At 67.7% G+C, this 57,671-nt stretch carries 28 protein-coding genes and 2 pseudogenes (2 of these 30 cut by a window edge); 14 read left to right on the top strand and 16 right to left on the bottom strand.

The window, feature by feature from the left end:
* Positions 1 to 687: the 5' portion of an SDR family oxidoreductase gene (locus AB0F41_RS01525; protein ID WP_357420715.1), read on the bottom strand. Its footprint begins 21 nt before the window's first position; the window shows 687 of its 708 coding nt (coding positions 1-687); its start codon is at positions 685 to 687; the stop codon falls past the left edge of the window.
* A 628-nt stretch (positions 688 to 1,315) separates the two neighbouring features.
* Here AB0F41_RS01525 and AB0F41_RS01520 point away from each other — a divergent pair.
* Positions 1,316 to 2,599 carry a cytochrome P450 gene (locus AB0F41_RS01520; protein ID WP_357420979.1) on the top strand — a complete coding sequence of 428 codons (1,284 nt, stop codon included), beginning with the start codon at positions 1,316 to 1,318 and terminating at the stop codon, positions 2,597 to 2,599.
* A 35-nt stretch (positions 2,600 to 2,634) separates the two neighbouring features.
* Here AB0F41_RS01520 and AB0F41_RS01515 read toward each other — a convergent pair whose 3' ends face one another.
* Positions 2,635 to 3,591, bottom strand: coding sequence for a DUF808 domain-containing protein (locus tag AB0F41_RS01515; RefSeq protein WP_357420714.1), 957 nt, complete (start codon positions 3,589 to 3,591; stop codon positions 2,635 to 2,637).
* Positions 3,592 to 3,797: 206 nt separating this feature from the next.
* Here AB0F41_RS01515 and AB0F41_RS01510 point away from each other — a divergent pair, with 206 nt between their 5' ends.
* Positions 3,798 to 4,514 carry a histidine phosphatase family protein gene (locus tag AB0F41_RS01510; RefSeq protein ID WP_357420713.1) on the top strand — a complete coding sequence of 239 codons (717 nt, stop codon included), beginning with the start codon at positions 3,798 to 3,800 and terminating at the stop codon, positions 4,512 to 4,514.
* A 114-nt stretch (positions 4,515 to 4,628) separates the two neighbouring features.
* On the opposite strand, the gene AB0F41_RS01505 is transcribed toward AB0F41_RS01510, so the two are convergent.
* Both AB0F41_RS01505 and AB0F41_RS01500 read right to left on the bottom strand, forming a co-directional pair.
* Positions 4,629 to 5,876: a cytochrome P450 gene (locus tag AB0F41_RS01505; RefSeq protein WP_357420712.1), complete on the bottom strand. Its 1,248-nt coding sequence runs from the start codon at positions 5,874 to 5,876 to the stop codon at positions 4,629 to 4,631.
* Between the two features lie 810 nt (positions 5,877 to 6,686).
* Positions 6,687 to 7,313 (bottom strand): TetR family transcriptional regulator, encoded by a 627-nt coding sequence (locus AB0F41_RS01500; RefSeq protein WP_357420711.1) that lies wholly within the window; start codon positions 7,311 to 7,313, stop codon positions 6,687 to 6,689.
* Positions 7,314 to 7,535: 222 nt separating this feature from the next.
* On the opposite strand from AB0F41_RS01500, the gene AB0F41_RS01495 reads away from it, so the two are divergent.
* Together AB0F41_RS01495 and AB0F41_RS01490 are read left to right on the top strand one after the other, a co-directional pair.
* The gene (locus AB0F41_RS01495) at positions 7,536 to 8,828 is read left to right on the top strand and encodes a family 1 glycosylhydrolase (protein WP_357420978.1); all 1,293 of its coding nucleotides are present in this window, start codon (positions 7,536 to 7,538) and stop codon (positions 8,826 to 8,828) included.
* Positions 8,829 to 9,016: 188 nt separating this feature from the next.
* Positions 9,017 to 9,246 (top strand): annotated as a pseudogene (locus AB0F41_RS01490) (hypothetical protein); the annotation flags it as partial.
* Between the two features lie 52 nt (positions 9,247 to 9,298).
* On the opposite strand, the gene AB0F41_RS01485 reads toward AB0F41_RS01490, so the two are convergent.
* Together AB0F41_RS01485 and AB0F41_RS01480 are read right to left on the bottom strand one after the other, a co-directional pair.
* Entirely contained in the window at positions 9,299 to 10,402 is a 1,104-nt protein-coding gene (locus AB0F41_RS01485; RefSeq protein WP_357420710.1) for a tartrate dehydrogenase, read from the bottom strand.
* A gap of 103 nt (positions 10,403 to 10,505) precedes the next feature.
* The gene (locus tag AB0F41_RS01480) at positions 10,506 to 11,207 is read right to left on the bottom strand and encodes a GntR family transcriptional regulator (RefSeq protein ID WP_357420709.1); all 702 of its coding nucleotides are present in this window, start codon (positions 11,205 to 11,207) and stop codon (positions 10,506 to 10,508) included.
* A 197-nt stretch (positions 11,208 to 11,404) separates the two neighbouring features.
* On the opposite strand from AB0F41_RS01480, the gene AB0F41_RS01475 reads away from it, so the two are divergent.
* The 4 genes and pseudogenes from AB0F41_RS01475 to AB0F41_RS01460 form a co-directional block, all read left to right on the top strand.
* Complete coding sequence (locus AB0F41_RS01475) at positions 11,405 to 12,571, top strand: mandelate racemase/muconate lactonizing enzyme family protein (RefSeq protein ID WP_357420708.1); 1,167 nt, start codon at positions 11,405 to 11,407, stop codon at positions 12,569 to 12,571.
* A gap of 65 nt (positions 12,572 to 12,636) precedes the next feature.
* Positions 12,637 to 14,010 carry a cation:dicarboxylase symporter family transporter gene (locus AB0F41_RS01470; RefSeq protein WP_357420707.1) on the top strand — a complete coding sequence of 458 codons (1,374 nt, stop codon included), beginning with the start codon at positions 12,637 to 12,639 and terminating at the stop codon, positions 14,008 to 14,010.
* Between the two features lie 74 nt (positions 14,011 to 14,084).
* Positions 14,085 to 15,038: a phosphoglycerate dehydrogenase gene (locus AB0F41_RS01465; RefSeq protein WP_357420706.1), complete on the top strand. Its 954-nt coding sequence runs from the start codon at positions 14,085 to 14,087 to the stop codon at positions 15,036 to 15,038.
* A 4-nt stretch (positions 15,039 to 15,042) separates the two neighbouring features.
* Positions 15,043 to 15,339, top strand: a pseudogene (locus tag AB0F41_RS01460) (aldolase/citrate lyase family protein); the annotation flags it as partial.
* A 446-nt stretch (positions 15,340 to 15,785) separates the two neighbouring features.
* Here AB0F41_RS01460 and AB0F41_RS01455 read toward each other — a convergent pair.
* The 7 genes from AB0F41_RS01455 to AB0F41_RS01425 all read right to left on the bottom strand — a co-directional run bounded on the left by AB0F41_RS01455 (position 15,786) and on the right by AB0F41_RS01425 (position 23,761).
* On the bottom strand, positions 15,786 to 17,327 hold the full coding sequence (locus AB0F41_RS01455; protein ID WP_357420705.1) for an MFS transporter: 1,542 nt from the start codon (positions 17,325 to 17,327) through the stop codon (positions 15,786 to 15,788).
* Between the two features lie 274 nt (positions 17,328 to 17,601).
* Complete coding sequence (locus AB0F41_RS01450) at positions 17,602 to 18,942, bottom strand: NtaA/DmoA family FMN-dependent monooxygenase (protein WP_357420704.1); 1,341 nt, start codon at positions 18,940 to 18,942, stop codon at positions 17,602 to 17,604.
* Between the two features lie 216 nt (positions 18,943 to 19,158).
* On the bottom strand, positions 19,159 to 19,857 hold the full coding sequence (locus AB0F41_RS01445; protein WP_357420703.1) for a nitroreductase: 699 nt from the start codon (positions 19,855 to 19,857) through the stop codon (positions 19,159 to 19,161).
* A 355-nt stretch (positions 19,858 to 20,212) separates the two neighbouring features.
* Complete coding sequence (locus AB0F41_RS01440; protein ID WP_357420702.1) at positions 20,213 to 21,121, bottom strand: SMP-30/gluconolactonase/LRE family protein; 909 nt, start codon at positions 21,119 to 21,121, stop codon at positions 20,213 to 20,215.
* A gap of 71 nt (positions 21,122 to 21,192) precedes the next feature.
* Positions 21,193 to 21,786: a helix-turn-helix domain-containing protein gene (locus AB0F41_RS01435; protein ID WP_357420701.1), complete on the bottom strand. Its 594-nt coding sequence runs from the start codon at positions 21,784 to 21,786 to the stop codon at positions 21,193 to 21,195.
* A 302-nt stretch (positions 21,787 to 22,088) separates the two neighbouring features.
* Positions 22,089 to 22,526, bottom strand: a complete 438-nt coding sequence (locus AB0F41_RS01430; protein ID WP_357420700.1) for an IS5 family transposase — start codon at positions 22,524 to 22,526, stop codon at positions 22,089 to 22,091.
* 227 nt (positions 22,527 to 22,753) lie between these two features.
* A complete protein-coding gene (locus AB0F41_RS01425) occupies positions 22,754 to 23,761 on the bottom strand; it encodes an LLM class flavin-dependent oxidoreductase (RefSeq protein ID WP_357420699.1) in 1,008 nt (335 codons plus the stop codon).
* A gap of 461 nt (positions 23,762 to 24,222) precedes the next feature.
* Here AB0F41_RS01425 and AB0F41_RS01420 point away from each other — a divergent pair, with 461 nt between their 5' ends.
* Complete coding sequence (locus AB0F41_RS01420; protein ID WP_357420698.1) at positions 24,223 to 24,681, top strand: hypothetical protein; 459 nt, start codon at positions 24,223 to 24,225, stop codon at positions 24,679 to 24,681.
* A 251-nt stretch (positions 24,682 to 24,932) separates the two neighbouring features.
* Here the strand turns inward: AB0F41_RS01420 and AB0F41_RS01415 are convergent, their stop codons facing one another.
* Complete coding sequence (locus AB0F41_RS01415; protein WP_357420697.1) at positions 24,933 to 25,484, bottom strand: DUF4352 domain-containing protein; 552 nt, start codon at positions 25,482 to 25,484, stop codon at positions 24,933 to 24,935.
* Between the two features lie 240 nt (positions 25,485 to 25,724).
* On the opposite strand from AB0F41_RS01415, the gene AB0F41_RS01410 reads away from it, so the two are divergent.
* Together AB0F41_RS01410 and AB0F41_RS01405 are read left to right on the top strand one after the other, a co-directional pair.
* Entirely contained in the window at positions 25,725 to 26,549 is an 825-nt protein-coding gene (locus AB0F41_RS01410; protein ID WP_357420696.1) for an alpha/beta hydrolase, read from the top strand.
* On the top strand, positions 26,546 to 26,986 hold the full coding sequence (locus tag AB0F41_RS01405) for a transcriptional regulator (protein WP_357420695.1): 441 nt from the start codon (positions 26,546 to 26,548) through the stop codon (positions 26,984 to 26,986). Before AB0F41_RS01410 ends, AB0F41_RS01405 begins: the two co-directional genes overlap by 4 nt.
* A gap of 347 nt (positions 26,987 to 27,333) precedes the next feature.
* Here the strand turns inward: AB0F41_RS01405 and AB0F41_RS01400 are convergent, their stop codons facing one another.
* Together AB0F41_RS01400 and AB0F41_RS01395 are read right to left on the bottom strand one after the other, a co-directional pair.
* Positions 27,334 to 27,960, bottom strand: coding sequence for an antibiotic biosynthesis monooxygenase (locus AB0F41_RS01400; protein ID WP_357420694.1), 627 nt, complete (start codon positions 27,958 to 27,960; stop codon positions 27,334 to 27,336).
* A gap of 18 nt (positions 27,961 to 27,978) precedes the next feature.
* Positions 27,979 to 28,443 (bottom strand): hypothetical protein, encoded by a 465-nt coding sequence (locus tag AB0F41_RS01395; RefSeq protein WP_357420991.1) that lies wholly within the window; start codon positions 28,441 to 28,443, stop codon positions 27,979 to 27,981.
* Between AB0F41_RS01395 and AB0F41_RS01390 the strand changes: the two genes are divergently transcribed.
* The 3 genes from AB0F41_RS01390 to AB0F41_RS01380 form a co-directional block, all read left to right on the top strand.
* On the top strand, positions 28,392 to 29,237 hold the full coding sequence (locus AB0F41_RS01390) for an AMP-binding protein (RefSeq protein WP_357420693.1): 846 nt from the start codon (positions 28,392 to 28,394) through the stop codon (positions 29,235 to 29,237). The genes AB0F41_RS01395 and AB0F41_RS01390 overlap by 52 nt on opposite strands.
* Before the next feature lie 866 nt (positions 29,238 to 30,103).
* Positions 30,104 to 54,604, top strand: coding sequence for an SDR family NAD(P)-dependent oxidoreductase (locus tag AB0F41_RS01385; RefSeq protein WP_357420692.1), 24,501 nt, complete (start codon positions 30,104 to 30,106; stop codon positions 54,602 to 54,604).
* Positions 54,601 to 57,671 carry the 5' end (the start) of an SDR family NAD(P)-dependent oxidoreductase gene (locus tag AB0F41_RS01380; protein WP_357420691.1) on the top strand. The gene runs 12,841 nt beyond the window's last position, so the window shows 3,071 of its 15,912 coding nt (coding positions 1-3,071); it begins with the start codon at positions 54,601 to 54,603; its stop codon lies off the right edge, out of view. The genes AB0F41_RS01385 and AB0F41_RS01380 overlap by 4 nt, the downstream gene beginning before the upstream one ends.

Genomic DNA, 57,671 nt, shown 5'->3' with positions numbered 1-57,671 from the left:
ATATCGAATCGTCGGCACGCCGGGCCGCACGACCAGTTCGGTACCGGGGTCGGCCGAACGCAGGGTCTCTTCGATTGCCTCGGCGACGGTGTCGGCGGACAGCATCGGTATGCCGGCTGCCCGGAACTGCTCCCGGCCGCCCGCGGTCAGCGGGGTTTCGACCAGTCCGGGGCAGACCGCGGACAATCGGATGTTCTCCTTCGCCAGTGTCCCCGAGAATGCACGTACTAGGCCGATGACCGCATGCTTGGTCATGGTGTAGATCGGATCCTGTGGTACTCCGCGGACCGCGGCGAGTGATGCCGTCACCACGATCGAACCACGGCCATTACGGCGCATGACGGGGAGTGCCGCGCGGAGTCCCCAGACGACGGCGTGCTGGTTGACTCCGACGACCGCCTGATAGCGGTCCAGATCGAGGGTTGCCGGATCCTTGTCGGTCGAGTTCATTCCGGCGTTGAGAACCACTTGGCTCAGTTGCTCGCCCGCGACCGCCACTGCCTGCTCGCTGAGCGCGGGGTCGGTCAGGTCGCCGATCACTGCTTCGCCACCGATCTCGGTCGCCACGTCGGCCACTCGGGGATCGCGATCGACGACGATGCACCGAGTGCCCGTGGCTGCGAGCCGCCGTGCTACCGCGGCACCGATGCCGCTGGCTGCGCCGGTTACCACTGCTGATTCGGTCATTCGGCCCTCCTTGCATCTACCTACATGTCGGTAGGTAGATGCAAACTATCAGAGTCCAGAGAGCTCCGCGGTAGAAAGGGCCTGAGAAGGGTGCGGCGAATACTGTCACCCACGACGTGCGCGGTTTTCGCGACGTGCCGGGTAAACGTGCAGATCCGGCTCGAAACCCCATTCCTTCAGAACAGCGGCGTCCCCCAGCAGCATCGGCGAGACGGACAGCTGAATGCGAATTTCGTTTCACGGTTGATGCGTGTCTTTTGCCTCTGCTATTCGACCTGCAGAACGTGTCGCCTGGTGAGTGCGTGGGCGTAGTGGTTGATTCCCCCTCCGGACACATTTATCAGCACTCTAATCTGCTGTTATTTGCTGGTCGAATAACTTGAATTCTGGATATCTGCAGGTCAGGCGCGTGGGGGTTCAAGTCCCAGGGGAACCGGCCAGCAGCATCGACCTGTCGGTCCTTCGGCGCAGAAACCACAGTCAGCGCGTCACCAGCTCCTCGATCATCAGAAATCGCCGATCCCGACCACGCCCCGCCGGCCCGGGTTCGGTGTTCAGGTCGATTCCGTGCCTCCGACGCGCAGGGAGTGCCACCATGGGGGAGAGCACACTGGGTTCGGAGGCGGTCATGACACTGACAGGCAGCGAGGCGTCCACGCGGCCCCATCATGAGGTCGATATCTCCAGTTACGAGTTCTGGGAAAAGGATTTCGACGGCCGGGAGGCGGCGTTCGCCCGGTTGCGCGCGGCCGAGGGCCTCACCTGGCATGCCCCGCCGGATTCCCTGATCTTCGCCGACCCCGATCCGGGTTTCTGGGCTGTAACCCGGTACCGGGATGTCGTGCAGGTCAGCCGGAACCCGGAGATCTTCTCCTCGGAAGACGGCACGACCCTGGGGTATATGCCGCCCGATGTCGAATACAGCACCAAATTCTTCATCGCCCTGGACGCGCCCCGGCACACCCGTTACCGGAAATTGATCAGCTCGGCGTTCACTCCGCGCCAGATCCAGCGGGTGGCAGAGCAGGTCCGCGCCAATGCCACCCGGATCGTCGACGATTTCGTCGCCGATCTGCGGACCGGCGAAACCCTCGATTTCGTCGACGCGGTATCCCGGAAACTGCCCATGCAAACGATTTCGCAGATGATCGGCATCCCCGAGGCCGACCGCGAGGCGGTCGCGTTCGCCACCGAAGCCCTGTTCGGCACCACCGACCTCGAGTACACCAGCCTCGAGGAGCGCGCCGAGTTCTTCTACAAGCAGATCGGGATCCTCCATTCCGCCGGCACCGACCTGGCCCGGCGGCGCCGTGCGGAACCGCACAACGACCTCATGACCGCGATGATCGCCGCCGAAGTCGACGGGCATCGCCTCAGCAATGAGGATATCGGCGCGTTCATGGTGCTGATCTCCGCCGCCGGCAACGACACCACCAAACAAACCACCTCCCATGCCTTCAAAGCGCTCGTGGAGCATCCGAGCCAAATGGACTGGCTGCGCGAGGATCTCGACGGGCGTATGAACACCGCGATCGAGGAATTCATCCGCTGGGGCAGCGTCGTGGTGCACTTCGCCCGCCGGGCGACCCGCGACACCGAGATCGCCGGAACCCCGATCGCGGCAGGTGAGAAGGTCGTGATGTTCTACAGTTCCGCCAACCGCGACGAGTCGGCGTTCGACAATCCGCACGCGTTCGACATCACCCGCGACCCGAACCACCACGCTGGATTCGGTGGCGGCGGCCCCCACCACTGCCTCGGCGCCTGGCTGGCCCGCATAGAATTGAAACATCTGTTCCGGGAGTTGATCACCAAGGTTCCGCCCGTCGAACTCGGCGAACCCGAGTACGGACACAGCGCGCTCATCCACGGCATCAAACGCATGACGGTCCGGCAGGCGGCCACCCCTTGACCCGGTGATCCAGACCGCGGGTGGGGTGGCGCGGGTCAGTGCGCGGCGGCTTCCTTCGGCTTCCGCTTCGGAACGAAGTGCATGATCAGCACGACGAGGGCGCCGACGACGAGCCCGACGAGTGCGGAGGCAACCGTCCCTCCGGTCCAGGACAGGACACTTCCGAACCCGCCGTGGACGAGTTCTCCGGCCCAGTGTTCGAGGTCGTGGAGACGGTCGGCGGGCCAGTGGAATCCGGCTTCGCCGACGTTGACGAGGAGGATATGGCCGCCGACCCACAGCATCGCGGCGATCCCGACGACGGTGAGAACGGACATCACCTTCGGCATCGCGGCGACGAGTCCACGTCCGACCCGCTGCCCGAACGGTGACTCGCGCTCGGCGAGTGCGAGTCCGACGTCGTCCATTTTCACGATCACCGCGACGACGCCGTAGACCAGGGCGGTGATGAGGAACGCGACGACGATCAGCACCAGCAGCCGGGTGGCGAACGGTTCGTCCTCGACCGACGAGAGGGCGATCACCATGATCTCGGCGGAGAGGATGAGGTCGGTGCGGATCGCGCCGCTCACCATGGTCTTCTCGTGTTCGGGTCCGCTCGATGCCGTGGGTGCCTCGCCGTCGTCGTGGTGACCGCCGGTGAGCGCCTCGTACACCTTCTCCGCACCTTCGTAGCAGAGGAACAGGCCGCCGGCGATGAGCAGGTATGGCAGCGCCTGCGGCAGGAACTGGCTCAATATCATCGCCACCGGCAGGATGATCAGGAGCTTGTTGCGGATCGACCCGATTGCGATCTTGCGGATGATCGGGAGTTCGCGCTTGGGGGAGAACCCGTGCACGTAGCGGGGGGTGACCGCGGTGTCGTCGACCACCACACCCGCGGCCTTGATACCTGCCTTGCCTGCCGCGGCACCGATGTCGTCGATGGAGGCCGCGGCCACCTTCGCGATCGCCGCGACGTCGTCCAGCAGGGCGACGAGACCACCAGCCACGGGAACCTCCCCTTCGATGTATCGAGCAGATCGAACAGTACGCGTACTGCGAGGTGTTGTTCGAGGGTGCTGATCGCTTGTGGTCGGGTCCGAAGGTTCCCGTCCACCGGGAAACGTTCCCGAGGCCTCGCCGGGGCGATCTTAGTGTGATCCGAGCCACTGGAACGTTCCAGTTCGGCCCGACCCATATCCACGAGGAAGTCCCTATGAACCTGATGAAGTCCCGCCTGTTCGCGATGATCGCAGCGATCATCGCGGCGGTGGCGCTCATGGCAGCTGGAGCGGGTAGCGCGGCGGCGGCGCCGCAAACCGGTGAAATGTTTCTCACCTTTGTCCGCCACGGAGAATCGGCGGGCAATGATTCCGGTCTGATCGACACTTCTGTCCCCGGACCCGGCCTGACGCAGAAGGGGCGGACGCAAGCCGCTGCGGTATCCCGGGTGCTGGCCGATTGCAAGTTCGACGGCATCTACGCGTCGACGATGGTCCGGACCCAGCAGACGGCGGAGCCGACCTCGCAGCTGTGTGGTCGTCCCCCAGTCGTCGAGGCGGGACTGCACGAGATCGAGGCCGGCATCTACGAGGGCACGCCGGAGCAGGACGCGCGTGCGGGCTACCTGGCCGCGCCGATCCAGTGGCTGCAGGGCAACCTGGATGCCCGGATCCCCGGTTCGATAAACGGCCACGAGTTCAAGAAGCGTATGGACGACTCCATCCAGGATATCCAGGACCGCCGCAGCAAGCGTGCTGTGATTTTTTCCCATGGCGGTGCCATCATGTTCTGGACGCTCATGTCCGTCTCCAATCCTGATATGGGCAAGCTGCAGTCCGATCCGCTGCACAACACCGGCCGGGTGGTCGTGAAGGGCACCCCGGAGAAGGGCTGGAAGCTCGTGTCGTGGGACGGCCATCCCGCCGCCTGAAAGTCCCCGCGGCGTGGAGATCTATCGGCTACTGATGAGGACGGTCGGCGGCTCGGTCACCCCTGAAGTCCGGCACCGCACCCGTCTCGTGACAGAAAGGCGCGTTCGGTCGGCTCACCCGGACGCCACCAGTACCGGCAAATCCGGCAGGCGCGCGAACCCCAGGGGTGCCGGCCCGGTGACGGGGTCGGCGAGTCGCAGATCCGGGAAGCGCTCGAACACTCCGCGCAGGGCGACCTCGGCCTCTTGCCGGGCGAGTGCCGCCCCGAGGCAGTAGTGCGCCCCCTGCCCGAACCCGAGATGTCGCTCACCGCGGCCGGTCTCGCGCCGGACGTCGAGCTCGTCGGGATCCTCGGTGAACTCCGGATCGAAGTTCGCGGACAGGATCCCGGCTGTCACCGTCGAACCAGCCGGCACGGTGACTCCGCCGAACTCGATATCGGTCGCGGCGTAGCGGGGCAGGCTCGTCGGGATCGGGCCGCAGGTGCGTACCAGTTCGTGCACGGCCCGCGGCCACAGCCCCGGCTCCGAACGCAGTGCCGCGAGCTGGTCGGGCCGGGTCAGCAGCACCTGCACGGACTTCGAGATCAAGTGGGCGGTCGTCTCGAACCCGGCGATGACGAGTTCGAACACCATGGTGATCATCTCGTTCTCGGTGAGCCGGTCGCCGTCGTCGTGGACCTCGACCAGAACGGTCATCAGATCGTCGGCCGGGGTGTTGCGGCGGGCCTCGACGAGGACGCGGATCTGCTCGACCACGGCGTGGATCACAGGTGGCATCCGGTCCGGGTCCGGGGAGGTGAGCAGCTCGGCCAGCTCGCGCCAGCGCGGCCGGTCGGGCTCCGGCACCCCGACCAGCTCACAGATCACCGCGATCGGCAACGGGTAGGCGAAGGCCTGCACCAGGTCGACCGAGCCCCCACCCGCCCCCACCGCGGCGATGTCGTCGAGCAGGTCTTCGGTCAGCGTCTCGACCCGCGGACGCAGCGAGTTCACCCGCCGGACGGTGAAGGCCCGGGACACGAGCTTGCGCAGCCGGGTGTGCTCGGCCCCGTCCAGACTCAGCAGGCTCCGCTTCATCCAGTCCAGCTCCGGCGGGATGCCGAGCTTGCCCAACAGGTCGGACAAGGCGTTCTGCGCCCCGTCCACCGTAGACGCGTCGGCCCGCAGTCGAGGATCGGTCAGGACGGCGCGAACGTCGTCGTGCCGCGTGATCAGCACGCCGGAGTCGCCGCCGAAACCCGGGAAGTCCACGACCGGCCCCTGCTCGCGGAGTCGCCCGAACTCCGCGACCGGGCAGCCGCTGCCGGGCCCGGTGACGGCTGAAGCCACGTCGTCAGGTGTTGCAGTGCCGGCGTCCATGCGTCGTCTCCTCGGGAACGTCTTCTCGGTGCGGCTCCAACCAACACCATGCCGTCGCGGCATGGTCAAACCCGCCTGCCGACCGGCGTCGGTGTCAGCGCGGTTTCCCACGCCGCCGACTTCTCCCGTACATCAACCGGATCCGGGACGGAAAGGGCCCCGAGTCCCGGGAATACACCAATGGCAAACCACGGATCGGCGATGGTCGGCCGGCACACCGCCCCGTTTGGCTGGGTTCATCTCGGGCTCGAGTCGGCCCGGCGGTCCGGCGCGTGGTGAGGGACGGCCGTCGCGCATCGTGTAGCCGGCATTGGCAGGTGCTCATGGGCGTGTATCGAACGTGCCCGGTTCAGTATCCGTAGGTAATTGTCGGTGGGTCGATCGGCCGGGCCTCGTCGACGATCATTGTCGGCCAGGTGGGGGCGGCGGGGTCGGTTCGGTAACGCAGTCCGGACCAGTGACCCCGCCGGCCCATCGGTTGACCGCGCACGCCAGCGTGAGGCCATACCCGGCCCACTCCCCCACCTGCCGCAGGAACGGTATCCGTTGCACCGAAACGTGTTCGTCGTTGAGCGCAGTGCCGCCGTGACCGTTGTCGTAAAAGGCCATGATCGTCATGTTTGTTCGCCACCGGCAGCCTGAACGGCACGTCCGCGCCGAGGAGCGACACAGAAAGCTGCTGCGGCCGAGGCGAAGCGATCTATGACTCACACTGAATGTCGGGAGGATACCGATCCCGTCGGCCGGCCCCGGCCGGCCACTTTCAATACTGGCAAGCGATCGTTGCAGAGCTGCGCGGGGTTCGTTTGGCTACTGCGCGCTGCGTTCTCTCTCGGCAGCGCTGATCAGCGCCGTGCCCAGCAGAGTCGCCGCGTCCAGAAATGAGTCTTGAGAAATCGCCTCGGGATCGGTGTGGGCGAGCAGCGCTATACCGTGCTCGAGAGCGAGTGCCACCAGTGCCATTTGCTCGGCGGGTGCGGGCAGGCTCAGTCCCATTCCTTCGATCACGCGCCGGGTAGAACGCGCGTACCAGTCTCGGGAGATTCTGTCGTAGTCGCGTAATGCCTGTGCCGCCGGAGGATTCCGCATCGCGTAGAGCCGGAATTCGAGCATCAGCACAAAACGTTTGCGGTCGGCGAAGCGATTGCCGCCTCGGCCTCGCAGGGCGTCGACTGTCTGCATCGCGTCACCGCCCGGGGCGAGGATTTTTTCGCTCTCTTCGATGTCGCGATCGAGCCAGTCTCCGAGAAGCGCGAGAAACAGATCTTCCTTGTTGGTGAAGTTCGCATAGACCGCACCTCGGCTGTACCCGGCCCTGTCCGCGATGTCTTCGAGGGAAGCTTGCGTGAAACCCTTTTCCGCGAACACCTCCTCGGCGGCGGTGAGAAGCATGTTTCGGGTGCGTTGCACGCTCTCGGCGCGGGTCAACCTGGGCATGTTCGGCCTTCTCTGATGTGCGCCTCCTTGACACTACTCAGTCCATACACGACGATACCCGAAGACATAGCCGTATCTGGATACGCGAACGAATCTGAATGCGATGTGTCGAGCGGCGTGATCGCTGTTCACCTCGGTCGACTGCCCGACCCGGGTGACACGACGCGGTTGCGTGAATTCCGAACAAAGGAAGTTATGCGTCAATCGGCGACTGTCACCGCGATGCTGTCCGCAGTGGTCTCGGTGCTGGCTCTCACCGCCCTTGCGGCGCCCTCGGCGGCCGAAGACCTTCCCGCATTACCAGCGGACTTCGAGTTCGGGGTCGCTCAATCCGGTTTTCAGTCCGAAGGTTTCAACCAGGACTCGAACTACCTGCGCTACGGCAACGAAGGGAAGTTGCACGAGCCGGTGGGTAACGCCGTGGACTTCCTCCACCAGTACGAGGGCGATGTCGCCAGGGCGGCCTCGATCGGTGTGGACAACTATCGCTTGTCGGTGGAGTGGTCGCGCATCGAACCGCAGCCCGGTGTCGACGACGCGGCCGGTTGGGCGTTCTACGATGCGGTGATCGGCCGTATCGTGGCCTCGGGCATGCGCCCTATGATCACGTTGAATCACTGGGTTCATCCTGGTTGGGCGGTCGATCGTGGGGGGTGGAACAACCCGGAGATGGCCGCAGCCCTCACCGGTTTCGGGCGACGTGTCGTTGATCGCTACAGATGGGCCGAGCCGATCTGGATCACATTCAACGAGCCCAGCGAATACGTCCGGCGGGAACTGACCTACGGTGGTTTGGCGCCGGCGAACACCGGGGTCATGGTCGATGGGATCATCGAGGCTCATCGGGCGATCACGACCTACATCCATGCCGTGCAACCCGGGGGTCAGGTCTCCTCGAACATCGCCTACATCCCACTACCCGGTGTGGAACCGGCGCTGGAAGCCGCGTTCTCCGACCGTATGGTCGATTCCTTCGACTTCATCGGCGTCGACCAGTACTACTCGATCGCGCCGTCGGAACTGTCGTCGTTCGTCGCCTCGGGCGGCTCGTTCTGGAATCTGCCGCAATCACCGGAAAGCATGTACTACGTGCTGCGCTACTTCGCCGCCAAATATCCGAACAAGCCGCTGCGGGTCATCGAGAACGGATTGGCTACCGACGCGGATCAGAACCGTGCCGACGGGTACCGTCGCGACGACCATCTCCGCGACACCGTCTATTGGATTCAGCGCGCACGCCAAGACGGCATCAACATCGTCTCGTACAACTACTGGAGCCTCACCGACAATTACGAGTGGGGTGAATACGGTCCCCGATTCGGTCTTTACAGCGTCGATGCCGTCCACGACCCTGCTCTGACCCGCCGACCGACAGTCGCGGTGGCGGCCTACCGCGAGATCACCGAATACCACGGGGTGCCCTCCACCTACCGGCCGACGCGCCAGCCGGCACCATGCTCACTGATTGCGCTGCCCGACAGTTGCGGCGATCCGGTGTTGGTCGAGCCACGCTGACGAGTCCGACACCCACCACCCGTTCCGTGCTCGACAACGACCCACCTGCGATCTGAGAGGCGGTATATGCCTCCTCTCACGGTCGTCGGGGCATGCGTCTACCAGCAGGAGAATCGCTGGTGAAGCATCAGTCCTTGGTCACGCCGGTCTGCTCGGCCCGGGTACTCATCGGCCCGGTCTCGGCCACCGCGACAGCCGACAGTTTGCCGATCGAGGAGATCGCCAAGCGCTGGATCGTGGCCTCTGACCCGGAGAAGGCAGTCCAATAGGTCGCGCAGTATGTCGACGCCTTCGACCACCTGGTCTTCCACGCCCCGGCCACGACCAACGCCGGTTTCTGAAACTGTTTGCACGCGATCTCGCGCCGAGACTGCGGTCCCTGCAGCGAGTGGAGTATACGGCTGCCTCCGCGAGCTGATCGTTGTGTCGTGCGCCGCCGGTGGGCCGGTGGTTGCATTTCTTGCCTTTATTCATCGATCGGTGATGCGTGATGGCGGCGTGTCCTGTAGCCGGCTGGTGACAGCTTCGCCGAGGGAACGGGTGGTGGCGTTGCCGCCCATGTCGGGGGTCAGTGCGCCGGTGCCCTGGACCAGAACATTTTCGACGGCGGTCATGATGGCGGTCGCGGCTTCGGGTTCACCGAGGTGGTCGAGCATCATGGCCGCACTCCAGATTTGGCCGATCGGGTTGGCAATGCCCTTGCCGGCGATATCGGGCGCCGAACCGTGCACGGGCTCGAACAGGCTGGGGTATTTGCGTTCGGGGTTGATGTTTCCGCTGGGCGCGATTCCTATGGTGCCGGTGCAGGCGGGGCCGAGATCGGAAAGGATATCGCCGAAGAGGTTGCTGGCGACCACGACGTCGAACCAGTCGGGGTGCAGCACGAAGTTCGCGGTGAGGATGTCTATGTGGTACTTGTCCACCGCTACATCGGGATACCGCTGGGCGACCTCGGCGACGCGTTCATCCCAGTACGGCATCGTGATGGAGATTCCGTTGCTCTTGGTGGCCGAGGTCAGGCGCTTGCGCGGGCGGGACTGGGCCAGCGTGAAGGCATAGTCCAGGATCCGGTCTACTCCGACGCGGGTCATGACGGTTTCCTGGATGACGGTTTCGCGGTCGGTGCCTTCGAAGATCTTGCCGCCGATGCTGGAGTATTCGCCCTCGGTGTTCTCGCGCACCACATAGAAGTCGACGTCACCGGGGACGCGTCCGGCCAGCGGGCTGGGGATGCCGGGGAGTAGTTTGACCGGACGCAGGCTGACGTACTGATCGAAGTGGCGGCGGAACTGCAGCAGGCTGCCCCACAGCGAGATGTGATCGGGCACGACCTCGGGCCAGCCGACTGCGCCGAAGAAGATGGCGTCGAAGCGGTTGAGCTGGTCGAACCAGCCGTCGGGGAGCATGGCGCCGGTGCGGGTGTAGTAGTCGGCGCAGGCGTAGTCGAACTGCTCGTAGTCGAGAGTGAAATCGAAGGTCTTCGCGGCGGCTTCGAGGACGCGCAGCCCTTCGGGGACGACTTCGGTGCCGATGCCGTCACCGGGGATGACGGCGATGCGGTGGGTGGAGCCCATGGGCGAACACTCCTTTGTGCAGGCGTGGAGAAGCTGACGGGCGGCGAGTTCGCTGTGCCCGTTGCGGTTTCGTTGTTGGTGTGTGTGTGTGTCCGATCGGCCCCTACGCGGGTTCGCGACCGGGGTCCTGTTCGCGTTGTTCGAGTTCGCGGATGGCGGCGGCGGTGAGACTTTCGGTGATATGGCGGCGCATGAGCTCGCCCGCGCCGGGGCCGTCACCGGCGAGGACGAGATCGAATATCTGGTGGTGTTCGTCGAGATCCCGGGTCCGGGGTTCGTCGCCCGGGGGCAGTTCCAAGCCCATGCGGCGGTAGCGGTCGGATTTGTCCCACACGTCGTCGAGTAGACGGATCAGGACGTCGTTGTGGGAGGCGAGGTAAAGCGCGCGGTGGAAGTCGCGGTGGGCGACCAGGCCTTCTTCGCCCCACTGCCGGGTCACCGGGACCAGCCTCTTCAGCGCCGCGCGCATATCGAAGATGTCTTGTTCGGTGCGCCTGGTCGCGGCCAGTTCGGCGGCGGTCGGGTCCAGCGACAGGCGGACCTCGAACAGTTGCTGCGCCTCTCGCGCGTTCATCGGAGCGACGCGGACGTCGCGATGGGACTCGACCGCAACCAGCCCCTCGCTACTCAGGCGCCGGATGGCCTCGCGCAACGGGGTGATGCTCATGCTGAGGCGGTCGGCCAGCTCGTACTGGGGGAGCCGGGAGCCGGCGGCGAGTTCACCGCTGAGGATCAGCCGCCGGATCTCGGCGTATGCCACGTCGCCCTTGCTGGAAAAGACGTTGGTCACGCCGGTCGACGTCATGCGCCCTCCTTCAACCGATCCGATTTCTGTGTCCGCCGCCACAAGAAGCCCTTGTGTTCGGCGCCGCTCGCAGTTTAGCATCGCACTTGCATCTTATAAGACTTACATCTTATAAGTTCTGCGGGTCGGGACGCCGTCCCGGCTCTTCACCGAATGCCGCGGGCCGTCTCGCCACCGGCTGTCGACAGGAGAAACCGATGAAGATCATTTCCGTGCACGAGGGCGTTGTCCCGATCAGCTCGTCGATCCGCAATGCCTGGATCGACTTCAGCAGCATGGACTGCTCGATCGTGGCGATCGTCAGCGATGTCGTGCGTGACGGCGAGCCCGTGATCGGGTACGGCTTCAACTCCAACGGCCGCTACAGCGCGGGGGAGATCCTGCGCCGCCGGATGATCCCCCGCCTGCTCGACGCCGACCCGGAGGCACTGCTCGACGAGGCGGGGGAGCTGGACCCGGCCCGCGCGTGGAAGCTGATGATGACCAACGAGAAGCCCGGCGGCCACGGTGAGCGTTCGGTGGCGGTCGGTGTGCTGGACATGGCGCTGTTCGACCTGGCGTCCAAGATCGCCGACAAGCCGCTGTACCGATACCTTTCGGATAAATACGGCGACGGACAGCCCGACGACTCGGTCTTCGTCTACGCGGCGGGCGGCTACTACGCACCGGGCAAGACGCTGCGGGATCTGCAGGACGAGATGCGCGGCTTCCTCGACATGGGCTACACCGTGGTCAAGATGAAGATCGGTGGTGCGGATCTGGCGGAGGACCTACGGCGCATCGAGGCGGTGCTCGAAGTCCTCGACGGTGACGGTTCGCGGCTGGCCGTCGACGTCAACGGCCGGTTCGATCTGCCGACCGCGCTGGAGTACGGCAAGGCCATCGAGCCCTACGGCCTGTTCTGGTACGAAGAGGTCGGCGACCCGCTGGACTACCGTCTCAATGCCGTACTGTCCGAGCACTACTCGGGGCGTATCGCCACGGGCGAAAACCTGTTCTCGCTGCAGGACGCCCGCAACCTGATCCGCTACGGCGGCATGCGGCCGGACCGCGACATCATCCAGGTCGACCCCGCCCTCAGCTACGGCCTCACCGAGTACCTGCGGGTCCAGGAGATGCTCGCCCAGCACGGCTGGTCCGCACGTCAGTGCATCCCGCACGGCGGTCATCAGTTCTCCCTGCACATCGCCGCAGCGCTCAAGCTCGGCGGTAACGAGTCCTATCCCGGTGAGTTCCAGCCGACCGGCGGTTTCGCCGACGGTGCGGTGGTGGAGAACAGCCGGGTCGGGCTGACCGAGACCCCCGGTATCGGATTCGAAGGCAAGGCAGCCTTCTACGAAGTGCTCCGGGCTCTGCATCACTGATCCCGGACCGCGGGTCGTGGCCGATGAGGGGCCGCTACCCGCTCCGATGTGCAAAGGAGCACATGATGACCATTGCCACTACGTCACCGGATCCCATCCGGCCGCGCCGCTCTCGGCTGGTCCGGCTGCTGTCCGAACTCTGGTTCCAAGTCCTGCTGGGGGCGGTCCTCGGTATCGCGGTCGGCCTGTTGTGGCCCGACGTCGGCGTCGCGGTGAGCCCGCTCAACGACTGGTTCATCGATATCGTCAAGATGATCGTGGTGCCGGTCGTGTTCTGTGTCGTCACCACCAGCATCGCCTCGATGGACAGCCTGCGCAAAGCCGGCCGGATCGGGGCCAAGGCGCTGGGCTACTTCATCGTCCTGTCGCTGGTCTCGATGTTGATCGGGCTGGTCGTGGCCAACATCTTCAAACCGGGTGCGGGCATGAAGATCAACCTGGACGAACTCGACGCCGAGTCCATCCCGGGGCACGACCAGCACGCACCCGGTGTGGTCGAGTTCATCGACAACATCATCCCCGGTTCGTTGTTCGGGGCGATCACCGGCAACGAAATCCTCGCCGCGCTGATGGTATCCATCGTGCTCGGTTGTGCGCTCAACGTCTCGGGCGAGAAGGCCGCACCGATCACCTCCGGCATCGCGGCCCTGTCGACCGTGGTGTTCAAAATCGTGAGCTGGGTGATGCGCCTGGCACCGTTCGGGACCTTCGGCGCCCTGGCCATGGTCGTGGCGAAGTACGGCGCCGAGAGCCTGCAGCAGCTGGGATATCTGATCCTGCTGTTCACCGGCACCTGCATCGTCTACGTCATCGTGATCCTCGGCGCGATCTCGCGGGCGTGTGGCCTGGGCTTGATCGCACTGATGCGCTACCTCAAAGACGAGCTGCTGGTGGCGTTGAGCACCTGTTCCAGTGAGGCGGTGCTGCCCGCGCTGGTTCGCAAGCTCGAGGAACTCGGTGTCGGCAAACCCGTCGTCGGCATCGTCATCCCGTCGGGATTCTCGTTCAACCTCGACGGCTCGGCGGTCTACCTGACCATGGCCTCACTGTTTCTGGCACAGGCGGTCGGCATCGACCTGAGCTGGCAGCAGCAGCTGGTCATGGTCGGCGTGATGATGCTGACCAGCAAAGGCACGGCCGGTATCGCCGGCGGCGCCTTCATCGTCCTGGCCAGCACGGTCACCGCGGTCGGGCATATCCCGCTGGCCGCGCTGGCGCTGATCGTCGGGATCGACCGCATCCTCAACGAAGGCCGGGTATTCATCAACGTACTCGGCAACGCCCTCGCTGCCATCGTGATCGGGAAGTGGGAAAACGACTTCGACCAAGACAAGGCGCGCGCCGTGCTCGCCGGGAAGCGCGCACAGCCGGTGGCCGGTACACAACCGGTGGCCGATGCCGGCACCCAACCGGTGGACGACAAACAATCGGTGGGCTGAATCGCCCTTCATGAAGAGTCCGGGGCGGGGCGCCGACCCGCCCCGGACTCGCGTCCCTCAGTGAAAGGAATCCAATGGCAACAGTGTTGGTGACCACCGACTACCTGGCGCCCGGTGACGAGGTGGACCAGCTGCTGCACCGCCACGGTCATACTGTGCGCTATTCCCCGGCCATCGGCCCCCGCACCCGCGACGAGGCCCTGAGGCTGTTCGAAGGAGTGGACGCCGCGATCGTCGCCGGCGAACCGGTCACTGCAGACATGCTCGACCACGCACTATCGTTGAAGGTCATCGCCCGCAGCGGCGTCGGCTACGAATCGGTCGACCTCGCCGCAGCGGCACGCCACGGCATCCGCGTCTGCAACACACCGGGCGTCAACCACGACGCCGTCGCCGAAATGACCATGGCCCTGATGCTGATGACCGCCCGGCAACTCCCCGCGGTGCTCGCCGGCGTTCACGGCGGAGGCTGGCCCCGGCACGCCGGCCGGGAGCTGCGCGGCGCCCGCCTCGGCGTCGTCGGCTACGGCCCCAGCGGCCGAGCCGTAGCCCGCTTGGCCCACGCCTTCGGTATGACGGTCGCGGTGGCAACCGCCCACCCCGACCCGGCCGATACCCATATCGAATACCTCGACCTGGACACCGTCTGCGCCACAGCCGACTACCTCAGCCTGCACTGCCGCGCCGACCGGAGCACTCACCACCTGATCGACCGCGCCCGCCTGAAAGCAATGAAACCGACCGCGGTGCTGATCAACACCGCGCGCGGCAGCCTCGTCGACGAAGTCGCCCTCGCGCATGCGCTGAGCGCCGGCGAAATCGCCGGCGCCGCACTCGATGTCCTCGCCCACGAACCACTGCCGGCCCAGAGCCCGCTGCGTGACCTCGGCAACGTGATCATCACTTCGCACCTGGCCGGACAGACCACCGAAGCCCGCTTGCGCGCGGGCCTGTCGGCTGCGCATGCCGTTATCGATGCCCTGGCGGGCCGCGAACCCGCGCATCCCGTCGACCGCCCGGAAGGGTGAACAGATGACCGCGCAACACACCACACGCCGAGTCGAGGCGACCATCGCCCGCTCCTGGTTGCTGGTCAACGTCGCCGAACCCGGCGCTGTCGACGGCGCCCTACTTTGCGACGCCGACCAGATCGTGCTCGATATCGAAGACGCTGTCGATCCCACCCGCAAACCCGCCGCCCACGCCGAGGTCGCGCACTGGCTGGAACACAACTCGGCCTGGGTGCGGATCAACGACCGCACCACCCCCTTCTGGTCCGAAGACCTCGACCGGCTCCGCGGACTGCCCGGCCTGTCCGGCGTAATGCTGGTACGGGGAGCCCGAGCCGTGCTCGCGAGGTAGGTTCCGGCCGGCTTCTCGGAGGCGCGCGCGAGCAGCGCCACATCGGCTCCGACGAGGATGAACCGGGCTCCGGCTCCGGCTCCGGCTGCGGCGTAGTCGCGCGCGGTGCCCGGATCGAAAGCATTGACCCCGAAGGGTTTTCCGGCCTCGGCGATGCCCGCGAAGGCACGCTTCACCGCGGGTCCGCGGTTACCTCTCCATGGCCGAATTCACCAGCTCGTCAAGAGGTCGAGTCCCATAGCTCGGCCGTGCTGTTCCTCGGCTATCCCGGAGGGCGGTGGGGTGAAGAGCGGCCGGTAGCCGGGCCTGTTGGAAACCTACGATGAACGTGGATCCGGAGGGGCCGGGGGAAGCGAACGCGGCGGGCTCGACCGGGTGAATTCCTCCAAAGGCAGCGGGCTTCAGCCCCGGCATCATCCTGCTTCACCTCGTTTACGCCCAGGCAGAAGCGCCGCCAGGACGAGACCCAGCACCGCTGCACCCGCCGCGATCAGGAACGAGATGCGGAAGCCGTCCAGTGTGGGTATCTCGGTGTTCCCTACGTGTTGAGCCGTGCCGGCGAGGACGACGCCGACGACGGCGCTGGACATCGCCGTGCCGATGGCCCGCATCAGTGAGTTCAGTCCGTTGGCGGCGCCGGATTCCGACGGGTCGATGGCGCCGAGGATGAGGGCGGGCATTGCCGCGTAGGCGGTGCCGACGCCGCTGCCCGCGAGGAAGGCGACGATCACGATTTGCCATGCGGCGCCGAGCAGAGTTGTTCCGGCCAGGTATCCGATGGCGAGCAGCGCGAGTCCCGTCATCAGGGTGACTTTCGGTCCGTGCGCGGCCGAGAGCCGGGCGGCGAGCGGGGCGGCGATCATCATTGCGAGCCCCATGGAGGCTGCGCAGATGCCGGTGGCGAGCATGGACATTCCCATCCCGTAGCCGGTGGACTCGGGGAGCTGCAGTAGTTGCGGCAGGACGAGTGTCACCGCGTAGAACGCGAGGCCGGTGGTGATCGCGGCCAGGTTGGTCAGGAGTACCTGGCGGCGAGAGGCGGTGCGCAGGTTCAACAGCGGGTCCTCGATGCGCAGTTCGAAGAGGCCCCATAGCAGGAAGATAACTATGGCGGCGGCGAAGAGTCCGAGCGTGGTGGTGCTTGTCCAGCCCCAGTCGGCGCCCTTGGAGACGGGTAGTAGTAGTGCGACGAGTCCGAGCGTGAGCCCGAGCGCGCCGATCACGTCGAAGCGGCCGGGGGCGCGCTGCGCGCTTTCGGGGACGACTGCGTAGATCGCGGCCATGGCTGTCGCGCCGAGGGCGGCGGCCACGAAGAAGAGCCAGTGCCAGTCGACGTATTGGGCGACGAGCGATGCCAGCGGTATGGCGAGCGCGCCGCCGATGCCGATGGAGCTGCTGATCAGCGCGATCGCCGATCCGTGCCGCTCGGGCGGCAATTCGTCCCGGATGATGCCGATGCCGAGCGGGATGGCGCCCAATGCGATGCCTTGCGCGGCGCGGCCTACGACCATGAGCACGAGGTCGGAGGTGAATCCGGAGATCAGCGAGCCCAGCACCATCAGTCCGAGACTGACGACGATGAATCGGCGTTTGCCGTAGAGGTCGCCGAGCCGTCCCATGATCGGAGTGGCGGCAGCGCTGGACAGGAGTGTCGCGGTGATCACCCAGGCGGCGTTGGCAGCTGTGGTGTCCAGGAGCCGGGGAAGGTTGGCGATGACGGGGACGAGCAGTGTCTGCATGACGGCGACGACGATGCCGGCGAACGCGAGGACGGGGACGAGCCCAGTGCGAGCTGGAGTTTCGGCGGCCGCGTAAGCCGTGATGGCCGGAGCCGGCACCGCGGCGTCACTTCCGGGCGACCCGTGACGGAAGGTGCCACGGTCGGTGACCAGCGGGGCCTCAACCGTGCGGGTATTCGCCGCGGGTGGTGCGAAGGGCTGACCGGGTTGGACCATGAGAGGGTCCGTTTCAGGTGGTGCGGATGGCTGGGTGCGATGTGTTTTGTCGCTGCCGGGGGCGGCGGTCAGTTCGTCGAGCGGGCGTTTCATGGTCGGTGATGTCCTTGCTACAGGCCCACGATGAAGGGCCGCTGGAAGATGCGTTCTGCGCCGTCGGAACGGCCTGTGGTCAGGCGGCCTGCCGGGTGTGTGCCGGATGACGCCGGTGTAGGTCAGTCGCAGGGCCGACCGCGACCGCCTCGGTGGTGATGGCGGAGCTACGTCGTGGTGGTCATGCCCGGGCCGGCTCGGTGAGGCGCGGGTCGAGGCCGTATTGCGCGTGGGCGCCGAGGTTCTCGCGCAGGGTGGAGCCTTCGTAGTCCTCGTGGAACAGGCCGCGTTCCTGCAGGATGGGGACGACCTGGTCGACGAAGGTGTCGAAGCCGTCGTGGAAGGCGTCGAGGGCGATCGAGAAGCCGTCGCAGGCCCCGGCCTCGAACCACTCCTGCATATGGTCGGCCACGTCGGTGGCGGTGCCGGCGACCACGGGGTGATAGTCGATCACACCGTGGGCGATCACATCGCGCAGACTCCAGCCTTCCCGGGCCACTTCCAGGGCGCGGCCGGAGCGTGGGTCGCGCGGACTGGGCACGGCGGCGGCCAGCTGCTGCACGGTGAGCGGCTGGTCGAGTTGTTCGGGGCCGAGCCGGAGACCGATCATGGCCCCGAGATAGCGGACGCGCTGGTCCAGGTCGACGACCTCGTCCAGGAAGCGACGTCGCTCCAGAGCGGCAGCGCGGGAGCCGGCGATGGTCGGCATGAAGCCGGCGAGCATCTTCACCTCGTCCGGGTCGCGTCCGGCGCGCTCGGCGGCGTCGCGCAGGGCCTGGCGCTGAGCTCGGGCATCCTCGATGCTGTACGGGTTGGCGTAGACACCGCTGGCGTAACGGCCCGCGATCTCGAGGCCGTAACCGCCGCCGCCCGCCTGGAAGATGACCGGCTGACCCTGTTCGGACGGGGGGATGGGCAGCGGGCCGCGGGAAGCGACGTGGCGGCCGTGCAGGTTGACCGGCTGGATCTTGTCCATATCGGCGTACCGCTTGTTCTCGACGTCGAGGAGCAAGGCGTCCTTCTCCCAACTGCCCCACAACGCCTGCACGATCTGGATGACCTCGTGGGCGCGCTCGTACTTCTCCACACGCGGCGGAATCTCGCTGCCGAAGTTCGCCGCCGCAGCGGGGGTGGAGGTGGTCACCGCGTTCCAGCCGGCCCGGCCGTGGCTGATCACATCCAGGGCCTTGAACTGGCGGGCGAGGTTGTAGGGCTCGTTGAAAGTCGTGGAGGCGGTGGTGACCAGGCCGATCCGCTCGGTCTCACGCGCGAGGACGGTCAGCAGCAGTAGCGGCTCGATCGCCTGGCGCGGTGCGTGGTGGGTGAGGTCCATATCCAGGACCGGGGTGTCGGCAATGAACAGCAGCTGGACCTTGCCGCGTTCGGCGGCCTGCGCGTAACGCACGAACTGGTCCATATCCGTGTAGCTGTTCAGATTCGCACCCGGCAATCGCCAGGCCCCGGGCTCGGCCCCGTAGCCGCCGCTGAACTGCATGCCCAGGACCATTTGCCGGCTTGTCATGGTTGCTCCTCCAGACGGGGTAATAGAAACGGAGAGTGCCTCCGATATCTCTTCAACAATACGGAGGCTGCCTCCGAATTGTCAAGATGACGCAATCTGTCAGCAGGAGGAACGCGAGGCGTATGCCGTGCGTGTGGACCGAAGTCGTGAGCGCGGGCTCCGGGTCCGGACCGGCCGAGTGGCGGCCCGGACCCGCACGCCGCGTGGTATGACGGACTATTGACCGTCGAGGACGCCGGGAGTGCCGTGCAGAACCACACTCTGCTCGAGCGGGATGCGTGTCCTGCCGAACGGATTCACCGGTCCCGCAGGGTCGGCCGTGCCGAAGGAGATACCGAACAGCAGCTTGAGATCCGCGGGAACATCCAGGAATCCGCGGACGGTGTCGGCATAGATCCCGAGCATGGTCTGCGGAATGCCGGCGAACCCGCGGGACGCCAGCGAGAGCAGGAAGTTCTGCGCGTACATTCCGATGTCACCGGCCGTCCGCACCCCGTCGCCCAGGGCCGGCATGAACAGGAAGGCGGCATGGGGAGCTCCGAAGAACTCGAGGTTTTCGCGGACCGCCGCCCTTCGGCCTTCCAGGTCCGAGCGCGCGACGCCGAGGGATCCGTAGTAGCTCGCGGCCAGGGCCTGCGCCCGCTCGAGATAGATGCCGTCGCCGTAGCCGTCGGTGAAATCCGGGGAGGTGCGTCCCTCCGTGTCGGCCTGAAGCAGTTCCTCGGCGAGTGCGTCGCGCTCCGCACCCGAGACAACATGCACTGTCCACGGCTGGGTATTGCTGTTCGAAGGGGCCGTCTGCGCGTCTTCGAGCACGCCGCGGATGTCCGCAGGGGAAAGAGGGGCGGGCAGGAACTTACGGGGGGAGCGCCGGGAGCGTACGAGGTCCGTGAAGAGGGACGCTGTGCCGGACAAGGCGTTTCCTTTCCGAGGCGCGCAGTCGCCGACACGGCGGCCGGGCACAGATGCTGTCTGCCCAAGGAGGCAGTGGTCCTGAGGGCCGGGTGCAGCGGGCACTTTGCGGGTACCGGCAGGCTGCTTGCAGACCGCGGCACGGCACGACCGCCTGGTCGAAGTGTGGGGACTACGCGCTGTTCGTGTTCGTGTTCGTGTTCGTGTATGTGACGTGTTGGGTGTACCTGACGTACCGGCGGGGGCCGGTCGGCGGCGGGCGGGGCACGATTCGTCTCCACGACATCCTGCAGGATGGCAGTAACCGGGAGGATGTGGAACGCTCCGCGACGCTGTCGTGGAGACGCAAGCGTTGCCGTCAGTCCCGGATTCCTGCCACCTCGACCTCGATGGCTTCGATCCTGCCCGTGGCATCGAAGCCATCGACGAGGCGCTCGGGGCTTGTATCCGAGATGAGCAGGTAAAGGGTCCGCATCTCCGGTCCACCGAGGATCGCGTCCACGGCGAATGTGCCGCCGTCGGGATACGTGGCGTCCGGTTCGATCCGGATGACGTCGGTGACCTCGCCGCCTTCGCGGACGCGCCGGAATTCACCGATCCATGGGAAGGCCGCCCACACCGCACCCTCACTGTCGATGCCGATGCCATCGATGGACTCGGTGTCCGGTGATCCGAATTCGGCGAACACGCGCTGGTCGGTCAGCGCACCGTCGTCGGTCACGGTGAACGCGGTGAGCCTGGTACGTGGTGCCCGGAACGATTCCGCGACGACCAGGGTGCGCCCGTCGCCGGAGATGGCGATGCCGTTGGGGAATATCAGGTCCTCGCCGCCCGTGTCGATCCGGCCGTCGGGGTGGCGGATGATCAAACTCACGCCGATGGGGTCGGTTCCGAAGGGATAGCCCTGCGGGCCGATATATGCGCGGCCCTCCCGGTCTACGGCCATATCGTTGGGATGGAACGCGACCGGCGCGAGGTCGGCGAGTTCCTCCAGCCCGCTACTTCCCACGCGCAGCAGCCGTCCGTCGTCGATGGAAACAACCATCGGTGCCCCATCGAGACCGAACCCGAGACCCGAGGGGCGCCCGGGTACATCGGCGATATCCTCGAGTGGCTCACCGGGGGAAAGGCGACTGATCTTGCGTCGGGTCATATCCGAGAACCAGAGCGCCCCGCGGTACCACCGGGCGCCCTCGAGGTAGCCGAGATCACCCTGCGCAACAATGCGGCGAGCGTCAGCGGGCAAAACCCTTGGCGAATGACTCATAAATCCTCCTTGATGAAAACTGTGGTCCCGGATGCCGGTGGATCAGGCCTGAGCGCGGCGCGCCCAGCGATTTACGCCTTCTCGTCCCGCAGGCGGTAGCCGCTCGCGAGGAGCGTGCGGAGCCGGTCGAGTGACTCCTCGTCGGCACCGTTGCCCTTGATCCAGGCAATGGAACAGGCCGCGAGGAACAGGTCGTAGCCACGCACCGACGCGCGTACCTGTCCCGTGCTCTGAGCTGCTTCCACATATTTGTCGGTGGCGGCGATGAAGATGTCGCAAGGAATGGTGAGCGGATTGTCCGGGTCCTGCGCCTGGGCCGCGGCCATGAGCGGGTCCGGGAGCCCGCTGAAAGCGCTGAAGTACTCCTCCATTGCCCGCAGCCACTGCTCCAATGCCTCACCGGCATCGCCCATCTGCTCGATGTCCGCTCGGCGGGCCACCAGCTCCTCGGAACGTGTCTGCAGAACGGCCGCCAGCAGCGCTTCCCGGGTGGGGAAATGCCGGTACAGGGTGCCGGGCCCGACGCCCGCCTCCTTGGCCACCGCCTCCAGGGACGTGCCGACCCCATGCTGGAGGAAGTGACGCTGCGCGGTCTCCAGCAAGGCCGCGCGGTTGCGCTGGACGTCCGCGCGGGGCTTGCGCTCTCGTTGCTCACTGACGTTCATGTGCCCTCCTGCCTCCGGTGATACTGCGAAAATGCAAAACGGATGCAACCTCCGTATGAATTCGAGCATAAAGCGGAGGCGGCATCCGGTCAAATCGTGGGTCGGTCACTGAGGTCTTACCGTGACCCCGGGCGCGGTTGTCTTATATCCGAGGGTCTGTTCCTGCGGGACGCCCAGGTCGGTCGCGTGCGTGTAGTAGCACCGAAGGGGATGCAGGTATTTCACGACACCATGGGCTTTCGGCATCATCTCGGCGCGGGAATCCGGTCTCGGTCGTAGGCCTTTCCCGGTCTACTCCGGATTCAGCGCGGCGTGGTCGACTCTATCCAGGCCGCCTCGTCGTCGAAACCACCCGTCGCCTCGACCTGGCCGTCGAAGTCGCGGCGCGCACCCGCCGCATGCTGGTGCGCGCGGGCGATCGTGGAGTCCACGCTCACCGTCCACTCGATCTCACCGCCCGCATCGGCGTGGGCTTGCAGTGCGGTCAGCACCGATTCCCACGTGCCGTCACGCTGCCAGCGGCGGAACAACCCATACACCGTCTGCCACGGCCCATATACCCTCGGAATATCACGCCACGGACTGCCTGTTCGAATCCGCCACCGGATCCCGTCGATCAATCGGCGTTTCGACCACCGCGGTGGTCGGCCCGGCTTCATACCAGCAGGTAGTAGCGGTTTCAGTTTCGCGCACTGGGCATCGGTCAGATCCGCACGGCACGTTGCCGTTACGCTGTTCACGAGGTCTCCGGTTGTGCTTGGTCGTTCAACCAACTACCGGAGACCTCGCCATATCACCAACTTCTCAACCCGGACAACGGATTCCGCCCCTCAACTCACGGGCTTATGAAACGCGGCCTAGCCGGCGAATGCGATCTTCGAGTACTCCGAGATCTTCCACAACCGGCGCCACCGTCACTCCGTGCTCGGTATGCGGACCCCGATCGAGTACAAGATGATGCAACCATTCACGCACCCGTCGGCGGCTCGAACCACTCGCCGGCCAGAAGCTCCAGGGAACGTTGCCGCACTGCGGGGTCGTATGCGTAGGTGACGGTGATGAGTTCGTCGGCGCCGGTGCGCTCGACGAATTCCGCCAGTCCCCGCACGACCGTCCGCGGGGCGCCGACGGCCTTGATTCGCAGCATCGCATGATCCCGACCCCCCTGGGCGGCAAGCTCTTCGGGGTCGATGGGTGGTTGGAGCTTGCGGCGCCGGCCGCTGCGGATATCGAGGAACATCTGCTCCAGCGTGGTGAACTCTCGCTCGGCCTCCGCGTCCGTCGGTGCCACCATGACGTTGATGCCCGCCATCAGGTACGGCTCGGTGATCTGCGCGGTCGGCGCGGAATCGGAGAATGTGTCGCGGTACACCTGGACGGCCTCGTCCAGCTGATCGGGCGCGAAGTGCGAGGCAAGCGCGAAGGGCAAACCGAGCTGACCGGCTATGGAGGCTCCGTTGACGGTCGAACCGAGGACCCAGATGGGGACTTCGGTGCCCGCGGAGACGGCCGAAACGATCGGGGCACTCCGGGCGGTTCCGTCCGCGCCGAACCAGCCCTGCAGATCGTAGATGTTCTCCGCAAAAGCCTGCGGTTCGCTCGATGACCGGCTCAGCGCCCGAGCGGTCATCATATCCGTGCCCGGGGCCCGGCCCAGGCCCAGATCGATCCGGTCGCCGTACATATTGGCGAGGGTTCCGTACTGCTCGGCAACCATCAGCGGCGCATGGTTGGGGAACATCACACCACCGGAGCCCACGCGGATCCGTTCGGTCACCGAGGCGGCCTGCGCGATCAGCAGCGAGGTGGCGCTGGCGGCGAGGTTGGCGGTGTTGTGATGCTCGGCGAACCAGAGCCGCCGGTAGCCGAGCCGGTCTGCTGTCCGGGCGGCGTCCATCGAAGTGGCGATACCATCGCGGGCCGTCGAGCCATCGGGGATGGAGACCAGATCGAGAATGCTCAATGGCACGGACACTGTCGCAGGTTCCTCACGTTGACGACAATCAAGGCTGCCCTGTCAACCATCAGAACCTCGGGTCTATTCCTCCTGGCGAACCAGGCAACGGTCTCGGTTGCCGGCTGCCTCTCGGCCCGCCTCGAATAAGAATTACTCGATCCGGTCGTCCAGCCGGTGATCAGTACAGGTCCGGCGACCATGCCAGTGCCGACTCCACCCGACGTCGCTGTATCGGCGATGGCGGCCGGAGAAACATCTCTGGTGCGCGTCGATTCTTCGCGCTGAGCCCGGCCGGTCCACCGCGGGGGTACCGGTTCGGTCCGGTGGGTGAATATGGTGAAAGGGCTGCTGTGCCAGTCGTTTTCGCCCGAATTGTCGTCATCTCTCGGTACTCTGGATATGGCGGCAGGGCGGGGCCTGCCCGGTGAGCAGAGGGGACGCGGGGAATGCCTGGTAGCGGAACGGCCTGGGATAGGGCAGTGGTCGGGACCTTGGTAGCGGTGCTTTTGGTGGTCTTCACGGCCGGGTGCGTGACGAATTCGCCGCCGGAGCAAGAGGAGCGGGAACGGAAGGCGGCCAGTGTTCCGGCGTTCAAGCTGCACATGACGCAGGATCTGTGGGAGAGGACGAACACGCGTAATAACGTCAAGCGGGTCCCGGAGCCGAAGAAGGTCACCGAGTTGCCAGGTGGGATGGTGACGGTCGAACTCACCGGCCCGCAGATGGTGGACTACCTGCAAGGTCTGGACTACAACGCCCACGGTGGCGATCAGGCGAAGGACGAGTCTTTGGCGGCGGCCGTCTATGACACCGTGGCGCCGGTGCTCGACCGGATCGAGTCGCCGCCGCCTGCGGGCGCACCCACGCCGGAAATCACCGTGCATGCTTCGGTGGGCCCGGCCACCTCGACGGCGGTCCCGACTCCGGCCGGGCGGTAGTGCTGCTGGTGTGTGAGCCTTGAACGGCGAGGCCCTGACTGGTTTTCGACCGGGGCAAATGCCGATTTCCGGCCGCCGATAAGTGGGTCTCAGCGGCGGTTGTGCTGGTTGGCCGGTCATCCGGGGGTTGTGTGGCGGGACGTGGCTGTGTGGGCTCGCTGGCGGAGACGGGAACGAGGGTGCTTGCCGTGGTGTGTGTGAGCGCGCAAGTGCGGTCGCCGTCGGCTCGGTCTCAGCGGCCACGAATGTCCTCACGCCACCGCGACCCGGACCGTATCCAGGTCGGATTTCGAGACGATGTGCCGAAACTCCATAGCGGCGGGCCGAACCGACACCGGTACATCGAAGACCACGGTCATCGTGCGCGCGACCTGCGGGGCGATCATCTCGCCCACCGGGTCCTCGAAAGGATCTGACTCGAGGGCGAGCTCAGCGGCCGTGTCCGGCCCGAAGTCTCGTCCGTCGTCACCAATGAGCCGCGGCGCACCACCGAAGAAGGCCAGTGGTTCGGCTCCGACGTTGGTCACCTCGACATGGACAACGAGATACTGCCCTTCCGCAACCTTCTTCGGGCCGCCGGTACCGATCTCGCTGATCGGTCCATCGACGCCGGTGACCACGAACCCGAATCCGCCGACCTCGACCCGGCTGCCGACCGGGTGCACCTTCCCGGCGTCATCGGTGCCCAGGCCGCCACAGCCGCACAACGCGAACGCCATCACGCACATCACACCGAACCACGCTCCGCGTCCGGCCCGCCGCAGCATCGGACCCACCAACGCTGTCCGAAATATCGACTCCATCACGCTTCCTCCAGACCCCAAAGCTCTGTCACTGACGCTATCGCCGGCGAGCCCAGGAGTGTGAGCGTCCGGCGGCTACACGGAACGGGGATGTCTCGAAACCTTGGTAATGAGACAGCAGTAGGGCCGTGGCTATCACGCCGTAGAGAATTGACGATTGCAGGTGAATCCCTACCGCGGCAGGGTCGGCCCGGGAGACGCTCCGCAGGCACGGGTCGACAAATTTGCTATTTTCAGAATATGGAGAATTTGAACCGAGCCCTGGAGCGCGACGGTGGTGTCGTACGCTTTCGCGATCTGGCGGGCGAGCGCCGGGCGGTGGTATTCACTCACGGCGCCGGCATGGACCACACCGTGTTCGAGACGCAAGCGAAGGCCCTGCACGAGTCCGGCCATCGAGTCGTCGTCTGGGACCAGCGCGGCCACGGTGAGTCGACTCTCGCGCCGGGGCACCGGTTCACCGCGGCAGGCTCCCTGGGCGACCTCGTCGCATTGATCGAGCAGCTCGACCTCGAACGTCCGATTCTCATCGGGCATTCCCTCGGCGGGAACCTCTCGCAGGAGCTGGCCCGCACCGCCCCCGAGCGCGTGTATGCCCTGATCGCCATCGGCTCCACCTGGAATGCGGGCCCGCTCAGCAGCCTGGAGCGGACACTGCTGAAACTCGCCGCTCCGTCGTTGGCACTCGTTCCCGCCGCGCAACTGCCGCGACTGATGGCCCGCGCTTCCGCCGTGACGCCCGAGGCGATCGCCGCGTGCGAAACGGTGTTCGCACGGATGCCGAAACGCACCTTCCTCGACGTCTGGCGCGCCACCGTATCGCTGGTCGATCCGAGCCCGGATTACCGCACACCCGTACCGCTCGGTTTGATCCGCGGTGATCACGACCGCACGGGTAACATCGCCACCGCCATGGCACAATGGGCGCAGGCCGAAGAAGTGGCCGAGCACATCGTTCCCGACGCCGGCCACGTCGTCACTCTCGACGCACCGGAGGCGGCGACACGCGAAATCCGAGGCATGATCAACGCCTGGGAGAGCGCGGCGGAGGAACGATGCGAATGACCGACGAGAACGAACAAGCCGCATTCGTCACCGCGATGGGCGACATCCTGTCCACGTGGAATCTGCCCCGCGTAACAGGCCGCGTATACGGCCGGCTGCTGATCAGCGCCGATCCGGTATCGCTGGACGACCTCGGTGCCGCATTGAACTCGAGCAAGGGCGCGGTGAGTACGGCTGTACGCGAACTCGTCTCCTGGGGTCTTGCGCGCACTATTCCGCAACCGGGCAGCCGCCGGCTGCTCGTCGAGGCGACCGGCGGATTCGAGCAGCTGCTCGCGGCCAGTCACGAACGGACCCGATCGTTCATCAGCGTCCTGCGGGCCGGAATGAACAGCGCGCACGATGCCTCCGCAGAAGACAGGATCGGGGAGATCGCCGAGTTCTTCGAGGCATACGTGGACGCCGGCGACAAGATGCTCCGTGGCCGACGGGCGTAGGTGATCCGCGGCTCGATCCGCCCGAGTCCCCGCCGGTGGGCGTCCACCGGTACGTCGCGTGTGGGAGTGGGAACACGGCCTGCCGCGCCTGGCCGGAGTGCTCGACTGGGACGATGTCGCATGGCGCAGCAATCCCTGGGCCTACTACAGCCGACCGGGCCACCCTGCGCAGCGCAGCACCTGCAGCGACCCGGCTATTATCTCTCGCCGCCTGATTGTTGGGTGCTGAAACCTGTGAGCCCTCCGCCCCGATCGACTGCTGCCGCGGAGCGGTACCGGGAAGCGCCCATACCGTCGCCTGGGCGGCTATTCTCTGAACAAGCCGTTGGTCGCGATGTCATCCTCCCTCAGACCAGCTCGGGGACGCGCAGATGGGCGAGCGCGATCTCGAAATCGCCGACTTCGACCACGTTGACACCACCTTGGCGGGTACCTTCGCGGCGTAGGGTCTCGAGTTGTTCGCGGTTTCGTTCGATCGCGTCGGAGCTGTCGAACGTCTCGCATGCGACGCCGCGTCCAGTTGCTCGGTCGATCAGCAGGCTCGTGCTGCAGAATCCCGGCATCTGTTCCAGTTGCGACGCCACCATGGACTTGTAGGTCTCGACCGCTGCGTCGAACCGGCCCAGATCGTCGGCCTGAGCCCAAGTGATCTGGGCGCACGCGCCCTCGCGTATGCGATGGTCGCGGTGCATGGCCCCGACCTCCCACTGCTCGACCTGCGCCGAATCGGCACCGAACAGCTGGACGGCGCGTTCACGGAGCGAATGCACCTGCTCGGCGCTCTCGCGCATCGCCTCCTCGGACTCCCACGATGTCGTCGCGATGCAGCGACCTGACGCCCGGTCGACCAGCAACGACATCCCGATACAGCCGGATATGGCCTCCAGGGCCGGTGTCACCCGGTCGCGCATATGCGCGATCCCGGCGTCTATCGCGGAGGGCTTCGCTTGAATTGTTGTAGAACGTGCGTACACGACCCACTCCCTCTGTGCTCAGGGCAGCGCCCCGGTGGCACCACCGATGCCCCCACACTCCTCCGGCACGACGGCCATGGCAATAGCTAGGAAATAACCGATAGCGATCCCGCCAGAAGCGCCCCCCAATGCGTTTGAGGGTCTCTCCAGCCGGCCGGCTTCCGGCACGACAAGTCTCGATGGACCCCGCTCGACATGCTCATCACGCCCGGCGCGGAAAGCCGTCAGAAAATCGCGCTGACCTGCAACGATGCAGCATTGAGTTGAGTTAATTGCCAAAACCGGTCGCTGCCGAACGAGCCACCGCGCACTGCCCATGGCACCACTCGTCCGGCGCGGCTCCAACGCAGCCTGCGCCTCCGCCGCCGAGACTCGAGTGAAACCAGTGCGGTCGGCGGAATCGACGCCCGCGAGTAGCAGTTCCGCGCGCTGTGCATGTGTACTGCGGCGGGAAATCTCGACACCGAACTCGATCTTCTGCACACGCCCTGTGGATTCGCTGGTCTGGCGCCTGCAGGTGCTGTCCACAGGGCTTGTCCAGGACCTGTCGCTGGTGGTCTATCCCGGATCCGGTGACGACGGGGTGGCGCTCGGCTTCCGGCGCGGTCCGGTTCGCGGGGCGGTCGGTGGCATACAGAGAACTCGACGAGCGTTCGAACAGGTTGGCGCGAAGGCTCATCCGCTACGGCGCAGGACCGGAAACTACTGTCGCGTCGGCACTGACCCGCTCCGTCGAATCGATCGTCACCCTGTGGGCCATCGTCAAGACCGGTGCGATCTACGTGCCGATCGACCCGAACTATCCCGCGGCGCGAATCGCCCACCTCCTCGCCGGCTCCGAGACGAAGCTGGGCGTCACAGTCACCGACCTCTGCGCTCGCCTACCGCAGTCGGTGCACTGGATGGTCCTCGACGATGATTCGGTGGCCCCGGTCATCGACGCGGAACCGGCGACTGCGATCACCCAGGCCGATAGGACGGTGGCGCTGCGCTCCGACCACGCCGCATATCTGATCTATACCTCCAGGATCCACGGGAATCCCGAAGGGTGTCACGATCACCCACAGGGATGTCCTGGAGGACGACCGGCCGATCACCATCGGATCCCCGCAACACGGTGCTACGGCCCTGGTGCTCGATCCGTGGCTGCGACCCGTCCCGGCCGGCGGCGTCGGCGAGCTGTATCTGGCCGGTGCGGGTCTCGCCCACGGTTATCGCCACCGTCCGGACCTTACCTCGTCCCGGTTCGTCGCCGACCTCTTCGGCGGCCCCGGTGAGCGCATGTACCGCACCGGAGACCTGTTGTGCTGGAACGAAACCGGATCGGTCGAGTTCCGGGGCCGCGCCGATCACCAGGTCAAGGTTCGCGGGTTCCGAATCGAACTCGACGAGATCGACGCGGTGCCGGCGCGACGCGGGCGCACAGATAGGTCCACGGTCGCGGGCGGCGGCCGGCTCGAAGTATGTATTGCCGTCGATGAATATCGATACCCGCCCGGTGATATCGGTGCGCGCGCAGGGGAACCGACGAATCGTCCGGGTCGAATCAAAAGGATATCCCGATACGGCACGGGGTGACTCCGCGGAACTCGTGGCGGGTCGTCGCCGGCTTCCCATCGTTGACAGGTCCGATGTCGGCGACATAGGATCCGGCCACTATGGTTCTGTGCTGTCATGCGAAAAACTGAAAGTGATTATGTCATCTCATGTCACAGTGGCGTAGATGATATGTGCGTCTCACGTTCGGGTATTACTCACTCCTGCGCGCGTCTCGACCTCGCTACATGTCTTGTAGCGCCCCGGCCCCCAGTGGCTCGCAGACCGATCGCTCTGCCGAGGCCGAGGGTTCGTCCAGGTCCGGTCCTGGTCTGAGCGGTGGGGTCTCCTCGGTGCAGCGGCGGCGGCCGGCTCCCGGGTATCGGTTCCCGTGTCACGGCGACAACGCCGAATCGAGTACGTGCGGTTGTCGGCAAATTGTCCGAAATATCCGACATGCCCGACATATCCGACGATTCCGATAAATAAAAAGTTTAGCGATCGGCCGGCCGGGGTATTGGAGCGGGACTTCTCGACTGCGTACGTATTTCTCCATTCGGGTGCGGATGCGTAGCGCGTTTGTGTGTGTGGATTGACGAAGGGTTGAGTGGTGTCCGGATCGACATTTACCGTCGCTATTATCGGCATATCCTGCAGAATGCCGGGCGCGGCCGATCCGGACAGTTTCTGGGAGTTACTCAGAGGCGGGCGTGCCGCGATCGGGACGGCACCCCCCGGACGAGAGAAAATCACCGAGCGCGCTGGATTCCTCGGTAACGCCGGGGATTTCGATGCGGACTTCTTCGGCATCTCGCCCAACGAGGCGGGCGCGATCGATCCGCAGCAGCTGCTCGCCCTGGAGCTGAGCTGGGAGGCGCTCGAGGACGCGGGCCTGGCCGCCACCGCGCGCGATGCCCGGCGGTGTGGTGTGTTCTTCGGCAGCACCGGCAGCGATTTTGCCGAGATCCTGGCCTCCCGGGGCGGGCCGGGGGTCAGCCGGCACTCGATGTGGGGCGTCGGGCGCGGCATCATTGCGAACCGTGTTTCGAACTACTTCGGCTTCAGCGGCCCGAGCATGCTGGTCGATAGCGCACAGGCATCCTCGCTGGTCGCGGTGCATCTGGCCTGTGAAAGCCTGCGCAGCGGCGAGAGCGACGTGGCCCTGGCCGGCGGCCTGAACCTGATTCTGTCGCCGACGAGCGGTGAACGGACCGAGCAATTCGGCGCGCAGTCTGCGCTGGGTGCGTGTCACACCTTCGATGCGCGGGCCGACGGTTTCGTGCGCGGTGAAGGCGGCGGCGTGGTGGTGCTGAAACCATTGGCGCGTGCTGTCGCCGACGGCGACCGGATTCATGCTGTCATCCGCGGTAGCGCGGTCAATACCGGCAACGAGCGCCGTGTGCTGAGCGCCCCGAGCCGGGATGCGCAGGCAGCCGTGATCCGCTCCGCGCTGACAGCTGCGGGTGTCGACGCGCCCTCCGTGCAGTACGTCGAATTGCACGGCACCGGGACACCCGCCGGTGACCCGGTGGAGGCCGCCTCGCTCGGTGAAACCTACGGTGTGGGCCGGACCCGGGAAGCACCGCTTGCTGTCGGATCGGTCAAAACGAATATCGGGCATCTGGAAGGCGCCTCGGGCATCGCGGGACTCGTCAAGACCGTGCTCTGCCTGACCCATCGCGAGATCGTCGCGAGCCTGAACTTCGAAACACCGAATCCGCGAATTCCACTCGGGGACTTGGGTTTGCGGGTGGTTACCGGTACGGAGAGCTGGCCCGCCGCCACCGTGCGCAGGGCGGCCGTGTCGTCCTTCGGTATGGGCGGATCCAATGCGCACGTGATCGTGGAGGAGGCGCCTGCCACCGGATCTGCCGCGGCCGCGGTCGCGAGCCGGGCGGGTGCGGTGCCGCTGGTCGTGTCGGCGCGCACCGAGGACGGTGTGATCGCGCAGGCGGCCCGGCTGCGGGAGTGGTTGTTGCGTCACCCGGGCCTGGACGTGGCCGACGTGGCCCATTCGCTGCTGGCCACGCGAGCCCACCTGGAGTGCCGCGGCGCCGTCGTCGGACGTGATCGAGCGGAACTGCTGGCCGGCCTGGCCTCCTTGGCCGGCTCGGCCGCGCCTACCGTAGCCATCGAGCCGATGAGGGGGCGGGCCGCGCCGCGCCGGGTCGCGTTCGTGTTCCCGGAACTCGGCACCGGATGGGAGTCCGTGGCCCGCGACCTGGTGGATGCCGGTGGTGCGTTCGCTGCATCGATCGCTGAATGTGCGGCGGCGCTCGAGCCGTACGTCGACTGGTCGCTGACGGCGGTGCTTCGTGGCGAATCCGGCAGGCCCTCGCCGGATCGCGTGGATGTGGCGCAACCCGCGCAGTTCGCGGTGACGGTCTCGCTGGCCCGGATGTGGCGCGCGGCCGGTGTGGAGCCGGATATGGTGATCGGCCGGGGCGCGGGGGAGATCGCCGCCGCCCATATCGCCGGTGGGTTGTCGCTCGCGGATGCGGCGCGGGTGGTGGCGCTGCGGTCGCGGGTGGTGGCCGAGGAGACGGCCGGACAGGACGATACGGCCTCGATCGGGCTCGGCGCCGACGCGGTCGAGCGGCTACTCGCGGAGCTCGAGCCGATCCGTCCGCGATCCGGGTCGGTGCCGTTCTTCTCGGGCGTGACAGCCGATGTCATGGATACGGCGCGACTGGATGCCGAATACTGGTGTCGGTCCCTGCGGGAGCCGGTTCGAATCGCCGATGCGGTCACGGCGCCGACCGGACACGGCATCAATGGATTCATCGAACTCGGCCCGTATTCGGGGCTCACGATGGATATCGGCGTTACCGCCGAGCCAGTCGCCGGCGTTACCGTTGTCGGGTCGTGGCAGCCCGGCCAATCCGGTCCGGATCGGCTTTTGGCTGCGCTGGTACAAGCCCACTGCGTCGGCATCGGGGTGGATCGCCGGGCGCTGGTCCCGGGTGGGACACGAGTCGAATTGCCGCCGTACGTATTCCGGCGCCGCCACTCCCGGGACGACGAGCCGCTGCCCGCCGACGACTCGAACAGTGCGCCGGAGCCGGTTGCCGCGGCCGAAGACCGCACTTCCGAGAGCCGAATTCCCGAGGGTGACACGCGTCCCGCAGCGCTGAACGACAGTCCGCTGGCGCGCACCCTGCTGGCGGCCCCCGAATATCAGCGCGACACACTGGTTCTCGACATCGTGCGGGAGCACGCTGCTGCCGTCCTGGGACACGAGTCGGCCCGATCGATTCACCCCGGCCTGCCGTTCACCGAATTCGGTTTCGACTCCCTCAGCGGTGTGGAGCTGCAGAAACGGTTGACGCGGGCCACTGGTGTGGCGCTGCCGGCCTCGCTCATCTTCGACCATCCGACCGCGACCGCCGTGGCGGCACTGCTGCGGGCACTGATCGCCGGGACCGCCCGAGCGCAGCGCCGGGTCTCGCGCCGCACCACATCGGACGAGCCGATAGCAATCGTCGGCATGAGCGCCCGATTCCCAGGTGGTGTGCGTTCCGCGGAGGACCTGTGGAAGCTGGTTGAAGAGGGCCGCGACGCGATCACCGAATTCCCCGCGGACCGCGGCTGGGACCTGGACCGGCTGTTCGATCCGGACCCCGGCAAAGCGGGCACGGTCTATACGCGGCACGGCGGATTCCTCGGCAGTGCCGGTGATTTCGATCCCGGGTTCTTCGGCATCAGCCCGCGCGAAGCGCTGGCGATGGATCCGCAGCAGCGCGTGCTGCTCGAAACAGCATGGGAAGCGCTGGAGGACGCGGGTATCGACCCGGAGTCGTTGCGGGGCAGCGATACCGGCGTCTACATCGGTGCCTGCTCGTCGGAATACTCCCGTCGGGTGACCGGCGACCTGGAGGGATTCCGGCTGACCGGTACTTCGCACAGCGTCATCTCGGGCCGCGTCGCGTATGTGTTCGGCCTGGAGGGGCCGGCGGTGACGGTGGATACGGCGTGCTCGTCGTCGCTGGTGGCGTTGCACTCGGCGTGCCGGGCGCTGCGCCAAGGGGAGAGCTCCCTGATTCTCGCCGGCGGCGTCACCATCGCGGCCGGCCCGGAGCTGTATGTGGACTTCTCTCGCCAGCGTGGCCTGTCCCGTGACGGTCGGTGCAAGGCATTCTCGGCCGCGGCCGACGGCGTGGGATGGTCGGAGGGCTCGGGTGTCCTGGTACTGGAACGGCTTTCGGATGCGCAGCGGCTCGGCCACGATATTCTCGCCGTGGTTCGCGGTAGCGCGATCAACCAGGACGGGGCGAGCAATGGCCTGACCGCACCGAACGGTCCGTCACAGGAGCGGGTGATCGCGCAGGCCCTCGCCGACGCCGGAATCTCGGCGGTCGATGTGGACGCGGTGGAGGCGCACGGAACCGGTACCACGCTGGGTGATCCGATCGAAGCACAGGCGCTGATCGCCGCCTACGGATCCGGTCGCGGCGATCGGGAGCCGTTGCGGATCGGTTCTCTGAAGTCGAATATCGGTCATACCGTGGCCGCCGCGGGCGTAGCCGGTGTGATCAAGATGGTGCAGGCGCTGCGGCACGAGCGGTTGCCGCGGACGCTGCACGCCGAAACGCCGTCGCCGCACGTGGAGTGGGATCCGGGCGTGGTGCGGCTGCTGACCGAGTCCGAGCCCTGGATCGCCGGGGATCGGCCGCGGCGAGCGGGTGTTTCGTCGTTCGGGATCAGCGGAACGAACGCGCATGTCGTCCTGGAGGAAGCACCCGCCGCCCGCGCCGCCGCGAGCTCCGGTGACAACGATGCGGCGCGGCAGCCGGATAGGGCGGCGCCGCTCACCCCACTGCTGGTGTCGGGTAAGGGCGAAGCGGGTCTGCGGGCACAGGCCGACCGGCTGCGTACCTGGTTGTCGGAGCGGCCCGACGTGGACCTCACGGACGCGGCCTATTCGCTGATGACATCGCGGGCGCAGCTGGATTCGCGGAGTGTGGTACTCGGCCGTGATCGGGACGAGTTGCTCGAGCGGTTGGCGAATCTCGCCGACTCGGGTACCGGCGCGGGTGTGGTCACCGGTGCTGTCGGTTCGGGGCGGACGGCGTTCTTGTTCACCGGTCAGGGTGCGCAGCGGGTCGGTATGGGTGCGGAGTTGTCTGGCGCGTTTCCGGTGTTCGCGGCGGTGTTGGATGAGGTGTGTGCGGAGTTCGATCCGTTGCTGGGGCGGTCGTTGCGGGAGTTGATGTTCCGAGGCGCCGATGGTGATGGTTCGGTGTTGGATCGGACGGAGTTCACGCAGCCGGCGTTGTTCGCGTTCGAGGTGGCGTTGTTCGGACTGCTGGAATCGTTCGGCATCGTCGCGGATGTGGTCGCGGGGCATTCGATCGGTGAGTTGGCGGCGGCGTATGTGTCGGGGGTGTGGTCGCTCGCGGATGCGTGTGCGCTGGTGGCGGCGCGGGGCCGGTTGATGGGTGGGCTGCCCGAGGGTGGGGCGATGCTGGCGGTCGCTGTCTCGGAAGACGAGGCGACGGCGGTGGTGGCCGGGTATCCCGGCCGTGTGTCGGTGGCCGCGGTGAATGGTCCGGAGGCAGTGGTGTTCTCCGGGGACGCCGATGCCGTCGGTGAGCTCAAGGCGCTGTTCGCGCGGCGGGGCCGCCCGGCGAGCCGGTTGCGGGTCAGTCATGCCTTCCATTCGGCGCGGATGGATCCGATGCTGGCCGAGTTCCGTGCGGTGGCAGCGGGATTGACCTATCGCGAACCGCTGGTGCCAATTGTGTCGAATGTGTCGGGTGAGGTTGCCGGGAGTGCGGTGACCGATCCCGAGTATTGGGTGGAACAGGTACGTGGTTGTGTGCGGTTCGCACCGGGCGTGCACACTCTCGTCGGCGCGGGTGTGCGGCGTTTTGTGGAGGTGGGCCCGGATTCTGTGCTGGCGGCCTTGACGGGCGAGTGTCTGGCCCCGACACCCGAAGCCGAGTCGGTGGTGATAGCGACCGCGCGGCGGTCGGTCGGCGAGGTGACGCAGCTGGTCACGTCGTTGGCGCAGCTTCATGTCGCGGGTGTGGGGGTGGATTGGCAGCCGCTGTTCGCGGGCCGGCCGGTTCGCCGGGTTCCGCTGCCCACCTATGCGTTTCGACATCGCCGCTACTGGCTGCAGCCGAACGACGGGGCGCCGGCTTCGACGGATCACGCGGTTCTGACGAGTGTGGTCGGGTTGGCGGGTACCGACGAGTGGTTGTTCACGGGCGGCTTGTCGTTGCGTACGCATCCGTGGATCGCCGACCATGCGACATTCGGTGTCGTGGTTGTACCGAGTGCGGCCCTGATCGAGTTTCTGCTCGTCGCCGGTGGTCGGATCGGTTGTGGTGTGGTGGAGGAGTTGACGCTGCAGGCGCCGATCGTGCCGGGTGTCGGTGATGAGATCGAGTTGCAGGTGCTGGTGCAGGCGCCCGATGGGGCCGGGCGTCGTGTGTTCGAGTTCTATTTCCGTGTTTCTCCGGACGGTGAGTGGGTGCACAACGCGTCCGGCGTGCTCGCGGCCGAGTGGGACGGTGATACCGCGTTGCTGTCGTGGCTGCGGGACGAGCAGTGGCCCCCGGTCGACGCCGAACCTATTGCCGCAGAGGGCATTCCGGATCAGATGGCCAAGGCCTCCGGGCTCGAGTACGGACCGGCGTTCCTCGGTGTGCGCGCCGCGTGGCAACGCGACGATCTGGTGTTCTCCGAGATCACGCTCGACGCCGGCGCGGCGGCGCAACCGGGACTCTTCCATCTGCACCCGGCCCTCTTGGATATGACGTTGCACGCCGGCCTCGCCCAGTTCCTGCGAGGTGACACGGATTCCGATCCGGATACCGGCAGATTGCTCTTCCGGTGGGGTGGTGCGCGGTTCCACGACGTGGCGGCAGACGGTGGGCGGCCCGCGGAAATGACATCGCTTCGGGTTGCTGCCGTCGCGACGGGCGCGGAGACGGTCTCTGTCGCGGCCGTCGATCCGGCGGGCAATCCCGTCGTGTCGGTCGACGCGGTCGTGATGCGCCCATACGACGCCGAGGCGTTCCGGAGCACTCTCGCCGGTGCCGAAGCGGCTCTGTACGAGGTGCGTTGGGAACGTGCCGAGGTAACGCCGGGCGGTACGTCCGCACCAGCGGTGGCAGCACTCACGGATACGCGGGTGCCAGGCGTCGATGCGTCCCATGGCTCGATCGCCGATACTGCTGCTGCGGAACGTGTTCCGGACGTGGTGGTGTGGCGGGTGCCCGCCGGCGATTCGGTCGAGGTTCGGGCGCGCGTGCACGACACACTCGCGTTGCTGAAGTCATGGCTGGCGCAGGACCGGTTGTCCGGTGCCCGGTTGGTGGTCGTCACGACGGGTTGCGCGGGATTGCCCGGGGAAACGCCGGATCTCGCCGCGGCGGCGGTGTGGGGTGTGGTGCGTAGTGCGCAGTCGGAGAATCCGGATCGGTTCGTGCTGGTCGACGAGGATCCGTCGGTGCCGTTGGATTCGGATCGGATTGCGGCGGTGTTGCGGTCGGGTGAGCCGCAGGTCGCGGTGCGTGGTGGCCAGATGATGGTGCCACGGCTGGTACGCGCGTCCGCGTCGGCGGGCAACCTGGTACGCGCGTCCGCGCCGGCGGGCAACGGAGCGCCGGCGCCGATGGGGCACGGGACGGTGTTGATCACCGGCGGGACGGGTGGGCTGGGTGCGTTGTTCGCCCGGCATCTGGTGGCCGGGCACGGTGTGCGGAGTCTGGTGTTGACGTCGCGGCGTGGGCCCGATGCGCCGGGTGCGGCCGAGTTGGTCGCCGAATTGGCGCAGTCGGGGGCGGACGTCCGGGTGGTGTCCTGTGACGTCGCCGATCGTGACGAAACTCGAGCCCTCTTGGACAGCATCGACTCCGAACACCGATTGACCGCCGTTGTGCATACGGCGGGCGTACTCGATGACGGCACGGTCGGGTCGCTGACCGATGAGCAGGTCGAGCGTGTGCTGGCGCCCAAGGTCGACGGGGCGTGGAATCTGCACGAGTTGACCGGTGACCGTGACCTCTCGGCTTTCGTGGTGTTCTCGTCGGTCGCCGGGGTGCTCGGGTCGGCCGGACAGGGCAATTATTCCGCGGCCAACGGTTTCCTGGATGCGTTGACGCAGCGGCGGCGCGCGGCCGGGCTGGCCGCCACCTCGCTGGCATGGGGGCCGTGGAACCAGGCCGGAGGTATGACCGGTGGCCTGGACCGCGCCGCGCTCGCGCGATGGGAGCGGCTCGGGTTCGGGCAGCTCGGTGACGGCGAGGGCATCCGCCTGTTCGACGCCGCGCTCGCGCACTCGCACGCGCGGCTGGTGCCGATCCGCTTCGACGCGGCCGCGTTGCGTCGCGCAGACGCATTCGACAGCGTCCCCGCGGTATTGCGTGGATTCGTACGGCGTTCCGCGGCCCCGGCACAGGCTGTGCGGCCTGCCTCGCCGGCGCAGGCCGCGGGTGCGCTCGGCGCCGCGCTGAGCGGAGTCCCCGAGGACCGCCGTGGCGAGGTCGTGCTCGAGATGGTGCGTGACCAGGTCGCCGCGGTGCTCGGACACGATTCGGCGGAATCGGTCGAGGTAGAAAAGCCGTTCCGCGAGTCGGGGTTCGATTCGCTCGGTGCGGTGGAGTTCCGCAACCGGTTGGCCGAAGCGACCGGTCTGCAGTTGCCGTCGACCTTGGTGTTCGACCATCCGACCCCGGCGGCGGTGGCGAAACTGGTGCAGTCGCGCGTCGAGCCGGCGGCCGTGGGCGAACCCGCGGCCACGAAGACGGTCCGCCGGGCGCGGGTCGACGACCCGATCGCGATCGTCGGGATGGCCTGCCGGTATCCCGGCGGTGTCGCGTCCGCGGACGAACTGTGGGATCTGGTGCTGTCGGGCACGGACGCGATCAGTGCGTTTCCGTCGGATCGTGGCTGGGCATTGGATCGGCTGATCGATCCGGACGCGGACCGTCCCGGCACGTCCTATTCCGGGCACGGGGGTTTCCTGGCCGGTGCCGGCGATTTCGATGCCGGATTCTTCGGGATCGGTCCGCGTGAGGCCGTCGCGATGGATCCGCAGCAGCGGTTGCTCCTCGAGGTGTCGTGGGAAGCGCTGGAACATGCCGGCATCGATCCGACATCGTTGCGCGGCAGCGACACCGGTGTGTATTCGGGCGTGATGTATCAGGACTACGAGAACCTGACACGGGCGGCCGGGCCCGACGTCGAAGGATATGCGCTGACCGGTGCCGTGGGCAGTGTGGTGTCGGGCCGGGTGGCGTACGCGCTGGGGCTGGAAGGCCCCGCGATGACGGTGGATACCGCATGTTCGTCCTCGTTGGTGGCGTTGCATCTGGCCGTCCGGGCGCTGCGTCAGGGGGAGAGTTCGCTCGCGCTGGTGGGCGGTGCGACGGTGATGGCGACGCCGATGGTGTTCTCGGAATTCTCCCGGCAGCGCGGTCTGGCCTCGGACGGACGGTGCAAATCGTTCTCGGCGGCCGCGGACGGTGTGTCCTGGGCGGAGGGCGCGGCCGTGCTGATCGTGGAGCGGCTGTCGGACGCACAGCGCCTGGGCCACAATGTGCTGGCGGTGGTGCGCGGCAGCGCGGTCAATCAGGATGGTGCGAGCAACGGCCTGACCGCGCCCAACGGTCCGTCCCAGGAGCGGGTGATCGCGGCCGCGCTGGCCGACGCCGGGTTGGCGCCCGCGGAGGTGGATGCGGTCGAGGCGCACGGCACCGGGACGACGCTGGGTGATCCAATCGAGGCGCAAGCGTTGATCGCCGCCTACGGTCGTGACCGGGACGAGCCGCTGCGCATCGGATCGCTGAAATCGAATATCGGGCATTCACAGGCGGCCTCGGGTGTCGGTGGCGTGATCAAAATGGTGCAGGCCATGCGGCACGAAACCCTGCCGCGGACCTTGCACGTGGACGCGTTGTCACCACACGTGGACTGGTCGGCGGGATCGGTGCGGGTCCTGGCGGACCCGGAGCAGTGGACCGCGGGCGATCGGGTGCGCCGCGCGGGTGTGTCGTCGTTCGGGATCAGTGGCACGAACGCGCACGTGATTCTCGAGGAACCGCCGGTCCCCGTCGTCGCGCCGATTCATCGGACCGCCGCGCCTGCCACGGCCCCCGCGACGCCGGAAGTGCTTCCGCTGTTGTTGTCCGCGAAATCCGAAGGGGCATTGCGGGCGCAGGCGGATCGGTTGCGGCAGTGGATGCTCGACCACACCGATGCGGATGTGTCGGATGTGGCGTCGGCGTTGGTCGATACCAGGGCACTGCTGGAGTGGCGTGGTGGTGTGCTGGGTCGCGACCGGGACGAGTTGCTGGCCGGTCTGGCGGATCTGGCCACCGGATCGGGATCGCCGCGGGTAGTCGACGGTGTGGCGGGGCAGGGAAAGACGGCGTTCCTGTTCACCGGCCAGGGTGCGCAGCGCCCCGGCATGGGTGCGGGGCTGTACCGGGACTTTCCGGTGTTCGCCGCGACGCTGGACGAGGTGTGCGCCGAGTTCGATCGCCATCTCGGTGGGTCGTTGCGAGCGGTGATGTTCGACGCCCCCGAGGCGGGGTTGAATCGGACAGAGTTCACCCAGCCCGCTTTGTTCGCGTTCGAGGTGGCGCTGTCCGGACTGCTGGAATCGTTCGGCATCGTCGCGGATGTGGTCGCGGGGCATTCGATCGGTGAGCTGGCGGCGGCGTATGTGTCGGGGGTGTGGTCGCTCGCGGATGCGTGTGCGCTGGTGGCGGCGCGGGGCCGGTTGATGGGTGGGCTGCCCGAGGGTGGGGCGATGCTGGCGGTCGCCGTCTCCGAGGACGAGGCCACGACGGTGGTGGCCGAGTACCCCGGCCGTTTGTCGGTGGCCGCGGTGAACGGGCCGGAGGCAGTGGTGTTCTCCGGGGACGACGATGCCGTCGCTGAGCTCGAGGCACTGTTCGCCCGGCGCGGCCGCACGACGAGCCGGCTGCGGGTCAGCCATGCCTTCCATTCGGCTCGGATGGATCCGATGCTGGACGAGTTCCGGGCGGTGGCAGCGGGTTTGACCTATCGCGAGCCGCTGGTGCCGATCGTGTCGAACGTATCGGGTGAGCCGGCGGGCGACGCGGTGTGTGACCCCGAGTATTGGGTGGCGCAGGTACGCGGTTGCGTACGTTTCGCTCCGGGGGTGAACACGCTGGCGGATTCCGGTGTGCGCAGGTTCGTGGAGGTGGGGCCGGATGCGGTGCTCACCGCCATGACCCGGGCCTGCCTGGCCGAGCGTCCGGAGGTGGAAGCGAAGTCCACAGCGGTGGCGGCGTCGCGGCGATCGGTCGATGAGACCGCCGAATTCGTCGCGGCCCTGACCCGGGCCCATACCGTGGGTGTGCCGGTGGACTGGACACCGCTGCTCGGTGGACGCGCCGCCCTCCGGGTGACGTTGCCTACCTACGCGTTCCAGCATCAGCGCTATTGGGCGCGCCCGCTCGTCGCGCCGGAGGTCTGGCAGTCGGGCCTCGACGAGGCAGACCATCCGCTGCTGGGTGCGATGGTGCGATTGCCGGAATCCCAGGATGTCGTGTTCACGGGCAGGCTGTCCCGAGACGGTCATCCGTGGCTGGCCGATCATGCCGTGGCCGGGGTGGCCCTGCTGCCCGGCGCTGCCCTGGTGGAGCTGGCGCTGCACGTCGGAACACTGGTGCGGTGCCCGCTGCTGGCGGAGCTGGTGATCGAGGCACCGCTGCCGGTGCCGGCCGCCGGTGCCGCCGAACTTCGCGTGGTGGCGAGCGGGCCGGACGACACCGGCGCCCGGACGGTCACGATGTACTCCCGCCCCAGCAGCGGCGATCCGGGTCGGCTCGGTGACGATTCGGAACAGTGGATCCGCCACGCGGTCGCGACGGTGGCTGCCGGGCCGGAATCGACAGCGGACGAGACCGGTCCGGTGCAGTGGCCGCCCGCGGGCGCGACGGCGACAGCGATCGATACCGCCTACCCGGATCTGGCCGAGCGCGGCTACGAATACGGGCCGGTGTTCCGGGGACTGACCGCCCTCTGGGCGGGCGACGGTGAGGTGTTCGCGGAAGTCGCCCTGCCGGAGTCCGCGCTGCCGGAGTCCGCGCTGCCGGAGAGCACGCGATTCGGGATACATCCGGCGTTGCTGGATGCCGCGCTGCACGCGATCGTGGTCGGTGGGCTGGCGCCCGATACCCGGGCGGGTGCGGTCGTCGTCCCGTTCTCGTGGGAGAACGTCGCCCTGCGCGCGACGGGCGCCACAGTGCTGCGGGTCCGTGCGAGCAGGGTTGCGCGCGCGACCGGCTCCGGGCCGGGAGACGAGCGGATCGCGCTGACCCTCGCCGACCGAACCGGCACAGTCGTAGCCGAAGTGGGGGCCCTGACCTTGCGGCCACTGTCGACCGCCGCGCTCGGCGCAACGCGGCGTGGCGCCGACGGCATCGGCTACGAGCTCGAGTGGATCGCCCTTCCCGAGCGGCCCGGCGAGCCCGTCGCCGACCACGCCTGGAGCTCGGCCGACGAGGGTGAAACCGTCGTTGTCGCCGGCCGGGAGGTGACGGTGGTGCGGCTCGACGAACCGGCTACCGATGTCGACATCCCGACGGCAGTACGCGAGCTGGTGACCGGACTGAAGGATCGGGTACAGCGGCTGCTGTCTCGTGACGGGCTGATCGTCGTGGTGACCCGGCGAGCGGTGGCGGTCCATCCCGGCGAGCCGGTGGACTTGGCCGCCGCGGCCGCATGGGGTCTGCTGCGGACGGCACAGAGCGAGAACCCGGACCGGATCCTGGTCGTCGATATCGATGCGGAGTCCGGCTATCGGTCCGCTGTGCTGTCGGCTGCGGCGACCGCCGGGGAAACCCAGCTGGCCGTGCGCCGCGGCACGGCGCATATCCCGCGGCTGAACCGCGGTTCGAGCCCACTCGCACCGGCAACCGCGCCGGTGGGCGCGGCCGGGCCCGCGGGCGATAGCGAAGCGTCGCCACGCGGGGCATCGGACAGCCTGCACGAGCCAGGAGCCCGGTCGCTGACGCTGCGCGGCAAGGGCACGCTGTCGCCGGAGAATTTCGGTCTGGACGAGGACCCCGGTGCGCGGCAAGAGCTCGCACCGGGACAGGTCCGGGTGAGTATGCGGGCGGTGGGCCTCAACTTCCGGGACGTGCTCATCGCGCTCGGCACCTATCCCGACGAGAGCGGCCGAATCGGTGGCGAAGGCGCCGGGATCGTGCTCGAAGTCGCCTCCGATGTGACCGAATTCGTGCCCGGAGACAGGGTGTTCGGCTTCGTACCGGGGGCCGGCACGGTGTCGGTGGCCGATCACCGGCTGCTCGCGCGGATGCCGGATGGCTGGTCGTTCACCCGGGCCGCCGCGATACCGATCGCTTACGCGACCGCCTACTACGGCCTCGTCGACCTGGCCGGAGCGCAACCGGGCCAGACGTTGCTGCTGCACGCGGCTACCGGTGGCGTCGGGATGGCGGCTGTGCGACTCGCGCGGCACCTCGGTCTACGGCCGCTGGTCACCGCCAGCCGGCCCAAATGGAATGTGCTGCGCGATATGGGGTTCGACGACCCGGACATCGGCGATTCACGCACCCTGGATTTCGAGCGGGAGTTCCTGGACGCGACCGGCGGGCGCGGCGTGGATATCGTGCTGGATTCGCTGGCAGGCGATTTCGTGGACGCCTCGTTGCGGTTGCTGCCGCGTGGCGGCAGCTTCGTCGAAATGGGCATGCTCGATCGGCGTGATCCCGCCGAGGTGGCCGCCGACCACCCGGGTGTGCGTTACCACAGCTTCATGCTGATGGACGTGGGTCCGGATCGGCTCCAAGAGATTCTGGCCGCGCTCGTCGGACTCCTCGACGACCCGCTATCGGCGTCGGACCCGGTGACCGCGTGGGATCTGCGGCAGGCGCCCGCCGCCTACCGGCACCTGGGCCAGGCCCGGGGCATCGGCAAGAACGTGCTCACCGTGCCGGCCCCGCTGCGGCCCGAGGGCACCGTGCTGATCACCGGTGGCACCGGGGAGCTGGGCGCGGTGACCGCGCGGCACCTCGTCACCACACACGGCGTGCACCGGCTGATACTGGCGGGCCGGCGTGGCCCGGACACACCCGGTGCGGCCGAACTCGCCGCCGAGCTCAGCGAGCTCGGGGCACAGGTGGAGGTGGTCGCCTGTGATGCGGCCGACCGCGCCGCCCTCGACGCGGTGCTGGCGGCGATACCGGCGGCGCATCCGTTGACCGCGGTCGTCCATTCCGCGGGTGTGCTGTCCGACGGCCTGCTCGCCACCATGACGGCCGAGCAGATCGCGCGGGTGTTGCGGCCCAAAGTGGATGCCGCGTGGAATCTGCACGAGGCGACCGCGCACCTGGATCTGTCGGCGTTCGTGCTCTACTCCTCGATTTCGGGCGTGATCGGCAACCCGGGGCAGGCGAACTACGCCGCGGCGAACGTCTTCCTCGACGCACTGGCCCAGCATCGCCAGGTGACGGGCCTGCCCGCGATATCGGTGGCCTGGGGGCCGTGGCAGCAGGGCAGCGGTATGACCAGCGCCCTCGGCGAGGCAGACCTCGCCCGGTTGCGGCGCGAAGGTCTCCTTCCGCTGGGCACCGACGACGGTATGGAACTGTTCGACGCGGCATTGGCGAGCGGCAGCGCCACGTTCGCGGCGGTCCGGATCGACGGGACCGCGCTCGGTGCGGCCGATTCCGATGATCTTCGCCCGGTCATGCGGAACCTGGCGCGGCCGTCGCGGCGCCGGGTGAGCGAACCAGCGACCGCGGCGGACGGGCGTTCCGCGGGCTGGGCGGCGCAACTGCTCGGCCGCTCCACCGCCGAGCAGGAACGCATCATCCTCGAGGTGGTCCGCGCGCAGGCCGCGGCCGTGCTCGGACACACCAGCGCCGATTCGACCGCACCGGACAAGCCGTTCAGCGATATCGGGCTCGATTCGCTCGGTGTCATGGAATTCCGTAACCGGCTGAAAGCCGCTGTCGGAGTGCAGTTGTCCGCGACCACGATATTCGACTATCCCACCCCGGAGGCGTTGGCCGGTTTCCTCCGCCAGGAGATCGTTCCGGTCGACGCCCCCGCGCAGCGATCCGAGGCCGAGGCGCGGGCGCGGGCGCGGCAGCGGCCGCGTGAGCTCACCGACCGGTCGCCGGAGCCCATCGCCATCGTCGGTATGGCCTGCCGGTACCCCGGCGGCGTCCGCTCACCCGAGGATCTGTGGCGCATGACCGCGGCGGGCGTGGATGCCGTCGCGGGCTATCCCTCCGACCGTGGGTGGGACCTGGAGCGGCTGTTCGACTCCGACCCGGATGCACCGGGCACGATCTATACCCGCGACGGCGGGTTCCTCGACTCCATCGGCGACTTCGATGCGGCCTTCTTCGGGATCGGCCCCCGCGAGGCCGCCGCGATGGACCCACAGCAGCGCCTGATGCTCGAGGCGTCCTGGGAAGCGCTCGAAGATGCCGGCATCGACCCGGTATCGTTGCGCGGCACCGATACCGGCGTCTTCGCCGGTGTCATCCATCAGAACTACGGCCCCCGTATCGGCTCCCGGGCAATCGGCGCCGACACGGAAGGCCACGCCTACCTGGGTGTTTCGAACAGTGTGCTGAGCGGCCGGATCGCCTACACCTTCGGCTTCGAGGGCCCGGCCATCTCGGTCGACACCGCGTGCTCGTCGTCGCTGGTGGCGATGCACCTCGCGTGTCAGGCGCTGCGGCAGGGCGACGCGACTGTTGCCCTCGCGGGCGGAGTCACCGTGATGTCGGATCCCTCTCTGCTGATCGCTTTCGCACGTCAGCGCGCGCTGTCCTCCGATGCCCGCTGCAAGGCATTCGCGGCGGCCGCCGACGGAACGGGCTTTTCCGAGGGGCTCGGCGTGCTGGTGCTGGAACGATTGTCGGACGCACAACGCCTGGGCCACAACGTGCTCGCGGTGGTGCGCGGCAGCGCGGTCAATCAGGACGGTGCGAGCAACGGTCTGACCGCGCCCAACGGCCTGTCACAGGAGCGGGTCATCGCGCAGGCGCTGGCGAACGCCGGCCTGGAGCCCGCGGATATCGATGCGGTCGAGGCCCACGGTACGGGCACGACGCTCGGGGATCCGATCGAAGCCCAGGCGCTGATCAGGGTCTTCGGAACGCGGCGCGAGGCCGCGCCGTTGCATCTGGGTTCGCTCAAATCGAATATCGGTCACACCTCGGCCGCGGCGGGAGTCGGCGGGGTGATCAAGATGGTGCAGGCCATGCGGCACCACGTCCTGCCGAAGACGTTGCACGTGGATGCGCCGACGCCACATGTGGATTGGTCGACGGGCACGGTGCACCTGCTCCAGGACAACGAGCCGTGGCCCGGAGGTGAGCGGACCCGCCGGGCGGGCGTTTCGTCGTTCGGAGCCAGCGGCACCAACGCCCACCTGATTCTCGAGGAGGCCCCCACCGCTCCGGTCGACGACGCGCCGGAAGGTGTATCCCCAGCGGTGGCCGCGACGACCGTCGTGTCCGAAGTCGTTCCCTTGGTGCTGTCGGCCAAGTCCGGTGCGGCGCTGCGCGCGCAGGCGGACCGGCTGCGGCAGTGGCTGATCGCCCGTCCCGGTGCGGATATGTGGGATGTCGCGCATACCTTGTCGACGTCGCGGGCGCTGCTGGAGTGGCGGGGCGCGGTCGTAGGCAGCGACCGGCCCGGACTGCTGGCCGCTCTGGCCGATCTGGCGGCCGGGGCACCGGGCGCCATCGAGGCGAGATCGGATGCCGGTAAGACAGCCTTCTTGTTCACCGGTCAGGGTGCGCAGCGGGTCGGTATGGGTGCGCAGTTGTATGGCGCGTTTCCGGTGTTCGCGGCGGTGTTGGATGAGGTGTGTGCGGAGTTCGATCCGTTGCTGGGGCGGTCGTTGCGGGAGTTGATGTTCCGATGCGCCGATGGTGACGGTTCGGTGTTGGATCGGACGGAGTTCACCCAGCCGGCGTTGTTCGCGTTCGAGGTGGCGCTGTTCGGGTTGCTGGAGTCTTTCGGGGTCGCACCGGATGTGTTGATCGGGCATTCGGTGGGGGAGCTGGCTGCTGCCTATGTGGCGGGCGTCTGGTCGTTGTCGGACGCGTGTGCACTGGTCGCGGCGCGGGGCCGGTTGATGGGTGCGTTGCCGGCGGGTGGCGCGATGCTGGCGGTGGCGTCGGGTGAACAGCGGGCGGGTGAGGTTGTTGCCGGTTTCGGTGATCGGGTGTCGATTGCCGGGGTGAATGGTCCGTCGTCGACGGTGTTGTCCGGGGATGTCGAGGCGATCGAGGAGATCGAGCGTGAGCTGAGCGCGACCGGCGTGCGGACGAGTCGGTTGCGGGTGAGTCATGCGTTTCATTCGGCGCGGATGGATCCGATGTCGGCGGAGTTCCGTGCGGTGGCGGAGAGCATTGCTTATCGGAAGCCGCGGTGGCCGATTGTGTCGAATGTTTCGGGTGAGGTTGCCGGGGGTGCGGTGACCGATCCGGGGTATTGGGTGGGGCAGGTGCGTGGTTGTGTGCGGTTCGCGCCGGGTGTCGGGACTCTCGTGGCCGAGGGTGTGCGGCGTTTTGTGGAGGTGGGCCCGGACTCTGTGCTGACGGCGTTGACGGGCGAGTGTCTGGCCGAAACTCCGGAGATCGAGTCGGCGTCGGTGGTGGCCGCGGTTTCCCGGCGGGCGGTCGACGAGGTGACGCAGTTGGTCACGTCGCTGGCGGAGCTTCATGTCGCGGGCGTGGGGATGGAGTGGCGGCCGCTGTTCGAAGGTCGATCGGTCCGCCGGGTTCCGTTGCCCACCTACGCCTTCCAGCGCCGGCGCTTCTGGTCGCAACCCGACGACGCGATATCACCCGACGGGTCGGATCATCCGATCGTGTCGGGTGTGGTCGGTTTGGCCGCCGCCGACGAGTGGTTGTTCACCGGCCGGCTGTCGTTGCGTACGCATCCGTGGATCGCCGATCACATGACCTACGGTGCTGTGGTCGTACCGAGTGCGGCCCTGATCGAGTTTCTGCTCGTCGCCGGTGGTCGGATCGGTTGCGGTGTGGTGGAGGAGTTGACGCTGCAGGCGCCGATCGTGCCGGGTGCCGGTGATGAGATCGAGTTGCAGGTGCTGGTGCAGGCGCCCGATGGGGCCGGGCGTCGTGTGTTCGAGTTCTATTTCCGTGTTTCTCCGGACGGTGAGTGGGTGCACAACGCGTCCGGCGTGCTCGCGGCCGAGTGGGACGGTGATACCGCGTTGCTGTCGCGGCTGCGGGACGAGCAGTGGCCACCGGTCGACGCCGAGCCCGTGGACTGCGGGGAACTTCCCGAGCGGATCTCGAATGATGCGGGCCTCGAGTACGGACCGGCGTTCCTCGGTGTGCGCGCCGCGTGGCAGCGCGGTGACACGGTCTTCTCCGAAATCGAATTGAACCTCGACGCAGCGCCGGAGCCGGGGCGCCACGATCTGCATCCTGCCCTGCTCGACATGGTGATGCATGCGGGATTCTCCCGATTGATATGGCGTGACGGGAATTCCGATCCGGATACCGGCAAGTTGCTGTTCCGGTGGGGCGGTGCGCGATTGCCCAAGCCGGCGGCCGACGGCGGGCGGTGGCCCGCGGAGGTGACGTCGCTCCGGGTCATCGCCGTGGCGACGGGCGCGGAGACCGTGTCTGTCGCGGCCGTCGATCCAGACGGAAACCCCGTTGTGTCCGTCGATGCGGTGGTGATGCGGCCGTACGACGTCAAGGAATTCCGGGACACCCTCCCCGGTGCCGAAGCGGCCCTGTATCAGGTGCGCTGGGACCCCACCGCCGGCGGTGCCGGAGCGGTCGACCAGCCCGTAGTGTCACCCGCTCTGCTTGCCGGCACATCTGTGCCGGGAGTCGAGGCGCGGTACGGGTCTGTCGCTGATGTCGTTGCCGCGGAACAGCGTCCGGGCCTGGTGGTGTGGCGGGTGGCCGAACCGTCCGATGCCGAGCAGTTCCCCGCTGGTCCGGAAGCGGCTCGGGCCAGGGTGCACGACACACTCGCGTTGCTGAAGTCATGGCTCGTGCAGGACAGGTTGTCCGGTGCCCGGTTGGTGGTCGTCACGACCGGTGGCGCGGGGTTGCCCGGGGAAACGCCGGATCTCGCCGCGGCTGCGGTGTGGGGTGTGGTGCGTAGTGCGCAGTCGGAGAATCCGGATCGGTTCGTGCTGGTCGATGAGGATCCGTCGGTGCCGTTGGATGCGGAGCGGGTCGCGGCGGTGTTGCGGTCGGGTGAGCCGCAGGTCGCGGTGCGTGGCGGCGAGGTCCTGACGCCTCGGCTGGTGCGCGCGTCGGTATCGGAGGGGAGCGGTGAGCGAGCGTCGTTCGGCAGCGGGACGGTGTTGATCACCGGGGGGACGGGTGGGCTGGGTGCGTTGTTCGCCCGGCACCTGGTGGCCGGGCACGGTGTGCGGAGTCTGGTGTTGACGTCGCGGCGTGGGCCCGATGCGCCGGGTGCGGCCGAGTTGGTCGCCGAATTGGCGCGGTCGGGCGCCGAGGTCCGGGTGGTGGCATGCGATATCGCTGATCGCGACTCGGTCCGCGATGTGCTGGACGGCATCGCCACCGGCCCGATCGCCGTCGTGCACGCGGCCGGTGTGCTCGACGACGGCACCGTCGAATCGTTGACAGGTGAGCAGGTGGACCGGGTGCTGGCGCCGAAGATCGACGGGGCGTGGCACCTGGATGAACTGACCCGGGACCGGGACGTGTCGGCGTTCGTGATGTTCTCGTCTGTGGCGACGGTCCTGGGGTCGTCGGGACAGGGTAACTACGCCGCGGCGAACGGTTTCCTGGATGCGTTGGCGCGGCGGCGGCGAGCGGCCGGGCTGGCTGCCACCTCGCTGGCGTGGGGGCCGTGGAACCAGAGCAGCGGTATGACCGGCGGCCTGGACCGTGCTGCCCTCTCGCGCTGGGACCGGCTGGGATTGAGCCCGCTGGAAGAGCGGGAGGGTGTGCGCCTGTTCGACGAGGCGCTCACGCACGCCGAGGCGTGCCCGGCGCCGATCCGCTTCGACGCGAGCATGGTGCGCCGAGGATCCGAATTCGACAGCGTGCCGGCAGTATTGCGCGGGTTCGTGCGGCGTTCCCCGCGACCGGCGCGACCGGTGGCCGCCGCGGCGGACTCGCTCGGTGCCCGGTTGGCGGGAGTGCCACCGGCGCGGCGCGGCGAGGTGGTCCTGGAGGTCGTGCTGGCCCAGGCCGCGGCGGTGCTGGGGCATGATTCGGGTGACGATGTCCAGCCGGACCAACGCTTCGACGAGATCGGGTTCGATTCGCTGGGCGGTGTGGATTTCCGCAATCGGCTCGGCAAGGCGACCGGTCTGCAGTTGCCGTCGACCCTGGTGTTCGACCATCCGACCCCGGCGGCGGTGGCGAAGCTGGTGCAATCGCGGGTCGAACCCACCGCCGTCGCACCCGTCACGAAGCCTGTGCGCCGTCCTCGAACCGACGAGCCGATCGCGATCGTGGGGATGGCCTGCCGCTTCCCCGGCGGTGTCGGCACACCGGACGAGCTCTGGGATCTGGTCGCCGCCGGAATCGACGCGACCGGTGAGTTCCCCGCCGACCGGAACTGGGATCTGGAGCGATTGTTCGACGAGGATCCGGACAAGCCCGGCACGGTATACACCCGCCGCGGCGGATTCCTCTATGACGCCGGCGAGTTCGACCCGGGATTCTTCGGGATCAGCCCGCGCGAGGCCTCCGCGATGGATCCGCAGCAGCGATTGCTGCTGGAGGTGTCGTGGGAGGCACTCGAGCAGGCGGGTATCGATCCGGTGTCGTTGCGCGGCAGTGATACCGGTGTGTTCGCCGGGGCCGGGGCCTCGGGCTACGTCGATCGCGTGGTCGGTGATCTGGAGGGCTACCGGCTCACCGGCACCACGAGCAGCGTGATCTCCGGGCGGGTGGCCTATGCCTTCGGTCTCGAGGGACCTGCCATGACCGTGGACACCGCGTGCTCGTCCTCGCTGGTCTCCCTGCACCTGGCGTGCCGCGCCCTGCGGAACGGGGAGAGTTCGATGGCGCTGGCCAGCGGTGTGACCGTCGCGGCGAGTCCGTACCTCTACGTCGATTTCGCGCGGCAGCGCGGTCTGTCGCCCGACGGCCGGTGCAAAGCGTTCTCGGCCGAGGCCGACGGTGTCGCCTTCGCCGAGGGTGTCGGTGTGCTGGTGCTGGAGCGGCTGTCCGACGCCCGTCGCCGGGGACACGATGTCCTCGCTGTTGTGCGCGGGACCGCGGTGAACCAGGACGGTGCGAGCAACGGTCTGACCGCGCCGAACGGTCCCTCCCAGGAGCGAGTGATCGCCCAGGCCCTCGCCGACGCCGGATTGACCGCCGCCGACGTGGATGCCGTGGAAGCCCACGGAACCGGCACCCCGCTCGGGGACCCCATCGAAGCCAACGCGTTGATCGCCGCGTACGGGCAGCACCGCGGGGATCGGGAGCCGTTGCGGATCGGCTCGATCAAATCGAATATCGGCCACACCGTCGCGGCGGCCGGTGTCGGCGGTGTGATCAAGATGGTGCAGGCGCTGCGAAACGAGACCCTCCCCGCGACGTTGCACGCGCAGGCGCCGTCCCCACATGTGGATTGGACCGCCGGTGACGTGCGCCTGCTGACGCAGCCGGAACCGTGGCGAGCAGGCGGGCCGGTGCGCCGCGCCGGGGTGTCGTCGTTCGGCGTCAGCGGTACCAACGCCCATGTGATCATCGAGGAAGCGCCCGCCCCACCGCCGGTCGCCCCGGTACCGGCCACCGAGTACCCGGAGATGGTGGTGCCGTGGCTGGTATCGGCCAAGAGCGAGACCGCCCTGCGGGCACAGGCGGCCGAACTCCGCGCATGGCTCGTCGATCATCCGGACGCCGATCCGGTGGATGTGGCGTACTCGCTCGCGACGACGCGCGCGCGGCACGACCGGCGGGCCGCGATCGTCGGCGGTGATCGGGACGAGCTGCTGGCGCGACTGTCGAGGCTGGCTGCCGGAGCCGCCTCGACCGGCGTGATTTCCGGCTCGGCGGGCGGCGGGAAGACCGCCTTCCTTTTCACCGGTCAGGGCGCGCAGCGAGTCGGTATGGGCGCGCGGCTGGCGGAGGCCTTCCCGGTGTTCGCCGCGGCACTGGACGAGATATGCGCTCATTTCGATCCATTGCTGGGATGTTCGCTGAAACAGGCGATGTTCACCGGACACCTGATCGACGAAGGGGGAGTCGCGGCGGAGGCCGGGATCCTGGACCGGACGCGAGTGACCCAGCCCGCGCTGTTCGCGTACGAAGTCGCGCTGTTCCGGCTCCTGGAATCGTTCGGTGTCACTCCGGACGTCCTGATCGGTCACTCGATCGGTGAACTGGCCGCGGCGTATGTGGCCGGTGTGTGGTCGCTGAAGGACGCCTGCGAACTGGTCGCGGCGCGCGGGCGGTTGATGGACGCGCTGGCGCCGGGCGGTGCGATGCTCGCGGTATCGGCGTCCGAGACCGAGGTCGGCGCGGTGCTCGCCGGATTCGGTGATCGGGTGTCGTTGGCCGCGGTGAATGCTCCGGCGGCCGTGGTGGTCTCGGGTGACGAGGACGCCGTCGACGAGATCGGCCGGCTGTTGGGCGAACAGGGTCGCCGGGCGACCCGGCTGCGGGTGTCACACGCGTTCCATTCCCATCGGATGGAGCCGATGCTGGCCGAGTTCGAGACCTCGGCGGCGGCCGTGACCTTCGACGCGCCCCGGATTTCGCTGGTGTCGAACGTCTCCGGCCGGATCGCCGGCGACGAGATCCTGGATCCCCGGTACTGGGTATCCCAGGTGCGCGGCGCGGTGCGTTTCGCATCCGGTATCGAGACGCTGGCCGACTCGGGCGTGCGGCGGTTCCTCGAGATCGGGCCCGACGCGGTGCTGGCGGCGATGACACGGCATACGCTCGCCGCGGACGTCGAGGCTCGATCGGTGGTCGCCGCGGCCGCCCGTCGCGATCACGACGAGGTCGAACAGTTCCTGACGATGCTGAGCCACGCGCACACCGCCGGGATGAGCGTCGACTGGGGTGCACTGTTCGCCGCACGCCGCGTATCACGGGTCGCCCTGCCCACTTACCCCTTCGATCATCAGCGGTACTGGCTCGAACCCGGCCTCGACCGGCCCCGCACGGCGTCGCCGGAGCACCCGCCGGGCACCGGCGGCGTGCGGGTGGCGGACGGAGACGAAGCGGTCGTGCGGTCGCACGACGTGCACCCGCCACAGGCCGGTGCGCCGGGTGGCGGCGCGGCGCGGTACGGACTGCACTGGGCGGCGTCCGAGGAAGGCGAGGCGCTTGTCACCGCCGGTAGCGTCGCGGTGCTCGGGGCGACTCGAGTGGCCGGAGCGGACCGGCAGTACCCGGATGTGGCGGCGCTGGCTTCGGACGCGTTCGTCCCGGATGTTGTCGTGTGGTCCGAATACACTGCGCCGCAGAACAAGTCGGGTGCTCTCGCGGGCGAGCGGGTGAAGACCGCCCGGCAGGTGGTCCGGGACTGGTCGGCCGACGAACGATGTGCCCGGTCGCACCTGGTCGTGGTGACCGCACACGCGGCGGGCCTGCCGGACGAGCCGTCGGATCCCGCATCGTCGGCGGTATGGGGGCTGACAGGTAGCGCTCAGACCGAGCATCCGGGCCGTATCCTGCTGCTCGACGTGGACGATCGCGGTGCCGCGAACCTGTCGGCCGACGCGATCCGGGCGGCGCTGTCGACCGGCGAACCGCAGGTGGCATGGCGGGACGGCCGCGTCCTGGTACCGCGACTGCGGGCCCGGTCTTCCGCGGCCGCCGAGAAAACGTCGTTCGGGTCCGGAACCGTTCTGATCACCGGCGGAACCGGGGGATTGGGCGCGCGGACCGCCCGGCACCTGGTGACCGCGCACGATGTGCGGCGACTGTTGCTGGTGTCGCGCCGCGGCGAGAACGCCGACGGTGCGGCGGAGCTCGCGGCGGAACTGTCCCGGCTCGGCGCCCGGGTGCGGATCGCCGCGTGCGATGTCAGCGACCGCAACGCACTGGCAGAACTGCTGTCGAGCCTGCCCGCGGAGCATCCGCTCACCGGGATCGTGCACACCGCGGGCGTGCTGGACGACGCCACGTTCCACACCCTCACCGATGACCACATCGACCGGGTCTTCGCGCCCAAAGCCGATGCGGCCCGGTATCTGCACGAGCTCACCCGGGGCACGGAGCTGTCGGCGTTCGTACTGTTCTCCTCGATCGCCGGTATGACCGGGTCCGCGGGGCAAGCGAATTATGCTGCCGCGAACAGCTTTCTGGACGCCCTCGCGCGGCAACGGGTGGCCGAGGGGCTACCGGCACTGTCACTCGCCTGGGGCCCATGGCAGTCCGAGCGCGGTATGACCGGCACTCTGGGTCGCACCGCGATGAGCCGGTTGGCGCGAATGGGCATGGCCGCGCTGGAAGGCGCAGACGGCCTGCGGTTGTTCGACGAATCGCTGACCACGGCGGAACCGGTCTCGGCACTGGTGCACCTGGACCTCGACACATTGCGCCTGCACGCGGCCACCGGCCCGGTACCGGCGGTGCTGCGCGGGTTCGTCGGCGCACCCGGCCGACCGGCCGCTACCTCGATCGTCGAACCCTCGCTCGGGGAGCGGCTGCGCGATGTGCCGGAGACGAAGCGACGGGGGGTCGTCCTGGACCTGGTGCGTGAATATGTCGCGGCGGTCCTGGGCTACGGATCGGTCGACGATATAGCGCCCGATCGTGGTTTCGACGAACTCGGTTTCGACTCCCTCGGCGGGGTCGAGTTCCGTAACCGGCTGTCGACCGTGACAGGGTTGTCGCTGCCCTCGACCCTGGCGTTCGATTACCCGACCGCGGGGGCACTGGCCGACTACCTGCTGGCCCGGATCGTGGTCGCCACGCCGACGCCGGCGGCGAGCGGGGACGACATCGCACGGCTCGAGGAATTGCTCGAGCGGATCATCGCGAACAACGACGACGAGACCGTCGCGGGGCTGCGGGGCGTCAACGACCGCCTGCGCACCTATCTCGCGGGCAAACGGCCCGACGATGAGTACGACGATCTCGAAATGCATTCCGACAGTGAGCTTTTGGCTTTGATCGACGAGGAGTTCGGACCGGCATGAGCAGCACGGACGCCAGCAACGAGGAACGGCTCAGCCGGTATCTCCGCAAAGTCACCGGAGATCTGCGCGCCGCCAGGAAGCATATCGACCAACTCGAAGAACGTGCTGCCGAACCGATCGCGATCATCGGCATGAGCTGCCGATACCCCGGCGGGGCCGACACTCCGGCACGGCTGTGGGACCTGGTCGCCTCCGGCACCGACGCGATCGGCCCTTTCCCCACCGACCGTGGCTGGGACCTCGAGCGGCTGTTCGACACCGATCCGGATACGCCCGGGACGGTGTACACCCGGGAGGGCGGTTTCCTCGACGCGGTCGGCGATTTCGACGCGGGATTCTTCGGAATCGGCCCGCGCGCGGCGGAGGCGATGGATCCGCAGCAGCGCCTGTTCCTGGAAGCCTCCTGGGAGGCATTGGAGGACGCGGGCATCGATCCGGGGTCCCTGCGGGACAGCGATACCGGCGTGTTCGCCGGGGTGATCCACCTGGATTACGGGCCCCGCGTCGGGTCACCCGGTCTGAGCGCCGAGTCCGAAGGTCACGCCTATCCGGGTGTTTCGGCCAGCGTCCTGTCCGGGCGGGTGTCGTTCACGTTCGGTTTCAAGGGTCCGGCACTGTCGGTGGACACCGCGTGCTCGTCCTCGTTGGTCGCCCTGCACCTCGCGTGTCAGGCATTGCGCCAGGGCGATACCTCGCTCGCTCTCGTCGGGGGCGTCACCGTGATGTCGGACCCCACTCAGCTCATCGGATTCGCCCGGCAACGCGGACTGTCCCCGGACGCCCGGTGCCGGGCCTTCTCGGCGACGGCGAACGGGACAGGATTCTCCGACGGCCTCGGCATGCTCGTGGTCGAACGACTGTCCGACGCGCGCCGGCACGGCCACCCTGTCCTCGCGGTCGTGCGCGGGACCGCGGTCAACCAGGACGGGACCAGTAGTCGCCTGACCGCACCGAACGGCCCCTCCCAGGAACAGGTGATCGCGCAGGCGCTGGCCAACGCGGGTCTGACGCCCGCCGACGTCGACGCGGTCGAGGCGCACGGCACCGGCACGCCCCTCGGCGACCCGATCGAGGCGCAGGCGTTGATCGCGGCCTACGGGCGCGGTCGGGCGGGCGATCCACTGCGGATCGGCTCACTGAAGTCGAATATCGGCCACACCTCCGCCGCGGCCGGTGTCGGCGGTGTGATCAAGATGGTGCAGGCGTTGCGGAACGAAATGCTGCCCGCGACATTGCATATCGATGCACCGACTCCGCAGGTGGACTGGTCGGCGGACACGGTGCGGCTGCTGACGGCGGCCGAGCCGTGGGCGGCGGGAGAGCGGGTGCGGCGCGCCGGGGTGTCCTCCTTCGGCGCCAGCGGGACCAACGCGCACGTCATCCTGGAGGAGGCGCCCGCGCCGGCGGAGGTCGCTGCCGATCCCGCGGACGAGGTCTCCGCCGGTGCGCAGGCGGTCGCGTCCGGTATCACCCCCATCCTGCTGTCGGCGAAGACCGAGGACGGGCTGCGCGCGCAGGCGGCCGCACTGCTGCGTTGGGTGCGCGAACGTAGCGACCTGACGGTCGGCGATATCGGCTATTCACTGGTGACCACCCGCGCCCGATTGGAATGGCGGGCCGCGGTGGTGGCCCGCGACCGGGACACGATGCTGGCAGGTCTGGCGGCTCTCGCGGAGCAGGGAACGGCGAGCGATGTCGGCACGGGCCGGGCAGTGACGCGCAAGGCGGCCTTCCTGTGCACCGGACAGGGCGCTCAGCGGCCCGGGATGGGAAGGGAGCTTCATGCGGCGTTCCCTGTATTCGCCAGGGCCTTGGACGAGGTCTGTGCGGAGTTGGACCCGCTGCTGGGTGATTCGCTCCGCCGGGTGATGTTCACCGGTGGGCCGGCCGACGGCGGTCCCGAGGATGCCGGCGCGCTGCATCGGACGGAGTTCACCCAGCCCGCGCTGTTCGCCTACGAAGTCGCGCTGTACCGGCTCCTGGAATCGTTCGGTGTCACGCCGGACATTCTGATCGGGCATTCGATCGGTGAGCTGACCGCCGCGTACCTCGCCGGTCTGTGGTCGCTGCCGGACGCGTGCCGGCTGGTCGCGGCGCGCGGCCGTCTCATGGGGCAACTGCCCGCCGGGGGCGCCATGCTGGCGATCGCGGCGAGCGAAGACGATATCTCCCAGGCGCTCGCCGGCCATCCGGGCCGGCTGTCCGTTGCCGCCGTGAACGCACCTGCGGCCGTGGTTGTTTCCGGTAGCGAGGAAGAAATCGCGGCGCTCGACGAAAAGTGCGCCGAGCACGGATGGAAGACCTCGCGGCTGCGGGTCTCACATGCGTTCCATTCCCACCGGATGGATCCGATGCTGGCGGATTTCGCCGAGGTCGCGCGGGCGGTGACCTACCATCGCCCGCAGATTCCACTGGTATCGAACCTCTCCGGCCGGATCGCCGGTGACGAAGTGCGGCAACCCGACTACTGGGTCCGGCAGGTACGCGAGACCGTACGGTTCGCCCGCGGTGTGGAGACCCTGGTTGCGGGGGGTGTTCGCAGATTCCTCGAAATCGGCCCCGATGCGGCGCTGACCTCGATGACCCGGCACTGTCTGCCCGACGATATCGAAGCGCAGTCGTCGGTGATGGCCGGTGCCCGCCGCGGGCGGGCCGAGGTCGAGCAGTTCGTGACCTGCCTGGCGCACGCCCATGCGGCCGGTATGGATATCGATTGGACGGTGCTGTTCGCAGGCCGCACGGTATCGCGCGTCCCGCTGCCCACCTATGCCTTCCAGCGCCGCCGCTACTGGCTCGAACCCGCCGCGGGTAGGGCCGGTGTCGAATCCGTGGGTCTGGGTGCGCTGGAGCATCCGCTGCTGGGTGCGGTGGTGTCGGCGCCGGCGTCGGGGGAGGTCCTGCTGACCGGCCGGCTGTCGATCGCGGCGCAGCCCTGGCTCGCCGACCACGTGATCGCCGGTTCGACGCTGTTGCCGGGCACCGGGTTCGCGGAGCTGGCCCTGCGGGCGGGAGCCGAAGCCGGCTGCCCGGTGATCGAGGAGCTGACGCTACAGGCGCCACTGATGCT

Origin of the sequence: Nocardia sp. NPDC024068, from assembly GCF_040638875.1 — a bacterium.
Classification (GTDB): domain Bacteria; phylum Actinomycetota; class Actinomycetes; order Mycobacteriales; family Mycobacteriaceae; genus Nocardia.
This window is presented reverse-complemented; position numbering and strand designations above follow the sequence as displayed.

Coding starts and splice junctions, on each gene's coding strand:
- AB0F41_RS01520 (WP_357420979.1), top strand. CDS start 1,316: ATGACACTGACAGGCAGCGAGGCGTCCACGCGGCCCCATCATGAGGTC.
- AB0F41_RS01510 (WP_357420713.1), top strand. CDS start 3,798: ATGAACCTGATGAAGTCCCGCCTGTTCGCGATGATCGCAGCGATCATC.
- AB0F41_RS01505 (WP_357420712.1), bottom strand. CDS start 5,876: ATGGACGCCGGCACTGCAACACCTGACGACGTGGCTTCAGCCGTCACC.
- AB0F41_RS01500 (WP_357420711.1), bottom strand. CDS start 7,313: ATGCCCAGGTTGACCCGCGCCGAGAGCGTGCAACGCACCCGAAACATG.
- AB0F41_RS01495 (WP_357420978.1), top strand. CDS start 7,536: ATGCTGTCCGCAGTGGTCTCGGTGCTGGCTCTCACCGCCCTTGCGGCG.
- AB0F41_RS01485 (WP_357420710.1), bottom strand. CDS start 10,402: ATGGGCTCCACCCACCGCATCGCCGTCATCCCCGGTGACGGCATCGGC.
- AB0F41_RS01480 (WP_357420709.1), bottom strand. CDS start 11,207: ATGACGTCGACCGGCGTGACCAACGTCTTTTCCAGCAAGGGCGACGTG.
- AB0F41_RS01475 (WP_357420708.1), top strand. CDS start 11,405: ATGAAGATCATTTCCGTGCACGAGGGCGTTGTCCCGATCAGCTCGTCG.
- AB0F41_RS01470 (WP_357420707.1), top strand. CDS start 12,637: ATGACCATTGCCACTACGTCACCGGATCCCATCCGGCCGCGCCGCTCT.
- AB0F41_RS01465 (WP_357420706.1), top strand. CDS start 14,085: ATGGCAACAGTGTTGGTGACCACCGACTACCTGGCGCCCGGTGACGAG.
- AB0F41_RS01455 (WP_357420705.1), bottom strand. CDS start 17,327: ATGGTCCAACCCGGTCAGCCCTTCGCACCACCCGCGGCGAATACCCGC.
- AB0F41_RS01450 (WP_357420704.1), bottom strand. CDS start 18,942: ATGACAAGCCGGCAAATGGTCCTGGGCATGCAGTTCAGCGGCGGCTAC.
- AB0F41_RS01440 (WP_357420702.1), bottom strand. CDS start 21,121: ATGAGTCATTCGCCAAGGGTTTTGCCCGCTGACGCTCGCCGCATTGTT.
- AB0F41_RS01435 (WP_357420701.1), bottom strand. CDS start 21,786: ATGAACGTCAGTGAGCAACGAGAGCGCAAGCCCCGCGCGGACGTCCAG.
- AB0F41_RS01415 (WP_357420697.1), bottom strand. CDS start 25,484: ATGGAGTCGATATTTCGGACAGCGTTGGTGGGTCCGATGCTGCGGCGG.
- AB0F41_RS01410 (WP_357420696.1), top strand. CDS start 25,725: ATGGAGAATTTGAACCGAGCCCTGGAGCGCGACGGTGGTGTCGTACGC.
- AB0F41_RS01405 (WP_357420695.1), top strand. CDS start 26,546: ATGACCGACGAGAACGAACAAGCCGCATTCGTCACCGCGATGGGCGAC.